This window comes from Kitasatospora sp. NPDC101801 (assembly GCF_044766665.1).
Classification (GTDB): domain Bacteria; phylum Actinomycetota; class Actinomycetes; order Streptomycetales; family Streptomycetaceae; genus Kitasatospora.
Window position 1 is genome coordinate 1 of sequence record NZ_JBIWML010000012.1, and the last position, 54,523, is coordinate 54,523.

Genomic DNA, 54,523 nt, shown 5'->3' on the forward strand with positions numbered 1-54,523 from the left:
CCGGTGCCGTTGTCGATCACACCGGAGGTCTGGGTCCAGGCGGTCGCACCGGACTCGAAGCCCGCGTTACCGAGCAGCTGCGCCGGGGTGCAGGTACCGCCGCCGCCGTTGACGGTCCAGCTGAAGGTGGCGCCGGCGGTCCGGTTGGCGGCGTCCCGGACGGTCACCGTGACGTTGTAGCTGCCGGTGGCCGTGGCGGTGCCGGTGATCAGGCCCGAGGAGCTGATCGAGAGGCCGGTCGGCAGGCCGGTGGCGGTGAAGGTCAGCGGGGCGGTGCCGCCGCTCGCGTTGATCTGGAGGCTGGCCGAGCCGTTCAGCGCGGTGGTCTGGCTGCCCGGGTTGGTCACCGAGACGCTGCTGCCGGCCGGCTTGGTGAGCAGGCAGCCGGCCACGTTGAGGTCGATGGCGCGGTTGGTGCCGAGGCAGGTGGTGAACCAGTAGGTCTCCTGGCCGTAGCTCTGGCCCTTGGTGACCGTGGTGGTGCCGTCGGCCGCGACCTCGCACGGGTTGTTGAGCGTGCACATCGCGCCGTCGTCGTTACCGGTGTTGTTGATCCCGACCACCCGCTTGCTGGTGGCGTCGACGATCGGCGAGCCGGAGGTGCCGTGGGTGGTGTTGCAGCCGGTGCTGTAGCGGATCGAGTCGCGCCAGGTCCACTGGTCCTCGCGCAGGGTGTCGACGAAGCCGTTGACCGAGCAGTTCCAGGTCTGCTTCCAGTAGCCCGAGGGTATGAACATCGAGGAGCCGTTGACCGGGTGGGTGTCGCTGATGGTCAGCGCGGTGGCGCCGAACTTGCTGGTGATCGACGCGAAGGTGTCGGTCAGCTGGTAGAGCGCGACGTCGGTGCCGGTCATCGTCGCGTACAGCACCTTGTCCGCGTTCACGGTGCCCAGCGAGGAGCCGGCGGCGTTCAGCAGGGTGCCGGAGCGGCTGGCGGTGGTGTTCTGGATGACCTGGCCGGCGCTCGGCATGGTCGGCAGACAGTGGCCGTTGGTCAGCATCATGGCCCGGTCCGCGTCGACCGAGGAGGGGTAACGCACCAGGGAGGCCGAGCAGTTGCTCAGCGCGATGGTGGACGTCAGATCGCCGGCCTGGACGGCCTGTGCGGGCGAGACGGCGGACGTCAGCAGACCCGCGACGACTGCGGCGGTGCCGAGTCCGGCGGTAAGTCCCTTGAGCATGGGTCTCCTTGTGGGGGATCGCCGGGCGCGCAACCGGTTGGGAACGCCCAGGCCGGAGAAAGCTGCCATGCCCGCATCAATGAGGTCAACTGTCTGGACCGAATTGGCTGTTGAACCGTGCCCGGCGGCGGGTGGGCCGCCGCACCAGCCGGACAGGTGGATCGTTGACGCACCGGAAGACCGTCCCGCCCAGGGGAGTTGACCGCTCGTCGGAGATCCGCTGCTCAGGTGCGCTGCCGGGGGCGGCGGTCGGCCGGGCGGCTCGGCGGTATCGGGGTGGCGGGGAAGTCGCGCGGCCCGGTCCAGAGCGCCGGCACGGCGTCGGTGCGGCGGGCGAGTTCGTGGGCCAGGGATTCGTAGTTGACCCGCCAGCCCCGGAAGTGCGGCCAGGCCTCGGTGACGGTCCGCTCGCCGCTGATGCCGCCGGCGGTGACCAGGGCGACGGCCGCGTCGAACTCCTCGAAGGTGAGCCGGATCGGGCCGTCCGGGTCCGGGTCGGGGTCGAAGGCGATCCGCTGGGTCCGGGCGATGTCGCGCAGCGCCGTGAACCCGGCCCGCAGCACCAGCCGGGCCTCGGGCGGGGCGGACTTCGGGCAGACCGCGAGCTGTAGGGCGGCCGCGTCCATCACCGCGATCAGGCCGACCACCCAGCTGCGGTGCGGCTGCGGGGAGCGGAAGGAGAGCAGCACCGGGTAGTTGGAGTGGCCCTCGCCGATGTCGGCGGCCAGCCGCTCCCAGTCGCGGTAGAGCTGGGGCAGTGCGGTCTCGGTGTCCACCAGCGACTGGCGGGCCAGCAGTTCGGGGCCCCAGGCGGGCTCGCCGGCCCGGGACTGCAGCAGGGTGACCTCCACCTCCCGGCGGTTGTACGCCCCGTACAGGGTGGGCAGGTAGCCGATCAGCAGGGCGATCACCAGCGGCCCGGTGGCGGCGGCCAGGAAGTCCAGCGCGGACAGGTGCAGGCGCTCGCCGCTGGCGAAGCCGAGGGTGAACAGGCTGGATCCGGCCTCCCGGAACGAGACCGCCCAGCCGAGCTCGGAGAAGCCGTGCAGCAGCAGGGTGTAGGCGACCAGCATCCCGAACAGCCAGGTGGTCAGCATGCCGAGCAGGATCAGCGGCGCCAGCCAGGTCTGCACCCGGTCCTGGACCTGGTGGCCGCCGAACGGGGTGATCGCCCGGAGGGTGGCCCGCAGGCCCGACCAGAGCCGGTGGACGAGTGCGGAGTACAGACCGCGCGGCACCACCAGGGTGCGCAGGATGCTGGCGACGGTGAACAGCAGGACCAGCACCCCGGTGAAGGCGTAGATCATTCTCATGGCGCTCATTGTGGTGGCGCCGGGTGGACGCTCCGACACGCGGTGTGGCGGAGGTCGTCCGCTGGCTGAAACGTTATCGACGACTTCCCCGCTCTGAGCTGCGGTTATCGTCGTCCGGCCGGTGTCCGGGGCGGTGTGGGCGGTGGGTGGGCGAAGCTGGATCAGCTCTGCCCGATCGCAGGCTTTGGCTGCTGTTCGCCATGGATTCATCGTCAGGACACGGCTACGGCACAGGAATGTCCGGCAGTCGGGATCACTGTTCGTGACCGTCCCGGGTAGATACCCGCCGGTAGGCAACGAATTCCGAAGGTCGACGGCCGTTGACGGCACGCGGACGGCCCGCTTCCATGGCGACCGGGAGCGACCACACCGAACACCGGCATCAGCCCTCTGGAGGAGATACCGCTCCCGGTCACACCGCCCTACCGCGCGCCGTCGCGCCGAGCCGATCGGAACCCCCTTTCATGACCGACACGCTTGACTCCTCTCCCCCGGTGTCGGCGGTGGCGTCGCAGGCGCCCGCAGATGTGCCGAAGAAGCTCGCCCGCTCGCTCGGTGTGGTGGGCGGCACGCTGCTCACGCTGTCCTGCGTGACGCCCGCGTCCTCGCTGTTCGTGATCGTGCCGGAGCTGTTCCAGTCGCTGGGCACCTACACCGCGCTGGCGATCGGGATCGGTTCGCTGATCTGCATCGCGGTGGCGTTCTGTTACTCCGAGCTCGGCACCCTGATACCCAGCGCCGGTGGCGAGTACGCCATGGTCGGCACGCTGGCGGGCCGGTTCGCCGGCTGGCTGGTGTTCATCCAGTCCCTGATCGTCGTGATGATCGTGCCCTCGCTGATCGCGATCGGGACCTCCGCGTACCTGGCGCCGATCGTCGACGTCGACCCCAAGATCGCCGGCGCGGCCGTGATGATCGCGGCCACCGTGGCGGGCCTGCTGGACCTGCGCGCCAACGCCTGGCTGACCGGCATCTTCCTGGTCCTGGAGGTGATCGCCTGCGCGGTGGTCTCCTTCCTCGGCTTCTCGCACAGCGAGCGGGGCGTGGGCAGCCTGCTGCACGGCTCGGTGATCGGCGAAGGCGGCGGCACCAGCGCGGTCGGTATGGGGGCGATCCTGGCCGCGATGGGCACCGCGCTCTTCGTCACCCAGGGCTTCTCGACCGCGATCTACCTCTCCGAGGAGCTGGAGAACCCCCGGCGCAACGTGGCCCGCACCGTGCTGTGGACGCTCGGCCTGTCCGTGGTGATCATCCTGGTCCCGGTGATCGCGATCACCGTCGGCGCGCCCGACCTGGAGGCGCTCTCCGCCGGGGACATCTCGGCGCTGGTGGCCGGCTGGTCGGGCTCGGCGGTCGGCACCTTCGTCAGCCTCTGCATCGCGCTGGCGATCATCAACGCCGGCATCGTGATGGTGATCCAGAACTCCCGCGTGCTGTTCGCCTCCGGGCGCGACCGGGCCTGGCCGGAGCCGGCGAACAAGGCGTTCGGCACCCTGAACCGCTTCAGCGCCCCGTGGATCTCCACCCTCGCGGTCGGCATCCCCGGCGCGGTGCTCTGCTTCGTGCCGCAGGACCTGCTGACCAACATCACCGGTGTCGCGGTCGCGGCGCTCTACCTGCTGGTCGCGGTGGCCTCGCTGTTCTCCCGCCGCAAGCACCACAGGAACGCGCCGGCCTGGCGCCAGCCGCTCTGGCCGGTGCTGCCGGTCCTGCTGATCGCGGCGCTCGGCTACGTGCTGACCCAGCTCGACCACACCGCGCTGGCCTGGACCGCCGGGATCACCGTCGCGGCCAGCCTGTACTGGGTGTGCTACCTGCGGCCGCGGCAAGACAGCCGCTGGATCATCACGGTGCCGGAGGACGGGCAGAGCTGACGCCCGCTCCGTCCGCACCGTACGAGGCCCGGTCCCGGGAAAGGGGCCGGGCCTCGCGCCGTCAGCCGTGGACCTGGTCCGCCTGGTCGCCGGGGCGGAAGCGCACCAGGCAGTGGTGGCAGTACAGCACCTGCGCCAGCTCGCCGGTCCGGACGGCGTTGACCGCCCGGGCGGCCAACGCCCCGGACGCCAGCGCGCAGCCGAGCAGGGTCGCCGCGAGGACGGGGTTCCCGGCCGCCAACTGGGCCACGCCGTACGACCCGAGGGCGGCCGCGGCCAGCAGCGGGAGGGTGCCGGTCGAGCGCGGCACCGGTCGGCGCAGCTCCTCGAAGACCGACAGCCGGGTGGACTCCTCGCAGCGCGGGCAGACCGGTCCTGGGGCCGGCTCCGCCTCCGCGGCGAACGGGTCCGTGTTCGTCATCCATCGCTCCATGGTCGGCGGGCCGGGGTCGGTCCGGTCGGTCGTGCGCCCGGCAGGGGCGCATCGAACGGGATCGAACCTAGTCGGTCCGCGCCCACCGGTCGACGGTGCACACGCGGTCCGGCCTCAGCCGAGGTAGGCGGGGGAGACCGCGGCGCCGAGGTGTTGACGCGGTGCGCCGGTGCCGTCGGCGGGGGTGGACCAGAGGTCGGCGCCGAAGTCGCCGGGCATCGAGTACTCCAGGGTCCGGTCGTCGGCCCACAGCACCTGGTCGTCGATGTTGCGCTGTTCGGCGGTGCGGGTCTCGGTCATGGTGCGCAGGTCGAGCACGTAGAGCCGCCACGGGGCGTCGGCGGCGGCCTCCGGGGCGCGCTTCTTGTACGCGATCCGGGTGCCGTCGGGGGAGAGCGAGGGGCACTCGACGTTCTGGTGCAGGGTGGTCAACGTCCGTGCGGCGACGTCGCCCTGGACCAGGTAGGTCTGGCCGCCGGTGGCCAGCGTGGCGTAGAACCGGTTGTCGTCGGCGAAGGTGACGCCCCAGATGTTGGTGTCGTGCGCCTGGTACGGGTGGCCGTCCTTGACGATCGCGTAGGTCTCCAGGTTGTCGTCCAGCGCCCAGCTGCCGGTGTCCACGATCGCGGTCCGGGTGGAGAAGTCGGTGCCCGCGTACGAGTCGCCGCTGACGAAGACCGTCCAGGCGGCCAGCCGGCCGGAGGGCGAGACCCGCGCCCGGGTGGGGATGCCGGCGGCGGGGAAGACGTGCCGCTCGTGCAGGTCGGCGTCCAGCAGCACGGTGCGGTAGGTGTCGTCCAGTGCGCCGTGGACCGCCTGCAGGCAGATGCCGGTGCCCGCGGCGGCGTGGAAGCGCAGGCACTTGAGGCCGGAGACGGTCCGCTCGCCGTCCGGCCGGTCGGCCGGGACGGTGGCGATCTCGTCCCGGTGCGGGCCCCAGGCCAGGTTGCGGAAGACCAGCTGCCGGCCGGGGGCCCGGAGCGACACCGGGCCGGTGCGGACGGCCGGTCCGCCGGCCTGTTCGTGGTCGCGCCGGTCGGCCCGGTCGGCGGCGTACAGCACCGCGCCGGTGCCGATGCCGCCGAGCAGGACGACGGCCAGCAGCAGGACCAGCAGGCGGGTGGAGTTCTTCATCGGGTGACCTCGTCGGCGGGGCTGCGGAGCAGGAAGTAGGTGGCAACCGCGGTGCAGGCCAAGCCGGTTGCCGTGACGGCGAGTGCGGTGGGGCCGCCCCAGACGCTCCAGGCCGCGCCGAAGCCGAGCGAGCAGAGGAACCGGGCCAGGGCCTGTCCGGTGCCGACCAGCGCGAGGGCGGAGCCCTGCCGGTCCTCCGGCGCGGCGTTGGCGGCGGCCGCGGCGAGCACGCCGTCGGTGGCGGCGTAGAAGCCGCCGTGCAGCACCAGCACCAGCAGCACGGCCGAGCTGTGGCCGAGCACCAACGCGTAGGCGAGCAGCAGCAGGAGGTGCCCGGCCAGGAAGAGCCGGCGGCGGCCGACCCGGTCGGCCAGGGCGCCGAACGGTATCGCGAGCAGCAGGAAGGCGGCGGCGGTGCCGAGCGGCAGCAGCGGGAACAGGTGGGCGGCGAGGCCGAGTTGACGCTGCAGCAGCAGGTAGAGGAAGGAGTCGCTGACGGTGGTGAGGCCGAGCAGTGCGGCGCACACCCCGAGCCGGCGCAGGCCGGGCAGCCGGAGCAGGTCGAGCGAGTCGCGCAGCGAAGGCCTGGGCTTGGGATCAACCGGCTTGCCGCGGGCGGACGGTACGAAGAGCAGCAGGACCAGGACGCCGAGCGCGGCGACGCAGCCGCTGACCGCGAAGACCGCGTCGTACCCGTCCACGGTGGCCCGCAGCACGGCGAACGCGACCAGCGGTCCGAGCAGCGCGCCGGTGGTGTCCATCGCCCGGTGCACGCCGAACGCCCGCCCCCGGTGTTCGGGTGCGGTGGCCAGCGAGATCATCGCGTCCCGGGGCGCGGTGCGCAGGCCCTTGCCGGTGCGGTCCACCGCCAGCACCGCGCCGATCAGCGGGACGGTGTGCACCAGCAGGAGCAGCGGCTTGCAGAGCGCGGAGAGCCCGTACCCCACCGCCGCCACCGACTTGGGCCCGCGCCCGCCCCGGTCGGCCAGGTGGCCGCCGAGCAGCCGGACCAGCGCGCCGACGCCGTTGTTGATCCCGTCCAGCAACCCGAAGCCGAGCGGCGAGAGCCCGAGCCCGGCCACCACGTACAGCGGCAGTACGGCACTGACCATCTCCGAGGACACGTCGGTGACCAGGCTGACCGCGCCGAGCGCGATCACGGTGCCGGGCACGGCGGCCACCCGCCGTCCCGGACGCTGGTCCGGGACGGCGGGGGCCTTGGTGCTGCGGGAGTCCGCGAGGTACACGGGCGTCAGTTCCAGATGCCGGTGATGTCGGCGGCGGAGGCCGCGTTGCCCGCGTGGGTGGAGAGACCGGCCAGGTCCTCCAGGGTGCGGAGCACGTTGTAGTGGTTGTACGTGGTGGACGAGGTGCTGCCCGGCGTGACGTGCTCGCCGTAGAGCACGGTCGGGATCTTGTTGCCGGAGAGGCGGTTGTCCTCGTCGAAGGTGACGACCAGGATGCTGTTGTGGGTCTTGGCCCAGGTGGCGTACGCGCCCAGCTTGTTCTTGATCCAGGTGTCGCCGGTGCCGACCGAGCAGTCGTGCATGTCGTTGCACAGGTCGGGCACCACGAAGGAGACCTTCGGCAGGGTGGTGTAGTCGGTCGGGAACTGCGTCATGGTGTACGCGGTGTTGGTCGGCACGTTCTTGAAGCCGAACCAGGGGTTGTGCTTCTGGGCGTACTTGCCGCTGCTGCAGGTGGTCGAACCCTGGCTCGGCAGGCCCTCGTTGTAGCTGCCCCAGGTCTTGCCGGCCGCGATCAGCTCGGAGGCCAGGTTGGCGGCGGACAGCGAGCCGACGCCGACACAGCTGTCGTCGGTGCGGCCCTGGGTGGCACCCGAGAAGAGCATGTAGTAGTTGGGCTCGCTCGGGTGGGTGAGGCCGTAGGAGGCGGTGAGGCTGGCGCCGCCCGCCTTCAGGGTGTTGTTCAGGTACGGCGCGCTGGAGCTGCCGATCACCTGCGAGTAGGCGTGGTTCTCCATCACCACGACCACCACGTGGTCCGGGGAGGGCAGGCCGACCACGGCCTGCGCACTGCCGGTGGCGGCCCACAGGCCGAGCGAGCCGGCCGCCAGGGCGGTGGCGGCGGCGACGGCGGTGAGCCGGCGGCGGGAGCGGGGGGACGGTGCGGACTGAGTGGGCGTCATGGTGGATGTCCTCCGGGCGAGTCGGCGAGGGCAGAGGGGGTGTCCGAGCGCCGCAACCCTAGGAGTGCGGTGGTGGACATGGCCGCGCTTCTCAGGTGAAGAACAGGCGAACGGCGCCTGCCGATTTGTCAGTGTCCTGGCAAGGGGAGCCGGGTGTCCAGAGGCGTGCCGGAGGTCCCCGGGGCGGGTCAGGTCGGCCGGGAGGAGGAGAGGTACGGGGGGTCAGGCGTCGAGGTGCAGCCAGGACGAGTGCCAGAGCAGCGCGCACTGCCGGTCGCAGCCGGTCAGCGGCAGCGGCTCGCCGCCGCAGCGCAGGCTGTCCAGCACGTACCAGTCGCCGCCGACCGGCCGCTGCCAGCGGGCCAGCGAGCGGTGCCGGACCGGCGTCGCCCCGTGGCTGGTGCCCGCGAAGCGGGCCATGCCCGGCTGGAACGGCACGCCGTGCAGCCGGCCGTCGGCGTCCAGGGTGGCCCGGATCTCGTCCAGGCTGCGGACGGTGGCGTACCGGGTGGGTGTCAGCGGCTCGGCGGCCGCCTCGGTGGAGGGCTCCAGCCACTCGTCGCGGAACAGCAGGGCGCAGGCCATACCGCAGCCCTCGGAGCCGTCCGCCCCGCGGCAGGTGGCGCCGCGGAGGCTGGTGGTGGCGGCGAGCCGGCGCATCCGGTAGTGGTCGTCGACCATCCGCCGCACCACGTGTTCGACCTGGTAGGTGCGGCCGCAGTAGGACCACTGACTACCCGTGAACCACAGGCCGCGGTGCCGGTCCCGGTCGTCCAGCGTGGCGCGGACCGCGTCGGCGTTCTTGACCCGGACCCAGTCCCCGGCGGAGAAGGCGGACGGCCGGCCGGGTGCCGGGACCCCGTTGCGCCGCTCACGGGAATCCTCCAGCGCCAGGCGGGCCTGGCGCACCAGGCCCAACGGGGGCAGGTCCCGCAGCGGCAGGCTCTTGTACTGACATCGGGTGGCCGGTCCGGTGAATACGGGGCCGCCGGAAAGGGTCGGCCGGGAATCCTTGACGGTCACGCGTGAATCCCATCCTCGCTGATCGGACGCTGCTCGCCAGCAGGCTACCGCCGAGCGCGCCGACAGGGGCGATCGCCGGGCGCGCGGGGGCGGGCGATTGGTACAAGGGGGGTCAGGTGGTCGATATCTCCGGATTGATTCGAAGAGGAGTTCGCCCAATTATCGGGTGGGCCCGGCGTGTTGCTGCGGTGAATTGTGCCGGGTCCGGTTTAGGTTTCAGGTGAGCACAGTCGCCCGGTGGAGTGGCCGAGGGGCGAGGCAACGGCTTGCAAAGCCGTGTACATGGGTTCGATTCCTATCTCCACCTCCAGGTCGTCGACCACGGCGGCGCAGCTGTTCCGGATTCCGACTCCGGTGCGGCCGCGCCGCCGTTCGGCATTTCGCCGCGTCCCCGCCGGAGCCCGGGCCACCGACCCCGGCCGCGCCCGCTGCGCCGGGCGTGAGAACGTAGGCCCGCCCCTGCGACGTACAGCCCCCAGGGCGGGAGGAGAGCCGATGACGGCCGGACGGGTCCTGGTGGTGGACGACGACGCGGCGATCCGGCGCTCGCTGGAGCGCGGGCTGCGGCTGAGCGGCTTCACCGTGCGGACCGCCGAGAGCGGTGCGGACGCGCTGCGCCTGCTGGCCGAGGCGGCGCCGGACGTGCTGGTGCTGGACGTCTCGATGCCGGGCCTGTCCGGCACCGAGGTGTGCCGCGGCCTGCGGGCGGGCGGTGACGAGACACCGGTGCTGATGCTGTCCGCGCTGGACGAACTCGCGGACCGGGTGGGCGGGCTGCAGGCCGGGGCGGACGACTACCTGGTGAAGCCGTTCGCGCTGGAGGAGCTGGTGCTGCGACTGCGGGCGCTGCTCCGGCGACGGCCCGCGCCGCCGTCCACGGCGCTCCGGGCCGGGCCGCTGGTGATCACCCCGGAGACCCGGCAGGTGCACCAGGACGGTGTCGAGATCGCGCTCACCCGGCGGGAGTTCGAGCTGCTGGCGGAGCTGGTCAGGAACGCCGGGATCGTGCTGAGCCGGGACACCCTGCTGGACCGGGTCTGGGGGTACGACTTCGAGGTGCGCACCGACGCGGTGGACACCTTCGTCAGCTACCTGCGGCGCAAGCTGGAGGAGGGCGGGCGGCCGCGCCTGATCCACACCGTGCGCGGGGTCGGCTTCGTGCTGCGGCTCCCGGCGGGCGGGGCGGACGGGGCAGACCGGTGAAGCTCTCCAGCCGGATCGCGCTGTCGGTCACCGTGGTGGTGCCGCTGCTGGTGCTGGGCGCCGGTGCCCTGCTGCTGGGCCTGGTCAACCGGGACCTGCGCGGCCAGCAGGACGCCCGGCTGCACGACCGGGCCGCCGCCGTGCTGCCCGCCGCCCGTGCGCTGCTGACCGCCGACCGGGGCGGCCGGCCCAAGGTCGAGCAGAACCAGAGCCGGCGCATCCTCGGCGACGCGCTGGACTCCGGGGTCCGGGTGGTGGCCGCGGACGGCTCCGTGGTGCTGGCGGGCGGCCCGGCCCCGGTCGACCCGGCCCGGCTGCCGGACGTACCGGGCGGGCCGGTCACCGTCCGCGAACACGGGGACGTCTGGCGGGTGTTGACCGTCCGGGTGGACGGGCCGGCGGCGGGCACGCTGTGGCTGATCGCACCCGCGGCCGCCGACGGGCCGCAGCTCGCCGCCGTCCGCCGCCGGGTGCTGCTGGTCTCGCTGCTGGCCGCACCGGTCTCCGGGCTGGTCGCCCTCGGACTGGCCCGGCGGGCCACCCTCTCGATCCGGCGGCTCAGCCGCCGGGCGGCCGAACTGGACCCGGCGGCCGGAGTCGCCGCCTTCGCCCCGGGCCGGAGCAGGATCACGGAGGTGGACGAACTCGCCACTGCCATCCGGGTGTTGCTCACCCGCTACGACGAACAGGCGGCTCGGACCGCTCAGGCGCTGGACACCGCCAGGTCGTTCTCCTCGGCCGCCTCGCACGAGCTGCGCACCCCGCTGACCAGCATGCGCACCGACCTCGACGTGCTGGCGGCGCACCCCGACCTGCCCGCCGGGGAACGCGCCGAGGTGGTCCGGGACCTGCGCGCGGACCACGCCCGGCTGGAGGAACTCCTCACCGCGCTGCGGACCCTGGCCCAGGGCGACCTGGTGGAGGTCTCGGCGTTCGCCCCGATCGACCTGGCCGACCTGGTGGCGGACGCCGCCGCCGAGACCCGGCGGCGGTACCCCGAGGTCCGGCTGTCCGTGCAGGGCCCGGCCGAGGTCCGGGTGTTCGGCTGGGAGGGCGGCCTGCGGATCCTGCTCGCCAACCTGCTCGGCAACGCGGTGGTGCACGGCCACCCACCGGACCGGCCGGCCGTCGTCTCGGTGCGGTTGGGCACCGAGGGCGAGTCCGTGCTGCTGACCGTGGCGGACCAGGGGCCCGGCATCGAACCGTCGGCGCGGCAGGCGGTCTTCACCCGGTTCCACCGCCGCCCGGACAGTCCCGGCTCCGGCCTCGGGCTGACCCTGGTGGCCCAGCAGGCCGCGCTGCACCGGGGCACCGTCTCGGTCCGCGCCGGAGCGGGCGGGACGGGCAGCCGGTTCGAGGTGCGGCTGCCGCTGCTGCGGGCCGACGCGCCGACGGTGGAGCTGCCGGTGCAGCTCGCGCTGCGCCGGGACTGGCTGGCGGGGGACCGCAGCTGACGGTTGGTCCGACGGGCCCGGCGGGCTCACAAGGAATCCACAAGAAACGGCGCTAGCCTCCGCACCGGTCGGCCCGGTCCCGGGCCCGACTTCCTGGCGTCGAAGGAGATCCCGCCATGCTCAGCAACCGCAAGGCCGTCCTCACCGGAGCTCTCGCGCTGGCCGGCACGCTGCTGGTGGCCGTGCCCGCGCAGGCCGAGACCAAGCCCGCGACCGCGCCGAAGGGCGACGGGGCCAAGGCCGTCTGCAAGCGCCTGCCCAAGACCGAGCAGCGGGTCGACGCCTCGGTGACCCGGCTGAAGGGCGACGCCACCGTGACCGGTTCGGTGGCCCGGATGGAGCAGCGGGTGGCCAACGCGAAGGCGGCCGGCCACACCGAGATCCAGACCCTGCTCAACGGCCGGCTGACCTTCCGGAAGAACCTGCTGCCCACCCTGGAGGCCCGGCAGAACGACCTGAAGGCCGTCGCCACCTGGTGCCAGGCCCAGGGCCACACCCAGGCCCCCGCCAAGTGACCCGCCGTCACCTCCGCCCCGGGGCGGCCGTCGCCGCCGCCCTCGCCGTCCTGATGCTCGCCGGTTGCGGTCCGACCGGTGGTGGCCAGGCCGGGACGCCCGACCGGGCAGGGCAGTCGGCGAGCGCCGAGGACGCCCGGGTCCAGGACATGCAGCAGAAGGTCGACGCCGCCGAGCGTGCGGCGGCGCAGGCCGAGTCGGACAGCACCGACGACGGCTGATCCCCCGCTGCCGCCGCGGCTGGCCTTGACGTCAGGGTCAAGGTCTACCGTCGTCCCAGGCGGTGCGGAGCGGCACCCCGGAAGGAGCGGGCGATGCGGATCGGCGAGCTGGCCGAACGGGCGGGTACGACCACCCGGACGCTGCGGTACTACGAGCAACTGGGCCTGCTGCCCGCCCGGCGGTCCGGCAACGGCTACCGGGCCTACAGCCAGGAGGACCTGCGCCTGCTCCGGCAGATCCGCACCCTCCAGGACTTCGGCTTCGGCCTGGAGGAGACCCGGCCGTTCGTCGAGTGCCTCCAGGCGGGCCACCCGGAGGGCGACTCCTGCCCGGCCTCGCTGGAGGTCTACGAGCGCAAGCTTGCCGAGCTCGACGCCTGCATCGCCCGCCTCCACGAGGTCCGCGAGCAGGTCGGGGCCCAGCTGCTCCGGGCCCGCGAGTCGCGGGACGCGCTGGCCGCCGCCGATGACCGAGCACCGCGCTGCGAACTGGCGGCCGAGCCGCCGGCCGCCGACTGAAGGGGACGACCATGCAGATCACCGGAGTGGCCGAGGTCACCGACGAGACTTTCGCCGAGCAGGTGCTGGCGGCCGAGGGCCCGGTCCTGGTCGAGTTCACCGCCGACTGGTGCCCGCCCTGCCGGATGATGGCGCCCGTCCTGGCCGACATCGCCCGCGAGCAGGCCCACCGCCTGACGGTGGTGCAGCTCGACGTGGACCGCAACCCGCAGACCCAGGCCGCCTACGCCGTCCTCTCGATGCCCACCATGGTCGTCTTCCGCTACGGCCAACCGGTCAAGTCGGTGGTCGGCGCCCGCGCCAAGGCCCGCCTCCTGCGCGAGTTCGACGACGTGCTCTGACGGCTCGGCAGGTCAGGCCGTCCGCAGGTCAGGCCATCCAGAAGAAGACGGCCGTCATGCGCTTCTCCGCCAAGGTGTCGCCCCAGTAGGCGGTGGCGGTGTGGATCATGTTGGCGGTGTAGAGCAGGAGGCGGTTGTAGCGGTGCGGGACGGCGACGTCCTCGGTGAAGGAGTCGGCGGGGACGAAGCGGGTGCCGAGGGCGTCGACCAGGTTGTTGTGCGGGGCGGTGACCAGGTTTCCGCCGAGGCGGCCGCCGGGGAAGCTCTGGCGGTAGAAGCTGGTGCCGCACTGCTTGGGCACGTCGGGGTTGAGGTAGAGCACGGCGGCGTAGCGGCAGAGGGCGCGGGAGTCGGTGTGCGGGCGGGGTTCGCACTCGCCGGCCCCGACCACCTGGACGCAGTTGTGGTTGAAGCTGCCGCCCTCGACCTCGGTGCGGGCCCAGACCCGGGGCGCGCCGGTGGCCTTGCGGACCTGCGCCTCCAACCGGGTGAGTTCGGCGGGCAGCAGGGCCGGCATGGTGCGCAGGCCCGGCCAGGACTCGGGCTGGTGCGGGTAGCCCTCGTCCCAGTCCTCGACCGCCAGGCAGCGGGCGCGGATCTCGTCGATGTTCGGCAGTACGTCGTCGAGCACCCAGTAGTCGCGGCCCTTGGTGGGCTTGCGATAGGGCAGGACGGGGAGCACGGCGGCAGGCCGGCGGAGCTGTGGGGGCATGCGGCCGACGATAGGAGCGGGACACCCCACGACTCGCCCGCGAAACGGTCAACATTCGGTCTGGATGACGGAACGCGGCCAACCGTCGAGGTGGGGCGGGTGACGACCCGTGAGCCGGGAGTGCCGGCGGTGCCGGTCCTCCCGGTGGGTGCGCTCGATTCGTACGCCTGTTTCCCCGTCCCTATGCTGGTGCGCGATGACTCCTGACCGTCGCTCCGTTCTGCGCACCGCCGCCCGGCTCGCCGCCGTGACCGCCGTAGGTGCCGTTTCGGCCTGCGCGGCGGGCCCCACCCGGGTCGCGGGTGACCAGGGGCCGGTGGACCCGCCGGAAGGCCTGTCCGGGTACTCGCCGCAGCCGTCCGCCACCCCCTCCGGGCCGGCGGCCACGCCCACGCCCGCGCCCTCGCCGCCCGCCGCGCCGGTCCCGGCGGTGGTGCCGCTCGCGCCGGGGACGCCGGCGGAGGTGGTGAACGGACCGCGCGGTCGGCCGGAGGTCGCGCTGACCTTCCACGGGGAGGGCGACCCGGCCCAGGCGACGGCGCTGCTGGAGCGGGCCGAGCAGCACGGCGTGAAGCTGACGGTGCTGGCGGTGGGCCGCTGGCTGGACCAGCAGCCCCAGATGGCGGAACGCATCCTGCGCGGTGGCCACGAGCTCGGCAACCACACCCAGAACCACCGCGACATCAACGCCATGACCCCCGATCAGGCGCACGCGGAGATAGCCGAGTGCGCCGAGCGGCTGCGGCGGCTCACCGGTTCGATCGGGCGCTGGTTCCGGCCGTCGGCGACCCAGTACGCCAACGCGATGGTCCGCGAGCAGGCCCGGCTGGTGGGGTACGAGCACTGCCTGTCCTTCGACGTGGACCCGCGCGACTACAGCGACCCGGGGGCGGACCTGCTCCAGCGGCGCCTGCTCCGCTCGGTCCAGGGCGGCTCGGTGGTGGCGCTGCACATGGGCCACCAGGGCACCGTCGACGCGCTCCCGGCCGTGCTGGACGGGCTGCAGCGGCTCGGGCTGCGGCCCGTGACGGCCAGTCAGCTCTGCACCTGACCGCCCGGCTCCGTACCCGCGCGGGAGGTCGCCGCGGAGCGGAGTGATCCATTGACACAATGTCAGCGACGCGGTTCCTCTACTGTGGTGAGCATGACCAGTGGGGGGCCGGACAGTCTGTCACCACGTTCCGAGGCGCGCCCCGAGGCCGCCCGGGCGGTGGAGCTGCCCGCCGCCGATCCACCGACGGTGGGTGCGGCGAACCGGTACGAGGTGGTGCGGCTGCCGCCCGACGGCCAGGGCCGGGAGGGCTGGGCCGTGGTGGACTGGCTGACCGGCCGATGGGTCCAGGCGGGCGGTGAAGTCGACGTGTACGCCGCCGAGTTCGGTGCCCGGGCGTGCATCCGGCGGCTGCGCTACCTGGACGAGCTCGGTGCCCGGCACGACTGACGGGGGAGCGTGGGCGGGCCGCCCCGGCCGTCGTCTGTTCGAGTGACCGGCGGGTTGGGAGCCGTCCGTCGGTGGGAGGGGCTGGGTGTGACTTCTTCCTCCCCCGCGCGCAGGCGCCGCCATCCGTCCCGGGCCGCCGCGCCCACCACTCCGAGCAGCGGTCAGACCGGAGCCGGTCCGACCCCGGTTCGCCCGGCTGCCCGGCGCGAGAGCATCCCCGTCCGAGCCAAGTGCTGCCGGACCTGGAGCAGTGAACACCGGCTGCTCGGCGGCGCGGTGGTGCGGACCAGGTGGCACCAGCCGGTCTGCCCGCACTGGGCGGAGCACTGACGGTTGCGCTGACGGAGCGCGCACGGAGTGCCGGCCGGCCGGGCCGGTGGAGCCCGGGCCGCCGGCTCCCGGGGCAACGCGTGCGCGATGATCGGTGGGTGACCGACGATCCGCAGCACACCGGTGCCCCGGGGGCGGAGCCCGGCCCCGGGTACGTCCTCCGGGCCGGCGTGCACACCCTGCGGGTCGCGACCCGGGCGATCGCCGACGAGATCACGGCGCTGTGGAACGCGCAGGTCGCCGAGGACGCCCCCGAGCAGGACTACGCCCGCCTGGTCGGGCCGGAGGACGCGTGGACCGGCGCCGGCCCGGTCTGGGACCGGGTGCCGGACTGCCGGACCGTGCACCGCCTGCTGGCGACCGTCGGGCCGGACGGTTCGCTCGGCGGGGAGCGGGCGGGGGAGCGGCTGCGCTGGGAGTTCGAGTCCGGCTCCTACACGGCGCTGCCGTGCCGGACCAGGATCGAGCAGCGGCCGGGCGGCCGCCTGGAGGTCGAGGCCCAGGGCACCGACCCGGTGGAGGTGGCGGCCGGGTTCGCCACGGCGCTCGACCAGGCGCGCGAGCGGCTGGGCTGACCCGGCCGGCGGCGGATCAGCCGAAGTCGGGAATCGGGTGGTCCGGGGCGAGCGCGGCGGCGATCCGCTGGGTGAGCACCTGGGCGGTGTGACCGTCCGGGGTGTGGCGGCCCTTGGTGGTGGAGACCGCGATGGCCAGGTGCTCGCACGGGAGGTAGGCCTGGGCGGCGGTGTAGCCGAAGAACAGCGGGTGCTGGGAGATCCAGTCACCCAGCACCAGCAGGCCCATGCCGTAGTGGGTGGCCTCGGTGTTCGGGAGGCAGACCGTCTCCGGGCAGGTCTTGGTCGGGTGGCCGAGGCCGACCGTCCCCGGGTCGAGCAACTCCCGGTAGGAGGACGGCGAGAGCAGCTCGCCCGAGCCGATCGCGGTGGCCGACCGGGCCAGGTCGCAGATGTCGGTGGTCTGCACCGCGCCGGGGGCGGTGGTCCAGGACGGGTTCCAGAAGCTGGACTCCTCGTACGTCCCGCGCTCGGCGGTGAAGGCGTGCAGGACCGGCGTCGGGATGTCGGGGGTGAAGCTGTTGCGGGTCTCGGTCAGGCCGAGCGGACCCATGACCTGCTGCTGGAGCAGGGCGTCCAGCGGCTTCCCGGTGATCTTCTCCAGGGCGGCGCCGAGCAGGACGAAGTTGGCGTGCGAGTAGCTCCAGTTGGTGCCCGGCTCGTACCACTGGTCCTGGCCGGTCGAGACGGCCACCAGCTCCTCCGCCGTCCAGTGCCGGAACGGGTCGGCGGAGACGGTGTCGCCGAAGCCGGGCGTGGTGACGTAGTCCACCAGTCCGGTGGTGGAGTCGGCGAGCATCCGCAGCGTGATCCGGTCGCCGTGCCGGAGGTCGGGCAGCCACTGGGCGACCGGGTCGTCGAGGCGGACCACGCCTTCGTCGACCAGCCGGAGCAGGGCGGTGCCCAGGTAGCTGATCGCCACGTTCCCGTTCCGGAAGTGCATCGCGGGTTCGGCCGGGACCCCGGTCATCGACTCGCCGAGCGCGGCGGTGAGGACCTCGTGGCCGTCGGCGGTGACCCGCAGGATCACCGACTTGAGGTCCATCTCGGTCCTGGCCTGTTCGGCCAGCCGCAGGATGTCGAGGGCCGGACCGCCCCCGGGGCGCGGGGAGCTGACGCAGGGTGGGCGGAGGCCGCCGTCCCCCGCCGCACCGGCGGTGCCGGCCGGGCCGCCGAGCGTGCTGACGGCGAGGAGCGCGGTGACCGCGGCGAGGTACGGCAGGGCGGAACGGGGGGATTTCATGCCCGCAGTATCGGCAGCGGGGGCCCGGCGGCCGCCGACGTCGCCGGACGACCCGCGCGAACATCACCCATCGGGACGGCACGGACCGTCAGGCGGAGGGCGGCGGGTAGAGGCTCGGGAGGTTCACCACGATGGCCTCCTGGGTGCTGCGGGCGATCACCACGACGGCCTCCTCGGTCAGGTCCGGGTTCTCCTCGCGGTGCGGCACGAAGGGCGGCACGAAGATGTAGTCGCCGGGGGAGGTGCGGAGGCGGATCTCCTCGGGGGTGCCGGAGGAGTCGTCGACGAAGACGAACTCCGGGTGGCCGCTGACCACGTGGATCGCGGTCTCGGACTCGCCGTGGTGGTGGTCGGAGGAGGCGGTGGCGGGGGCGACGTGGGTCTGGCCCATCCAGAGCTTCTCCGAGCCGACGGTGCCGCCGCTGATCGCGGCGAACCTGCGCATGCCGCTGCTCTGCGCGGTGTCGCCGTCCAGTTCGCCGGCCCGGACGTGGTGCAGACGGGCCCGCAATGGGGCGCCGTCGGCGGCCGGCCGGCCGTGGTCGGGCAGGTGCGGGTGGAAGCCGGTGCCGGCCTCGGTGCAGGAGGCGCCGGGCTCGCCGTCGGCCGTCGGGGCGTGGCGGTGGGCGGTGGGCATGGTGGCTCCAGGAAGGTACGGGAGGTGGGCGGGCGGCAGCGGCCGGGCCCCGCCGGATGGTCAGGACGCTAGGGTGCGGCCGGAAAGGATGTCAAGAGGTGTCCTTTCCTCCGGGCCTGCCGGGGAACGCACTTGAAGTGCGCGGCGGGCCGGGGATACTCATGCTCATGCATATTTCCGCGAAGGCGGACTACGCCGCGCGCGCCCTGGTCGAACTGGCCGGGGACGTGGCCCGTCCGCTCACCTGCGAGGCCATCGCCTCCTCGCAGGGAGTCCCGTTCCGATTCCTGAAGTCCGTGGTCGGCGACCTGCGGCGGGCCGGTCTGGTGCGCAGTCAGCGCGGCTGCGAGGGCGGGTACTGGCTGGGCCGGCCCGCCGAGGAGATCACCCTGCTGGACGTGGTGCGGGCGGTGGACGGCGAGGTGATCACGCTGCGCGGCAAGCCGCTGGCGGACCTGGCCTACCCCGGCCCAGCCGAGGCGCTGCCGGCGGTCTGGCGAGCGGTGGAGGAGCGCGCGGTGCGGATCCTGGCCACCACCACGGTGGCCGGTCTGGTGCGGGAGTCGACGCGTCCGGCGGAGGTGGTCCCGGCGTGACGGCGGTCCGGCTGGAGGTGGTCGAGTACACCGACCCGGCCTGTCCGTGGGCCTGGGGCTCGGAGCCCAAAGTGCGGGCGCTGCTGCGGGCGTTGGCGGGTGCGGCGGACCATCGCCGGGTGTTCGGCATCCTGTTCGACGAGGACGACGACCCGGCGCCCGATCCGGCCGCCGAGACGGCCTGGTACGCCCGGTACGTCGAGGGGATCACCGCGCACACGGGGGCGCCGCGCGCCGCCGGGCTGCGCTGGGTGGCCGCCAGCAGCTGGCCCGCCTCGCTCGCGGCGGCGGCCGCCGAGGCCCAGGGCCCGCTGGTCGCCGAGTGGGTGCTGCGGCGGCTGCGGGAGACCGCCTTCGTGCTCGGCGAGCCGGCCGACACCCCGGCCCGGGTGCGGGCCGCGCTGCACGGGGTGCCGGGCCTCTACCTCGACCGGCTGGCGGCGGACGCCGGTTCGGCGGCGGTGCTCGAACGGGTGCGCGCGGACCGGGCGGAGACCCGGCGGCCGATCCCCGAGGTGGTCGGCCTGCGCGGTCCGGGGCCGCACCCCGGGGCCGCCAAGGAGACCGAGGACGGCCACCGGTACGCGCTGCCGACGCTGCTGTTCGTCGGCCCGGCCGGGCGGCGGGCGGTGCCGGGCTGGCGCCCGCTCGTGGAGTACCTGGCGGCGGCCCGCGCGGTCTGTCCGGGACTGGTGCCGCGCCAGGACGCGCCGACCGCCGCGATGTTGATGGAGCGTTACCGCAGTGTGTCGGCGTCCGAGCTGGACTCGGCCGAGGGTGCGGTGCCGGTCGGCGCGGTCCGGGTGGAGACCGCCGGCGAGGCGCTGTTCCTGCACCCGACCGAGCGTTCGGGCTCGTTGCTGCTTACCGGCCCCGACGCCCCTGAGCTGCAAGGATCGTGCGTGGTCGGTGAATTGGGGCGGGCCGCCAGGGAATGAGACACCTTTTGGTGTCCATTGACAGCGGGCCGTTCCAGTCGCCAGGATGTGCGCATGTTCTCCACGCACCCCAACGTGGTGTGCCGTTACGTGGACCTTCGGCGCACCAGCAGCGACCTCTGTCGCTGAGCGCGCTCTCCCGGCGGCAGACCTGCCCGCCGTACCGGCCGGGCCCTGCCCGCCCGCACTCCGGTCCGGCCCGCGGTCGCTGACCGCCCCGCCGACCGGCCCCGGTCACCCGACACCGCGGTGACCGCCCGCCCGCCGTCCCCGACGGCGCGCACCCCTCTCCTCGCTGCCCGGCCGCCGTGCGCCCCTCCCGGGGCCGGAGCCGTCCGCGCCGATCCACGCCGCCCAGAACCGTCGGTGCACGCCGACGCCATGCCCCGCGCGCCGCCCCCGCCTCACCGGTCCGGGGCGGGCCGGGCGTGCACCCGAAAGGTGACCCACACTCATGAACGCACTGCCCGAAGGCCGTTCGACGCTGGCCAGACGCTCCTTCCTCGGGCTCGGTCTCGGTACCGGGGCCGCGCTGCTGCTGGCCGCCTGCGGCGACACCGGCGACGCGGTGGGCGGCAGCGGCAGCTCGGGCACCGTGCGCTGGGGCTGGGCCCTGCCGACCTCCTGGGACCCGGTCTTCTCCTCGGCGGGCTGGGACGTGCACGCGCTCTCGCTGGTCTACGCCGGCCTCACCAAGCTCGACGAACAGGGCGCTGCCGTACCGGCGCTGGCCACCGGTTGGAGCTACGCCCCCGACGGCACCTCGATCACCTTCAAGCTCCGGCCCGGGCTGACCTTCGACGACGGCACCCCGCTGGACGCCGCCGCGGTCAAGAAGAGCCTCGACCGGGGCCGGACCGACCCGAAGTCGCTGGTCGCCCCGCAGCTGGTGCACCTCAAGGAGGTCAGCGCCCCCGATCCGGGCACCGTGGTGCTCCGACTCACCCAGCCCGACTACCAGTTCCCCAACCTGCTGGCGGGCAAGACCGGCCTGATCGTCAACCCGAAGGCGTTCGAGGCGGACGCCGCCGGGATCGCCACCAAGCCGGCCGGCGCCGGACCGTTCTCGCTGGTCTCGTACACCCAGAACAGCAAGGCGGTGCTGCGCCGGAACACGGGCTACTGGGACGCGGCCTCGATCAAGCTGGAGAACTTCGAGCTGCACCCGCTCCCGGACGCCGCCACGGTGGTGGCCGGCCTGCAGTCCGGCCAGTACGACGTGGCCCAGATCCCCGGCAGCCAGGTCGCCGCCGCGAAGGCGGCCGGCCTGGAGGTCCAGGTGATCCCCTCGCTGGTGGTGGCGGTGCTGGACGTCAACCTCACCAAGGCGCCGTTCGACCAGCCCGAGGTGGTCGAGGCGCTGAAGTACGCGATCGACCGCGACGCGCTGGTGAAGACCCAGCAGTTCGGCTTCGGCGAGGTCAACTACCAGCCCTTCCCCAAGGGGTACGTCGGCCACGACCCGGGTTCGGAGGACCTGTACCGCTACGACCCGGCGAAGGCCCGCGAGCTGCTGGCGAAGGCCGGCCACCCGAACGGCGTCGACCTGACCATCACCACCTCGGCCGCGCAGGGCCTGCCCGAGCAGTTGCAGGCCCAGCTCAAGGAGGTCGGGATCAGGACCACCATCGAGGTGGTGCCGGCCGCGCAGGCCACCCAGATCGTCTACATCCAGCACTCCAAGGCGCTGTTCACCGACCAGTTCGCCGGGCGGGACTCCGCTCCGCAGGCGTTCCAGGTGCTGTTCGGCGAGCAGGGCCTGATGAACCCGGGCCGGACCACCCCGCCCGAGCTCAAGGAGGCCGTCGAGAAGGTCTCCCGGACCCCGCTCGACTCGCCCGACTACCCCAAGGTGCTCCAGGCGGCCACCGCGCTGGCCGTGCGCACCATGCCGAACGTCTTCCTGTACAGCGTGCCCCGGCTGCTGGCCCGCCGCCGGTCGGTCTCGCAGATCCCCGCCTTCACCGTGGTCCAGCGCTTCGAGGGCGTGACCGCCTCGTGAGCGCCGTACTCGCGCCCGGCCGGCCCCTGACGGCGGGTCCGCTCGCCCGACGGGCCGCCCGGGCGCCCCGCTCGGTGGCCCGGGTGCTGGCCGGGACGGTCACCGTCTTCCTGCTGTCCTCGCTGCTCACCTTCGGCCTCGGCGCTCTCTCCGACGCCAACCCGGCGGCCGCCGTGCTCGGCGAGACCGCCACCCCCGCCGACATCGCCCGGCTCGACCACGAGTTCGGCCTGGACCGCTCGCTGCCGGTGCAGTACGGGAGTTGGCTCACCGACGCGCTCGGCGGCGACCTCGGCCGGTCCTGGTTCACCACCGTGCCGGTGGCCGACTCGATCGCCACCGCGCTGCCGGTCGACCTCTCGATCGCGGGCCTGGCCCTGCTGTTCGCGGTGCTGCTCGGCGGCGCGGCCGGGATCGCCGCCGCCCTCGGCAACGGCGGCCGCACCGACCGGGTCGTCACCGCCGTCTGCACCCTGCTCGGCACCCTGCCCGCCTTCGTGATCGCGATCGGCCTGATCACCCTGCTGGCCGTCCAGCTGCGCCTGCTGCCCTCCGGCGGGTACGTGCCGTTCGGCCGGGACCCGGGCCAGTGGCTGCGGTTCGCGGTGCTGCCCGCACTGGCGCTGAGCCTGGACGCGGCCGCCGCGATCGCCCGGCAGCTGCGCACCTCGCTGGTCGGCGAGCTGCGGGAGAACTACGCCACCGGCGCGGTGATGCGCGGCCTGTCCCGGCGGCGGGTGCTGCTCGGCCACGTGCTGCGCAACGCGGCCGGGCCGGCCGTCACGGTGCTCGGGATGAGCGTGCCGATGCTGATCGGCGGGGCGGTGGTGACCGAACGGATCTTCAACCTGCCGGGGATCGCCCAACTCTCGCTGCGGGCCGCCGAGCAGCACGACGTCCCGGTGATCCAGGGCACCCTGCTGGTCACCGTGGTGGTGGTGCTGATCGCCAACCTGGCCGTGGACGCCGGGCTGTTCGCGCTCAACCCGGCCGCCCGGAGGGCCCGTTCGGCCCAGGCCAAGGAGGCCCGATGAGTATCTTGCGCTCCACCGGCCGGGTGCCGGTGGCCCGGGCCGCCCTCGGGGTGCTCGCCGCGGTCGCCCTGCTGGCGCTGTTCGGCGACGCTCTCGCTCCGCTCGACCCGCTCGCCCAGGACACCGCCCGGACGCTCCAAGGCCCTAGCGGAGCCCATCTGTTGGGCACCGACTACCTGGGCCGGGACGTGCTGAGCCGGCTGCTGGCGGGCACCGGGAGCTCGGTGCTCAGCGCGGTCGAGGCGGTCGGCGCGGCGATGCTGCTCGGCGTGCTGCCCGGCCTGGCCTCGGTCCGCTTCGGCGCCGCCTTCACCTGGGTCTCGCTGCGCGCGGTGGCCGCCCTGATGACGCTGCCGTTCACGCTGTTCGCGATCGCCGCCGTCGGGGTGCTCGGCAACGGGCTGCACCAGGCGATGCTGGCCCTGGGCGTGCTGCTCGCCCCGCTGTTCTTCCGGGTCACCCGGGCCGCCGCGCTCGGCCTGGACCGGGCGCAGTACGTCGAGGCGGCCGAGCTGATGGGCGCCTCCCGGTGGTGGATCCTGCGCACCCACATCTGGCGCAAGGTGCTGCCGACCGTGGCGGTCACCACCGCGCACGCGCTGGCCACCAGCCTGCTGGCGGTCTCCTCGCTGACCTTCCTCGGCATCGGCGTCCAGCCGCCCGCGCCGACCTGGGGCGGCATGCTGGCCGGCGACCTGGGCTTCCTGGCCCAGCAGCCCTGGGCGCCCGCGCTGCCCGCCGCGCTGATCATGCTCACCGTCGGCGCGCTCAACCTGCTCGCGGACGCCGTCCGGGACGCGGAGCCGAGCGCGGCGGAGCCCGGCGCGGCCGGGAGGACCGAGAAGCCCGGGACGTCCGGGAAGACCACCGTTCGAGGGAAGGAGCGCCGCGATGACCTCGCCGCCGTCTGAACCGCCCGCCCTCACCGTCGAGGCCCTGCACCTCACCGTCGGCCACGGCCGCACCGAGGCCGTCCGGGACGTCTCGTTCACCGTCCGCCGGGGCGAGGCCCTGGGCCTGGTCGGCGAGTCCGGCAGCGGCAAGACGCTGACCTGCCGCTCGGTGCTCGGCCTGCTCGCCCCCGGCGTCGAGGTCGCGGAGGGCAGGATCGCCCTGGGCGACACCGAGCTCACCGGCCTGACCGGGCGTCAGTGGCAGCAGCTGCGCGGCACCCGGCTGGGCGCCGTCTTCCAGGACCCCAGCTCCTACCTCAACCCCGCGCTCACCGTGGGCCGCCAGCTCGCCGAACCGCTCCGGGTCCGGCACGGCCTGCCCCGGGCCGAGGCACGCGCCCGGGCGGCCGGACTGCTCGACTCGGTCGGCCTCGACTCCGGCCGGGTGTACGACAGTTACCCGCACGAGCTGTCCGGTGGCATGCTGCAGCGGGTGCTGATCGCGATCGCGGTCTGCGGCGACCCGGAGCTGCTGGTCGCCGACGAGGCCACCACCGCACTGGACACCGTGGTGCAGGCCGAGATCCTGGACCTGCTGGACCGGCTGCGGGCCGAACGCGGCCTGGCACTGCTGCTGGTCACCCACGACCTCGCCGTGGTCGCCGAGGTCTGCGACCGGATCCTGGTGTTCTACGCGGGCGAGATCGTCGAACAGGGCCCGACCGCCGAGGTGATCGCGGCCCCCGCGCACCCCTACACCGAGGCGCTGCTGCGGGTCGCCTCGATCGGCGACCGCACCCGCCGCGAGCTGGCCGTCATCCCCGGCCGTCCGCCGGAGCCCGGTACGGCAGGCCCCGGCTGCCGGTTCGCCGACCGCTGCGACTACGCGACCGACGCCTGCGCCGGCGACACCGTCCCGCTGACCGGCACCGCGCCCGGCCGCCAGGTGCGCTGCCTGCGGGTCGGCGAACTCGCCCTGGCAGGCACCGCCCACCGCACGGAGGTGTTCCGATGACCGTCACCACCGACCTGCCCGCCCGCACCGAGGCGCCGGCGACCGAGCCGCCGGGCGAGCCGCTGCTGCGGCTGCGCGGCCTGAGCGTCGCGTACGGCCCCGGACCCCGGGTGCTGGACGGCGTCGACCTGGACGCCCGGGCGGGTGAACTGCTCGGCGTGATCGGGGAGACCGGCTCCGGCAAGACCACGCTGGCCCGCGCCGTGGTCGGCCTGGCCCCCGTGGTCGCGGGCACCGTCACCGTCGACGGGCAGGACCGCACCGGTCTGCGTGGCCGGGCGCTGCGGGCGGTCCGCCGGGACGGCGCGGTCCAGTACATGTTCCAGGACCCGCTGCGCTCGCTCGACCCCGATCTGACGGTCCGCCGGCTGATCGGCGAGCCGCTCGTGGTGGCGGGCACCGAGCGGGACGAGCGCGAGGAGCGGGTGCTCACCGCGCTCGACCAGGTCGGTCTGGACCGGGCGCTGGCCGACCGCACCCCGGCCCGGCTCTCCGGCGGTCAGCGCCAACGCGTCGCGCTGGCCCGGGCTGTGGTCACCCGCCCCCGGCTGCTGCTGGCGGACGAGCCGGTCAGCGCGCTGGACGCGTCCAACCGCAACCACGTGCTGCGGCTGCTCGACGAGCTGCGCCGGGAGCTCGGCCTGGCCGTGGTGGTGATCTCGCACGACCTCGACTCGCTGGCCGGGGTGGCCGACCGGATCGCCGTGCTCTACCGGGGCCGGCTGGTCGAACAGGGCCCGGCCGAAGCCGTGCTGGAGCAGCCGCTGCACCCGTACAGCGCCCTGCTGGCCGCCTCGGCGCCCAGCCTGCTGCGCGCTCACCGGACCGACCTGGCCCTGCTGCGGACCCCCGCGCAGGCCGCCCCGGCCGACGCGGCCTGCGTCTTCGCGCACCGCTGCCCGTTCGCCGACGCGGCCTGCCGCGAGCTGCCCGAACCGCGGCCGCACGGCCCCGAGCGGGCCGCCGCCTGCCACCACGCGCCCGACTGGCGCGCCCACCTCACCCGCTGACCCCTCGTCAGGAGCACTGCCATGTCGGCCATCCAGCTCATCGGCACCGTCGCCACCCGGCCCGGCTGCCGCACGGAGTCGGCCACCCGCAGGTACGCCGTCGTCGCACGGTCGGCGGGTCGGCCGTGACGGGTTCGCCCAGCACCTCGCACTGGGGCGCGTTCCGGGTCCGGCCGGTGGCGGGCGGTGGCGTGGAGGTGCTGCCGCACCCGGGCGACCCGTCACCGTCGCCGCTGCTCGGCGGGGTGGCCGGTTCGCTCCGGCACCCCACCCGGGTGGCGCGGCCGGCCGTCCGGGCCGGCTGGCTGGAGCACGGGCCCGGCCCGTCCACGCGGCGCGGCGCGGAGCCGTTCGTCGAGGTGGCGTGGGACGTGGCGCTCGACCTGGTGGCGGCCGAGCTGGCCCGGGTGCGCGGTGAGCACGGCAATCAGGCGGTGTTCGGCGGCTCGTACGGCTGGGCCAGCGCGGGCCGGTTCCACCACGCGCAGAGCCAACTGCACCGGTTCCTCAACCAGTTCGGCGGCTACACCGGCTCGCGGAACTCCTACAGCCTGGGCACCTCGCTGGTGCTGCTGCCGCACCTGGTCGGCGACGCGGACACGGTGCTGCGGGCCGGATCCTCCTGGCCCACCATCACCGGCAACACCCGGCTGATCGTCGCCTTCGGCGGCATCCCGGCCAAGAACGTGCACGTCATCCCCGGCGGGGTGACCCGGCACAGCACCCCCGGCCACCTGGACCGACTCGCGGCCGCCGGGGTCCAGGTGGCGCTGGTCAGCCCGCTGCGGGACGACCTGCCGACGGGGCCCGCGACCGACTGGTACCCGGTGGCACCGGGTACCGACACCGCGCTGATGCTGGCGCTCACCCGCACCCTGGTCGAGGAGGGTCTGCACGACCGGGACTTCCTGACCCGGCACTGCACCGGGTGGCCGCAGCTGGCCGACTACCTGTCAGGGGCCGCCGACGGCACGGTGAAGGACGCCGACTGGGCGGCGCCGATCTGCGGCATCGCCGCCGGGCGGATCAGGGAGCTGGCCCGGCGGATGGCCGCCACCCGGACCCTGGTCACCGTCACCTGGTCGCTCCAGCGCGCCCGGTTCGGCGAGCAGCCGGTCTGGGCCGGGCTGGCGCTGGCCGCCGCGCTGGGCCAGATCGGCCTGCCCGGCGGCGGCTTCGGCCACGGGTACGGCTCGATGGGCGACGTCGGCGACACCGGGCCGACCCTGCGCCTGCCCTTCCTGCCCCAAGGGAGCAACCCCGTCAGGGACTTCATCCCCTGCGCCCGGATCGCCGACCTGCTGCTGCACCCGGGCGAGGAGTTCGACTACGACGGGGCCCGGTACACCTACCCCGACATCCGGCTGGTGCACTGGGCCGGGGGCAACCCGTTCCACCACCACCAGGACCTCGGCCGGCTGCGCCGGGCGTTCGCCCGCCCCGACACGGTGATCGTGCACGAGCCGCACTGGACCGCCACCGCCCGGCACGCCGACATCGTGCTGCCGGTCACCACCACCCTGGAGCGCGAGGACTTCGGCGGCGGCCGCCGCGACACCCACCTGATCGCCATGCACCGGGCGGTGGCCCCGCACGGCGAGGCGCGCGACGACCACGCGGTGCTCGCCGCGCTGGCCGAACGGCTGGGCTTCGGCCGGGAGTTCACCGAGGGGCGGACGCCCCGGCAGTGGCTGGTGCACCTCTACGAGGAGTGGGCCGCGCAGAGCGCGGCCGCCCCGCCGCCGTTCGAGGAGTTCTGGGCAGCGGGGGAGTGGGAGCTGCCCGCCGAGCCGGCCGAACGCACCCTGTTCGAGGAGTTCCGGGCCGATCCGGCCGGCCACCCGCTGGCCACCCCGAGCGGCCGGATCGAGCTGTACTCCGCCACCGTCGCCGCCCTGGGCCTGCCCGACTGCCCCGGCCACCCGACCTGGCTGGAGCCGCCCGAGCGGCTCGGCACCCCAGCGGCGGAGCGGCACCCGCTGCTGCTGGTCGCCAACCAGCCGAGCACCCGGCTGCACAGTCAACTCGACGTCGGCGCACCGAGCCTGGCCGACAAGGTGGCCGGCCGGGAGGCGGTGGAGGTCCACCCGGCGGACGCCGCGGCCCGCTCGATCGCCGACGGCGACCTGGTGCGGCTGTTCAACGACCGGGGCGCCTGCCTGGCCGGGGCCCGGCTCAGCGACCGGCTGCGCCCGGGCGTGGTCCGGCTGCCCACCGGCGCCTGGTACGACCCGGTGCCGGGCACCGAACCGCCGCTGTGCGCGCACGGCAACCCCAACGCGCTCACCGGCGACCTGCCCAGCTCACGGCTCTCCCAGGGCTGCACCGGACAGCACGCGCTGGTCCAGCTGGAGCGCTGGATCGGCGGCGAGCCGCCCCCGGTCACCGTCCGCGCCGCCCCCACCCTGCTCACCCCTTCGCCTGCACCGGAGTACGCCGGATGACCCTGACCCTGCCCGTCCTCGCTCCGCCCGACCTCACCGCGCTGCCCGGGCTCACCGCCGCGCTGGCCGCCCGGGCCGCCGAACACGACCACGCCGCGAGCTTCCCGCACGAGGGCGTCGAGCTGGTGCACCGGGCCGGGCTGCTGACCGCCACCGTGCACCCCCGGCACGGCGGCTCCGGGGCCCAACTGGCTGACACCGTGCGGATCCTGCGGGCGCTGGGGGAGGGGGACCCGGCGGTCGCCCTGGTCACCGCGATGACGCTGTTCACCCATGCCGCCCAGGCCCGGGCACCGCACTGGCCCGAGCAGCCGCTGGCCGAGCTGCTGGCCGAGTCGGCGGAGCGTCCGGTGCTGCTGAACGCGCTCCGGGTGGAGCCGGAGCTGGGCAGCCCCGTGCGCGGCGGACTGCCCGCAACGACCGCCCAACTCCGCAATGGACAGTGGGAGTTGACCGGACGTAAGATCTTCTCCACCGGCGCGGTCGCGCTGCGCTGGATGCTGGTCTGGGCCCGCACCGACGAGCCCGAGCCCCGGGTGGGCTTCTTCCTGGTCCGCGCCGACCGGCCCGGCCTCACGATCGAACCGACCTGGGACCACCTGGGCCTGCGGGCCAGCCGCAGCGACGACGTGCTGCTGGACGCCGTCCGGGTCCCGTACGAGCACACCGCGCTGCTCGCCGCACCCGGCGCCGACGGCGGCCGGGACGCGACGGCCGGTGCCTGGAACTCGCTCGGCCTGACCGCCCTCTACCTGGGCGTGGCCCGGGCCGCCCAGCACTGGCTGACCGGCTTCCTGCACGAGCGGGTGCCGACCGCGCTCGGCGTACCGCTGGCCGGCCTGCCCCGGTTCCAGAGCGCCGTGGGCGAGATCGACATCGCGCTGAGCGGTGCCGAACGCCTGGTCGGCGCGCTGGCCGCCGCCGTGGACGCCGGGGAACCCGGCGCCGCCGAGGAGTCGGCCGGCGCCAAGCTGCTCGGCACCCGGGCCGCCATCGACGCCGTCCAGCAGGCCGTCGCCCTGGTCGGCAACCACGGTCTGACCCGCCGTCACCCGCTCCAACGCCACCTCAGGGACGTGCTCTGCAGCCGGGTGCACACCCCGCAGGACGACACCCTGCTGCTCGCCCACGGACGCGCCGCACTGCACCGCACCACGACCAACGCCCTTGCCCCGAAAGGAATCTGACCCATGCCCGTCGAATTCATCGGAATGATCTCCACCCAGGACGTCTCGGAGACCCGCCCCGCCGCCGGCCCGGTCGTCGACCGCGACTACACCCGCCGCTTCGCCCAGGCCCACGAGGAGGCCGGCTTCGACCGGATCCTGGTCGCGCACTCCTCCGCCAGCCCCGACCCGCTCCAGGTCGCCGCGTTCGCCGCCGCGCACACCGAGCGGCTCGGCCTGTTGATCGCGCACCGCCCCGGCTTCATCGCGCCGACCCTGGCCGCCCGCACCCTGGCCACCCTGGACCAGCTCTCCGAGGGCCGGGTCGCCGTGCACATCATCACCGGCGGCCACGACGCCGAGCAGCGCCGGGACGGCGACTACCTGGCCAAGGACGAGCGCTACGCCCGCTCGGACGACTACCTCACCGTGGTCCGCCGGGCCTGGACCGCCGAGGCGCCGTTCTCGCACGAGGGTCCGTACTACACGTTCGCCGACTTCCAGTCCGAGGTCCGTCCCGTCGACCGGATCCCGGTCTTCTTCGGCGGTTCCTCGGAGGCAGCCTACCGGGTCGGCGGCAAGCACGCCGACACCTTCGCGCTGTGGGGCGAACCGCTGGCCGAGACCGCCCAGCAGATCGCCTCCGTCCGGGCCGCCGCCGAGGCCGCGGGCCGGACCGAGGTGCCCGGCATCAGCGTCTCGTTCCGCCCGATCCTGGGCCGCACCGAGGCCGAGGCGTGGGAGCGGGCGCACCGCGTCCTGGAGACCATCAAGAGCCGGGGCGACGCGTTCGGCGGCCGCCGTCAGATCCTCCCGGTCGGCGCCGGTGCCACCCCGCAGAACGTCGGCTCCCAGCGCCTGCTGGCCGCCGCCGCCAAGAGCGACCGGCACGACCGCGCGCTGTGGACCGCCCCCGCCGCCGCCACCGGCGCGGCCGGCAACTCCACCGCGCTGGTCGGTACCCCGGAGACCGTCGCCCAGGCCCTGCTGGACTACGTCGACCTCGGGGTCACCACCCTGCTGATCCGCGGCTACGACCCGCTGGACGACGCGGTCGACTACGGCCGCGAGCTGCTCCCGCTGGTCCGCCAGGAGGTCGCCCGCCGCGACGCCGCCGCTGCCGCCCGTACCGCCGAGACCGTGGGAGCCGGCCGATGACCACCACCGTGCCCGACACCGCTCTCGTGTGGAAGCCGGTTCCGGAGATCACCCCGCGCGGCACCGTGCTGCTCCTGCCCGGCCGGGGCGAACACCCCGGCGTCTACGCCAGGTTCGGCCGCCGGCTGGCCTTCGACGGGTACGTGGTCCGGGCGCCGGCCGGTCCCGAGGGACTGGCCGCGTTGGTGGCCGAGGCCAGGGAGCTGAACGCCCCCGTGGTGCTGGCGGGCTCCGACACCGGGGCGCTGGCCGCCCTGGCGGAGGCCGAACTCGCTGGTCCCGACGCCCTGTTGCTGGTCGGCATCCCGGGCGAGGCGGGCGACTGGACCGACGAGCTGGCGGTCCGTACAGCCTGCCCGACGCACCGGGGGCAGCTCGCCGAGGACCCGGCCTTCCGGGCCGGCGACCTGGCCCGGGCCGTCCCCGCCGACCTGGCGGCCGCAGCGGCGGCGGCCACCCCGACCGTGCCGGTGCTGCTGCTGCACGGCGCCGCCGACCCGGTCGCCCCGGCCGACGGCGCCCGCGCGCTGGCCGCCCGGCTGCCCGGTGCCGAACTGGTGCTGGTCACCGACGGGTTGCACGACGTGCTGAACGACGCCCCGCACCGCACCGTGGCCGCGCGGATCGTCCAGTGGCTGGAGCGGCTGCGGCTCGGCGCCGACCTGCCGCCACTGCTCACCGAGGTGCCCGCCGCCCAGGAAGGAACCCGACCGTGACCGCCGTCGACGACCGCCCCACCACCGCGCCGCCCGCCGAGCTGCTGCGCCGCACCCTGCGCCGGCACGCCGGCGGCGTCGCCGTGATCACCGTCCCGGGCCCGGTCGGCTTCACCGCGACCTCGTTCACCTCGGTCAGCCTGGAGCCCGCGCTGGTCTCCTTCTACGTCTCCGCCACCGCCTCCTCGGCCCCGGCGGTACGGACCGCCGAGGCGTTCACCGTGCACCTGCTGGCCCGTGACCAGGAGGAGCTGGCGAGCCGGTTCGCCCGCAGCGGGGTGGACCGGTTCGCCGGGACGGACTGGCGGCCGGGGGAGCTCGGCGTCCCGTTGCTGGCGGGCGTGGCCGGGTGGCTGACGGCCCGTCCGGTGCTGGTGCAGCCGGTCGGTGACCACCTGCTGGTGGTCGGCGAGGTGGTCGGGGCGGAGGCCGGGGAGGGCGATCCGCTGGTGTACCACGACGGCGGCTTCGGCGGCTTCCTGGCGGCCGGGGCGGGCCTGGGATGACGCTCACCGCGCACTGGTTCCTGCCCACCACCGGCGACAGCCGGCAGATCGTCGGCGGCGGGCACGGTTCGACCCCGGGCTCGGCGGGCGGCGACCGGCCGCCGACGGTCGGGTACCTCGGTCAGATCGCCCGCACTGCCGAGCAGTTGGGCTTCGCCGGGGCGCTCACCCCGACCGGTGCGTGGTGCGAGGACGCCTGGCTCACCACCGCGATGCTGACCCAGGTCACCGAGCGGCTGAAGTTCCTGGTGGCCTTCCGGCCCGGCCTGCTCAGCCCGACGCTGGCCGCCCAGATGGCCGCCTCCTACCAGAACCAGTCGCAGGGACGGCTGCTGCTGAACGTGGTCACCGGAGGGGAGTCCACGGAACAGCGCGCCTTCGGCGACTTCCTCGACAAGGAGGGCCGGTACGCCAGGACGGACGAGTTCCTGGAGATCACCGGCCGGCTCTGGCGGGGCGAGCGGGTCGACCACGAGGGCGCCCATCTGCGGGTCGAGGGAGCAGAGTTGACCCGGTTGCCGGAGCCGGTGCCGGAGGTGTACTTCGGCGGCTCCTCACCTGCCGCCGAACGCGTCGCGGCCCGGCACGCGGACGTCTACCTGACCTGGGGCGAGCCGCCGCCGCAGGTCGCCGAGAAGATCGCCGGGATCCAGGCGGCGGCCGCCGCGTACGGGCGCAGCCCCCGGTTCGGCATCCGGCTGCACACCATCAGCCGGGACACCTCCGGGCAGGCCTGGGCCGAGGCCGACCGGTTGCTGGCGGGGATGGACCCGGAGCGGATCCGCCGGACCCAGGAGGCGCTGGCCCGCAGCGAGTCCGACGGCCAGCGGCGGATGCGCGAACTGCACGGCGGCGAGACCGGCCGCCTGGAGGTCTACCCCAACCTGTGGGCGGGCGTGGGCCTGGTCCGGGGCGGCGCGGGGACCGCGCTGGTGGGCAGTCACCGGGAGGTGGCCGACCGGATCGCCGAGTACCACGAGCTCGGCATCGACGAGTTCGTCCTCTCCGGCGCCCCGCACCTTGAGGAGGCGTACGCCGTCGGCGAGGGCGTGCTGCCGCTGCTGGCGGCCCGGGGGCTCTGGCGGCCGCCGGAGGCCGCCTGACGGCCGGTCAGTGCCCGGCTGCTCGGTGCTCCCAGCTCCGTAGGGGACATGAGTCGGACGGCTGCGGGTAGGCGCGCCCCATGCCGGCCCGCGCCAACGGAGGAGTCCGCTCATGCAAGAGGTCATCACCCACGGTCTCCCGGCCGCTCTGGTCGCCCCCGAGCCGCCCGAGGTCGAAGCCTGCCTGGAGTACCGGGCCGACGACCCCTACGCGGTGAGCATGGTCTTCGGGGCGGAGTGCGCCCTCGGGAGCAGCGCCGTGGCCTGGGTCTTCGCCCGGCAGCTGCTGACCGACGGGATCGCGGCCTCGGCGGGGCTGGGGGATGTCCGGGTCCGCCCGTACGACCCGGAGCAGACGGTGATCGAGCTCCGGGTGGACGGCGGCTGCGCCGTGCTCCTGGTCCGGACCGAGGACATCCGCTCGTTCCTGACCGCGACGTACCGGGCGGTTCCGCCGGGATCGGAGTGGCGGCGGATCGCGTGGGACGAGGTGCTGGCCCGGCTGACCGGGGGTCAGTTCTGACGTCGTAGACGTCGTGTACGACCCGGTGGCCCCGCCCGACTCTGCGGCCGACCAGGACAGTCAGTAATAAAAGGGGCATACAAGGACATAGGGTACCACTTTTGAGAGATTCCGCATGGCGGCCACGAAGCGGGGTAGGCGGCCGAGAACAAGGTGTCCGGACGACGGAAGGTGTGTCATGGCAGTGTCCAGTGAGGTTTCGCTGACCCCCATGTGTACGACGGTGACCAGCACGGCCCGGTTGCCCGAGCTCGCCGGTCTTCCGGTGATCGAGGACCCGTCGGCCGTCGCGCCCCGCGACGCCAAGGAACTGGCGCGGACGCTGCTGGTCCGGCTGGCGGACCTGGAGGAGGGTACGGCGGCGTACTCGTACGTGCGCGGGACGCTGGTCGAGCTGAACCTGTCGCTGGTGCGGTACGCGGCGGGGCGGTTCCGCAGTGGGTCCGAGCCGATGGACGACATCATGCAGGTCGGGACGGTGGGCCTGATCAAGGCCATCGACCGGTTCGACCCGGAGCGCGGCCTGGAGTTCTCGACCTTCGCGCTGCCGACGATCATCGGGGAGATCAAGCGGCACTTCCGGGACACCACCTGGGCGGTGCACGTGCCCCGGCGGATGCAGGAGCTCCGGCTGTCGCTGGTGAAGGCCCAGGAGGAGCTGGAACAGCGGCTGGACCGCGCGGCGACGGTGGCCGAGCTGGCCGAGCGGATGGAGGTGAGCCCGGAGGACGTGGTGGAGAGCATGACCGCCACCAACGCCCACACCGCCGGCTCGCTGGAGATGCGCCTGGCGGACAACTCGCCGGACAGCACGCTCGCCGCGCGGCTGGGCTACGAGGACACCCGGATCAGCCGGGTCGACGACCTCGAGTCGCTCAAGCCGCTGATCGCCGCCCTGCCGGAGCGCGACCGGCTGGTGCTCTCGCTGCGTTTCGTGGGCGAGCTGACGCAGTCCGAGATCGGTGAGCGCCTCGGTGTCTCGCAGATGCACGTCTCCCGCCTGCTGAGCCGCACCCTGGCCAAGCTGCGGGCGGAGCTCACCCACGAGGACTGACACCGCCCGGCACCTGCGGACCGCGTCTCCCCGGTCGACCCGACCGGGGAGACGCGGCGTTCCGGGCGCCGGCCGCCCGGGTCGGTCAGGTCGACCGCTGACCCGAGGTCAGCTGCTCGGCCCGGACCTCGAGCCAGACCGCCTTCCCGTCCGCCAGCAGGTCCACGCCCCAACGGTCCGCGAGCCGACCGACGATGTGCAGCCCGTGCCCACCCGGGGTGCCCGGCTGGTACGCCCGGGGGCGGGGCATGGCCGGGTCGCCGTCGGCCACCTCCACCCGCAGGGTCTCGGCCGTGCCGTGCAGCAGGATGTGGTGCGCGCCGCCCGCGTGCATCACCGCGTTCGCCAGCAGCTCGCTGATCAGCAGCAGCACGTCGTCCGCCGGAGTGTCCTCCTGGCCGTCGCCGCCGGTGACGGCGTACCAGTCGAGGAGTGCCTGCCGCCCGAAGTCGCGCCCGGCCGCCACCTGTCGGCGCATGCCCTTGAGCACCAGGCGCCTGCGCTGGCCCGCGGCCGGCAGCTGCGGCCGGATAGGTGTGCTGATGGGCGGCGGTGCCCCGTCAGTGGTCATCGGGTCAGTCCAAGGTCTCATCGAGGGTGGTGGGCGAGGCCTCGGCGCCGGCGGGGAGGACGGTGAAGACCTCGCCCGCTCCGGTGATCGCCAACAGCCGTTCGACCTGGGCGGAGAGCGTTCCGAGCTGCAGGGCGACGCCCGCCTCCTGGGCCGCCTGCCGGGTCTTGATCAGCAGGTTCAGTCCGGAGGAGTCACAGAAGGTCAGTTCCTCCAGGTCCACCAGGAGCCGAGCGGGCCGGGCTTCGAGGTGCTGTGCGAAGACCACCTTGGCGGCGGACAGCGAATCGAGGTCCAGCTCGCCGCTCAGCCGGCAGACGATCGACCCGTCCGGTTCGGTCCGGGACGTCACGGTGAGGGCACCGGCCTGCGGGCCGGTTCTGTCGGTACTCAATGCGGTCAAGCCTTCCGGGTCCGTGCGGTGCACAACAGCTGTGGGGGAGCAGTGCTTCCCGACACGACCTTAGGCTGGCGGGCCGCCGGGTGGTAGCCCGCGGTCGCGGCACCCACCCGGCGCACCGGCCGCACCAGCCCCCGAGCTCCGGGACCCGACGTCCGGGACCTGACCTCCGGTCAGGCGAACGGGCCCTGGTAGAACGGGCCGTAGTAGGCGCCGTAGGTCTCCCGGTAGCCCAGGTCGGCCTCGTGCTGGTGCGGGTCGAACGCGGGGCCGTTCTTGATCTCGTCCTTGCTGCGGTCGACGTGGACCACCTGTTCGGCCTCGTCGACGCGGAGGACCGTGCCGGCCGGGAGCAGGACGTGCTTGCCGAAGATCCAGGGGCCGGTGTCGACCACGAGGTAGGCGGAGTCGGTCTCGTCCGAGTGCTTGTCGACCTTGCCGATCCGGCCGTCGGTGGCCTCGACGTGGTAGCCGATCAGGTCATGACCGGAGACGTGGCCTGAGGTGGAGCGGAACTTCCAGATCTCGACGCCGCTCATGCGGGCTTCCTCTCCTCGTGCGCCGTTGCGGGCTTTCCCGCCGGGCGCGTCCTGCACCTTCGGCTGCCCCCGTCCCAGGACTTCATGCCACCCGCCCTGGTGGTGGTTGCGGAGCGCGGAGGAACCCGGGGGTTTGGCCGGACGGGACAGGGTGAGACGGAAGACCGGAACGCGCGTGCGGCGCCCGGCCGCGCCGCCGACCCGGTGGGGCCGGTGGACGGCCGGGCTCCACCGGACTCCACCCGGAGGAGGGAACCGATGACCGACATCTCGCGCCTGCCCGGCGCCCTCGACCAGCACTGGGACTGGCAGCAGCGGGCCGCCTGCCGCCGCCAGGACGCCGCCCTGTTCTTCCACCCGGCGGGAGAGCGCGGCCAGGCCCACGACGACCGGGACGAAGCGGCGAAACGGGTCTGCGTCCGCTGCCCGGTCCGTTCCGCGTGCCTCGCCCACGCGCTCCAGGTGCGCGAGCCGTACGGCGTGTGGGGCGGGCTCACCGAGGACGAACGTGCGGCGCTCCTGCGTCGGAACCGGCGCAGCGGTCGGGTTGCCTGACCTGCCGCCGCTTTCGCTTTTCGCCCAGGGCCTGTCGTCGAGCTCCCGTCGTTGCCCGGAGGGCGCCCCTGTGGCGTCTGGTGCGTGCTCTCGGCGTGCCGGGCGGGAGCACGCGTACTGGGTCGTACCCGTCCGGTGCGGCGAGAGTGCGTGTGAGGCGTCGTGGGGCAGGCGGGAAGTTGACGACAGGTCCTAGCGGTCACCGCCGCCCGAGTTGACGGTGGAGGCGTTCCGCACCACGGCGGCGATGCCCTGGCGGACCCCGGTCAGCTCCGCGAGGTTGCCGGCGATCGCCTCGGCCTCGTACGCGGACTCGACGGCGAACCAGGTGCCGATGACGTTGGTCCGCTGGCGGCAGCGCGCGTCGGCGGTCGCGACCGCGACCTCCTCGGGTGAGGCCGGGCCGGTGCCGGTCTTCCACCGCGGGTCCTTCATCGCGTCGTCGGGCGTCGGGTAGCCGTGGCCCTCGGCCCGCATGCAGTCCGACCAGGCCCGGAAGACGGCGGTGAGCCGGTCGTCCGTCATGGACCGCCGGTAGTTGTCGAAGTTGATGCCGACGGCCAGCTGGGAGTCCAGCATGCTGCCGCCCTGGGCGGTCAGCCGCGCGTCGGCCTCGCCGAGGCAGCCGCCCGGGGGGATCGGTGTTCCGTGGTAGCTCGTGCTCGGCTCGGCGCCGCCCGGGAGGCGGCCCGCCAGCACGCCGACCACCTCGGGGGAGAGCTGCGGCGGTGCGGGCCGTGGCGTCGGCGGCTCGGCCGGGCGGTAGCCGTTCGCGGGCGCGACCACGTCGTACCGGTGGGTGGCCTGACCGCGCGCGGAGGCCGGGGGCGGTGCCTCGGGGGTGTAGGCCAGACCGAACCGCCGCATGCACTGCGCGGTCAACGTGCCTCTGGCGGTGTCCACCTGGTGCCGCTGCTCCGAGCTGAACAGGTACGCCTCGACGGGCATGGACTTGTCGGCCGTGCTGTCGGCCACCGGGATCTCGTGGATCGCGGGACGGGGCAGTGGGGGCAGCGTGGCGGACGGGGCGGCCCCGGGTGCGGTGGCGGTCCCGGGCGTGGGTGGGTGCGCCGCGCAGCCGGCCGTGAACAGGCCCGCCGCCGCGAGCAGCGCCGCGGCCAACAGGCGTGAGGTGGAGCGAAGGTGAGTCATGCCCAGGACATCCTCGGGTGATCGGGACAGGACGTGGAGTCGGGACGTGCGCGTGGCCGGCCACGCGAATTCTCGTGGCCGGCCACCGGATTCGGCAGTCCGGGACGGGGCGATTCCCGGCTGGTATGTTCCTTACAGGAAACGCTGCGAGGCGTTGTTGTTGTAGAGCGTCCCGTTCAGGTTGGTCGCGGTGTAACCCGGGATGTCCTGGTAGGGGCCCTGCTGGTAGGAGTTGACGTAGATCCGGACGGTGCGCGGGTTCATGTTGTAGACGCTGGCGGTGTTGTTCTTCACCAGCTGGCCGGAGCCGTCGCAGTTGCCGTTGGCGCAGCCGGAGAAGTACCAGGCGGAGAGGTAGGTGTCGTTGCCGCCGTCGCCGTTGAAGGCGCCGCTGAAATTGGAGTGGTAGTACAGGCAGGCATCCACGCCCCAGACGCAGCCACCGGGGCTCGCCGAGGCCGGGGTGACGCCTGCGGCGATCACGCCGAGGGCGGCGACGGACACTGCGGCGGCGGCGATCTTCGTACGGATACTCACAGGATTTCCCTCTCGTCGTCGGCGAGTTTCTCGCCTTCGGGTCCACTGGGTGACGAGTCGTCACCGAATATCTCGTGGGGTCGCATCCGGGATTGCAGTGGAGAATGCGGCTCCGCGAGCCGGTATTTCCGGCCGGCCGTGCTTGCCGGTCACAAGAGGAATTCTGTGTCAGTGCTGGAGGATGGGCAATGCTGTTTGGTTAAGGCGCGACCGGCCCTGTTGCTCCGGAAACGTCCGGGGGAAATGGGCCGCTCCGGTCCGGTCCGAGCTGCGGATCGCGTAGTGCACGAGCAGCCGTCCGCAGACCTCCTGCTGGATCCCGTCGGAGGTACGACTGGTCAGCGGGCCCTTCTCCCGTCCCGCGCCCAGCAGCGCCTCGAGCAGTGCGCCGCCGCCCGCCTCGGTACGCGCGAGGACGCCGAGCAGCTCGGTGGTCGGTGCCCGCTGTGCGTCCAGCAGGTTGGTGAACACCCCGGGGGCGAGCACCCGGGCCCGCCGTCCGCCCAGTCTGGTGAGGAACGAGCCGTCGGGGCAGAGGTGTTCGGGTGTCGGGCGCGGCCGCTGTCCGAGCGGCAGCTGCCAGAGCAGCCCGGCCCCGGCGCCGGTGATCGCGTCCCAGCGGTCGAGGTCGAACGGCCGCCCGGGGACGGTCAGCAGGGTGCCCGGGCCGAGTGAACGGAGCAGGGCGGCGTCCGTCCGGCGCTCGCCGACGGTCGCGTCGATGACCGTCCGGGTGCTGCTCTCGACCACCGCGAGGGCGTGCAACCGGGGGGCCGGTGAGGCTCGTTCGGGCAGGTCGACGGTGTGCTGTTCGAGGTGCATCAGCCGTAGGCCACGCCAGTGCGCGCCCGGGGTGCCGAGCGGTGCGATCGGCCGGGAGACCGACCGCTGCAGGGTGAACAGCGGTTCCGGGCCGAGGCGTTCACGGGCCTGGAAGATGCCCGCCCGGCTCGGCAGCGTCTCCTCGGCCCACAGCTCGGCCGCCCGCAGGTCGGTGGTCAGCCGGTCCATGACCTCCTGGTACGGCGCCGGTGAGAAGAGGTCCATGGCGAGCACGAAGTAGACCATGGTCCGGGCCGAGAGCAGCCGACGGCGCTTCTCGGTACGGCCGCAGGCGGCCACCGCGCTGTCCACGAGGGCGGGCGGATAGACGCGCAGCAGCAGTGGGAACCCGGCTTTGGCGGCAGACTCTGACAAATCAACTCCTCGGGGGGACAAGAGTGCTCACGGGCGGATGGCGGCGGGTACGGGCTGATCAGCCGGCCTGGAGGCGCCAGCCGGAGAGCCAGTGGGTGCGCCGGAGCGCCCGGTGGCACACCACATGGGCCGCCCGGTCGGCCGCGAGCCGGTCCTCGGCCAGCAGGAAGAACGCGAGGTCGATCCGGCCGGGTGAGCAGCGGGCGCGGAGGTGCTCGACCCGGTCGGCCGCCTCACTGTGGGAGTCGATCAGCTCGGCGAGCAGGTCCGAGTCCAGCAACGCGCCGGTGGGGCCGGTCAGATGAAGGGTGATCAGATGCATGGCGCTCTCGGTAGGGAGGGCTCGGCGGCCATGGGTGGTGCCCCGGTGCGGCGATGCGGCGGGCGGGTCAGGGGGTCGGCGTCACGATGCCGCCCCAGCCGTAGCCGTCCGCGAGTGAGACGGCGGTGTCAGCGGTGGGCCGGGCCGCAACGGCGTGCGCGGCGCCGAGGCCGAGCAGGACCAGGACGGTGAGGACGACAGCGGCGATCTTCTTCATGGCAGGCTCCGGCAGCAGGGATGGACGTGGGCTGGAAGCGGGCGCTCCCTCGGGGGGACTTGGTGCTCCCCGGGTGCTCCCTCGCTGGTGCCAACCCTGGCCGACCGGGCCGCTGCTGTCATCGGCCGCACTGCGGCACGAACATGACTGGCATCTTCGCGTCAGCCCCGTCACCGCCGAAGAGCAGACGGTGCTCAACGCTCCACGACCACCGCAGGAGGACGGCTGCCCAGCCGACCCGCAACCCCGGGCCGACGACGTGCAGGCCGACCTGTGCGGCGATCCGGTCGGCACGGTCGGTTTCGTGCGGTCCGACGTGGACGTGGAAGGTGTGGGCGTCGGCCGGGACCTCCCGGAACAGGTCGGCACTGTGGACGGCGATCTGCACCTCGGCGTGCTTCGCCCCCGGCGGCAGGTCGAGGTCCGGACCGGCGGGCCACCGTGTCCACCACCACTCCAGGGAGGCGGGCCCAGCTCCCACGGCGGACAGGAACGCCTCCTCGGAGGCGTCGGGAAGGGCGCCGAGCGGCTGCTCCTCCGGCGAGAACTCCAGCGGCCGGGTGGGCGAGGCCGGAGTCGAACCGGCACAGCCGAAGCGGGGGTGTTACAGACCCTTGGGCTCTCCGGTGCCCAGCTCGCCCTTGTGCGTTGTCCTGCGTTGTCCTGTGCTGTGCTGCGCGGAGAGTGCGCGGATCGAACGCGCGCGGGCTTCCGCCCGACTACGGCTTAGCAAGCCGCTGCCTTACCACTCGGCCAACTCTCCAGAGCTGCCGGACGAGGATTCGAACCCCGAGTCTCCTGATCCAGAATCAGGCGTGCTGCCAGTTGCACCATCCGGCACTGCGGGGCGGCACGAGAAAGGCCGCCCGTACGGGAAGTCCCGTGGGCGGCCCGGCGTCAACGCCGTTCTACCGTCCGGTGGGCCGTCCCTGGCTCTGCTGGGAGCTCGAGGAACGCTGATACGACCGGATGCTGCTCACGACTGCGTTCCTCTCCTCGGGCGGTGCGGGCTGATGCGCCAACTCTGCGGCACGGCGGTACGGGTGGGCAACCGATTAATCAGCAGGGTGCCGTCAGGCCGGGTGGATGAGGCGGCTCTCGTAGGCGAAGATCACGGCCTGCACCCGGTCGCGGAGTTCGAGCTTGTGCAGGATGCGGCCCAGGTGGGACTTCACGGTCGCCTCCGCGAGGTACAGGGTGGCCGCGATCTCGGCGTTGGACAGGCCGCAGCCCACCTGGACGAGCACTTCGCGCTCACGGACGCTGAGCCGGTTCAACCGCTCGTCGCGGTCGCGGGCGACGCTGCTGCCGTCGGGGAGGTGCGGGCGGAAGGACTCCAGCAGGCGGCGGGTGATCCGGGGGGAGACCACCGCATCCCCGGCGGCCACGTTGCGGATCGCGGTGAGCAGTTCCTCGGGCCTGGTGTTCTTGAGGAGGAAGCCCGACGCTCCGGCGCTGAGGCCGGCGAAGGCGTACTCGTCCAGGTCGAAGGTGGTGAGGATCAGCACTCGGCTCTGCGGGGAGACCCGGACGACCTGCCGGGTCGCCTCGATCCCGTCGGTCCCGGGCATCCGGACGTCCATCAGGACCACGTCGGGGCGCAACTCCCGGGCGAGCTCGACGGCTTGGGCGCCGTCCTCGGCCTCGCCGACCGGTGCCAGGTCGGGCTGGGCCTCCAGGACCATGCCGAAGGCCATCCGGAGCAGCGCCTCGTCGTCGGCGATCAGGACGCGGATCGTCATACGGACGCCGTGCCGCTGCTGCCGAGGACGAGCCGGGTGCGGACCCGCCAGCCGCCACCCGGCAGCGGCCCGGCCTGCAACGTCCCCCCGTAGGCGGCCGAGCGCTCGCGCATCCCGGGGATGCCGTGGCCGGAAGGTGCGGAGCCGGGACGCGGCGGGCGGGGACCGGTGTCGGTGACGTCCACGGTGACCGCCTCGGTCGAGCACCGGACCCGCACCGTCGCCTCGGTGCCGGCGGGTGTGTGCTTCAGGGCGTTGGTCAGGGCCTCCTGGACCAGGCGGTAGACGGTGAGTTGTGCGGTGGCGGGGAGGTGGGTGTGGCCGCCCTCGACCTCGACGCGGGTCGGCAGCCCGGCGGCGCGCATCTGACGTGCCAGGGTCTCCAGTTGGGCGATGCCGGGCAACGGGTGGCGCTCCCCGTCCGGTTCGTCGGTCCGCAGGATGCCCAGGGAGCGCCGCATGTCGGTCAGGGCCTGACGGCCCGTCTCGGAGATCCGGAGCATCGCGGTGGTGGCCTTGTCGGGCGACCGGTGCTGCGCGTAGACGGCGGCGTCGGTGAGCGCGACCATGACGGACAGGTTGTGGGTGACGATGTCGTGCATCTCCCGGGTAATCCGCGTCCTCTCCTCGGCGACGGCCAACCGCGCCTGCTGGTCGTGCTGTTGCTCCAGGCGGGTGGCCCGTTCCTCCAGGGCCGCGAGGTAGGCGCGGGTGGTCCGCACGTTCACACCCAGCACGGCGGCGGCGACGACCAGCGCGGTCACCGCGACGAAGGGGGTCAGGAAGGCGCCCTCCGTCGTCCAGCGCAGACAGGCCAGCAACGCACCGATCTCCACGACGGCACCGGCGACCAGCGTGCCGCGCCGGTCCGAGGTCGCGGCCACCGTGTAGAGGGCCATCAACAAGGCGACGTCCGCCGGTAGTTGGACATCCATCAGCCACTGGGCGGCGGACGCGGCCGCCACGGCGCCGAACACCGCGCGCGGGGCGCGGCGCCGCCACAGCAGCGGCAGCGCGAGGGCGGCGGTGAGGGCCACGGCCGCCGGACGATCCTGCGGTGCGCCGGTGGTCAGGATGTTGACCAGGAGCAGCGCCGGCACCAGCGCGTCCCGCACCACGGGCGGCAGCCGGAGGGCCCGACGCCGAGCCGCTGTCGCCGCTCGTACGGGTGCCGGCCGCACCCGGTCCCGGTGGGCAGTCCCGGGGTCTGCGGTCATCACACGTCCCTGTCGACTCGGCACCATGGTGCGCCCGGCACGTGCCGCGGCCCTGCCACGGTAGGCGGTCGGCACGTGGAGCACATGAGCCCACCGGCGGACCGCACCGCACCGGGGTACGACCGGAGGAGGAGACTCCGTACCTACCGTGGTCGCAAGGCGGTCGCCGATCCGGCGTGCTCGCCTGCCACTCCGGTCGCACCGGTGCCCGCCTCGGACTGCGACCCGGGAGCGATGCGGCAGCGGCGGCCCGGCGCCGACGATGGCCGGGTGACCGAGATCATCACGGGGCTGTACATGTCCCCCCTGGAAATCCTTGCCCTGCTGGGTGCCGTCGCGCTGGTGGCGGCCCGCTGGCTTCCCTCCGTCCTCCGACCCCGCGTCACGATCGCGGCGGCGGCGATTCTCGCGCCCTCCGCGATCGTGCTGAGCGTGGCGGGGATCCGCTGGCAGCTGCTGCCGGTCCTGGCCGGCGCTGCCCTGGCGTTGCCGTTCGCCCTCTCACCCCTGCTGCGCCGCCGTACCGGCCGGACGGCGTGGCGGGCCCGCTGGTGGCTGGCCCTGCCGGGATCGCTGGCCTGCGTCGGCCTGATCGCCACCGGCCCGGTGGCCGCCTGGGCCTTTCCGGTGCCCGAATTCCCCGAACCGTCCGGCGAGTTCGCGGTCGGCACCCGGGTGGTGCAGTGGACCGACCCGCTCCGTCCGGAGAGCTTCACCGCCGATCCGGACGACCGGCGCACGGTCGTGGTCCAGCTCTGGTACCCCGCGCAGAAGAGCCCCGCAGGCACGCAGCGGGCGCAGTACCTCGGGCGCACGGAGCAGGAGGCGCAGACCGTCTCCGCGGCCCTCGCCGACGCGGTGGGCCTGCCGGGCTTCCTGGTCGACGGTGTTCCCCGGGCCCGCAGCCGGTCGGTCTTCGACGCCCCGGTGGCCGGTGGGGGCGAGAGGTTCCCGATCGTGCTGTTCTCGCCCGGGTCGGGCGGCGTGCGGACCCAGAACACCGCCTGGGCGGAGGAGTTGGCCGCCCACGGCTATCTGGTCGCCGCCCTCGACCACCCGTACGACTCCGCGGCCGTCGTCCTCGACGACGGCCGGACGGTCAGGGGCGAGACCTCCTCCAGTGGGGACCGGGACACGGACGAGGAGCTGGCGGCCGGCTGGACGGCTGTCCGGGCCGCCGACCTCGGCTTCGTCCTCACGCAGTTGGACCGGCTGGACCGGGGTGAGACCGCGGACCCGTTGACCGGACGCCTGGACACCAGCCGGGTCGCGGCCACCGGGCACTCGACAGGCGGCGCCGCCGCCCTCCAGGCCGCCCGGCAGGACGGCCGGTTCGGCGCCGTCATCGATCTGGACGGCTACCCCCACGGCCCGACCTCCCCCGCCCTCGGCCGGCCGGCACTCGCGCTGACCCAGGCCGTCACCCCCGACACCGACCCGCGCTACCTGCCCCGGCTCACCGAGGCCCTGGAGCTGAGCACCGCGACGAGTTACCGGCTCACCATCCCCGGCGCCGCACACCTCACCTTCATGGACGGACCCCTCTACCTGCCGCCCGTGCCCTCGATCGTCGGCTCCCTGGGCCGGACCGAGAGCCTGCACGTCGTCGCCGCCACCACGCTGGCCTTCCTGGACGCCACCCTGCGGGACCGGCCCGGTGACCTGGCCGGCGTTCTGTCGGCCTACGGTGAGCTCAGCGTGCACCACCCGGGCGGCGGTCGCTGATCCGGCGCGCCTCAGCAGCTGACGGAACGACAAGTTCGGCTGGCCCGCGCGAAGTTCGCGATGCCGTCCCCGCTCCGGTGTGGCTATTGATCCGGGTGACGGGATCGCTGACACTGTGTGCCAGGTAACAATCGCGGGGGGCGATCGTGCTCGAAACATTGGGCTTGAACAGTCAGGCTGAGGCGGTTTACCGCGCCATGCTGGCGTGTCCCGACCACGGGGTGGCCGACCTGGTCGAGGGGACGGGTCTGCCGATCGTGGCGGTACGGGCGGCACTGAACGAGTTGGCCGACCTGGCTCTGCTGAAGCCTTCGGCCGACTCCGACGGTCGGCTGCGGCCGGTCAGCCCGGATGTGGGGCTTGCCACCCTGCTCGCTGCGGCCGAGGCCGACGCGGCGGCCAAGCAGGCCCAGTTGGTGGCCACCCGGGCGGCCATCGCGATGATCGCGGCCGAGCACGACCGCCGTTGGGACGGTGACGGGGACGCCACCCGCCGGCTGATCGGGCTGGACGCGGTCCGGGGCAGACTGGAGGAGCTCCAGCACCGCACCGAGTCGGAGTGCCTCTCGCTGAACCCCGGCGGCGCCCACCGGCCCGACGCACGGGCGGCCGCCGGACCGCTCAACCAGCAGGCGCTGGAGCGCGGGGTGGCGATCCGGGCGATCTGCCGGGACAGCGTCCGCAACGACGCCGACGCGTACAGCTACGCCCGCTGGCTGACCGGGCTGGGCGGCCAGATGCGGACCGTACCCACCGTGCCGATGCCGCTGGTCATCATCGACCGCAGGCTCGCCATCCTGCCGCTCGACCCGAGCGACCCGCGCGAGGGCGCGTTGGAGGTGGACAGCCCCGGGATGATCACCGCAGTCTGCGCGCTATTCGACCAACTCTGGTCCGTGGCCTCCTCGTTCGGCGAGGTGGCCCCGACCGACCGGAACGGCTGCACCCCGCTGGAACAGGCTCTGCTGGAGATCATCAGCGCCGGCCACACCGACGACGTCGCGGCCCGGAAGCTCGGACTCTCGCTCCGCACCGTCCGCCGGATGATGGCCAGCCTGATGGTCAGTCTGAACGCCTCCAGCCGCTTCCAGGCCGGGCTGAACGCCTCGAAGCTCGGGTGGATCTGACCCCCGGGGAGCTGCGGTGGAGCGGCCGGTCCGCTCCACCGCTGACCCCTCGTCAGTTCAGGGCCACCGCCGGGACGGGATTGCTGCCGCTCCAGGTGCCGTTGAAGCCGAAGGCGACCGAACCGCCGGCGGTGACGCCGCCGTTCCAGGCCGCGTTGGCGCAGGTGACCCGGGTGCCGGTCTGGGTACAGGTGGCGTTCCAGCTCTGGGTGAGCTGCTGGCCGGCGGTGAAGTCCCAGCTCACGCGCCAACCGCTGAGCGAGGAGCCGGGCGGGCAGCTCACCGTGACGCCGCCCGTGAAGCCGGTGTTCCACTGGTTGGGCACCGTGTAGGCGGCCGTACAGCCCGGTGCCGGTGAGCTGCTTGCCGACGGCGAGGGAGTCGAGGCGGGAGTGCCGGCGCCGAGGGCGACCGCGACCGCGTGGTGGGCGGGCTTGGGCTGGTAGCCGGCGTCGTACAGGGTGGCCGCGCCGTAGCCGGGGAAGACGCTCGGCACCCAGGAGTCGGCGTCGGAGATGTCCCAGGCGGTGACGCCCCGGCAGCGGCCGACCGCGAGGCAGGACTTCACCACCGTGCCGTAGTCGGCGGCCTGTTGGGACAGCTTGGCCTCGGTGGCCGGGGTCTGCATCCGGACGTCGAGCTCGGTGACGGCGACGTCGACGCCCAGATCGGCGAACCGTTGGAGGTTGGCCTGGAGCGTGGCCGGGACCTGACCGAGGACGAAGTGCGCCTGGAAGCCCACCCCGTGGATCGGCACCCCCTGTGCCTTGAGCGAGCGCACCAGCGCGTACAGCGCGTCGCTCTTCGCGCCGAGCCCCTCCACGTTGTAGTCGTTGAGGTACAACTCGGCCGCCGGGTCGGCCTGGTGGGCCCAGGTCAGGGCGTCGGCCACGAAACCGGTGCCGAGGGCGTCGGTCCACAGCGAGGAGCGGTAGCTGCCGTCCTCGTTGAAGAGCTCGTTGAGCACGTCCCAGGCGCGGACCCGCCCCTGGTAGCGGCCGACCTCGGTGGTGATGTGCTGCTGCAGGAGGCCGCGGAGCTCGGCTGCGCCGAAGCCGCCGTTGGCCAGCCAGCCCGGGTTCTGGCTGTGCCAGACCAGGGTGTGCCCGCGCACCTGCTGGCCGTGGGCCTGGGCGAAGGCGACGATCTGGTCGGCCTCGGCCCAGTTGTAGCTGCCCCTGGTGGGCTCCACCGAGCCCCACTTCATGGCGTTCTCGGGGGTGAGCGAGCCGAACTGCGTACCGGCCAGGGCGGCGTACGCGGCGTTGCCGCCGAGTGCGCCGCCGGCCACCGCGTTGCCGAGGTAGACGCCCTTGGCGGCGGCGAGTTCGCGCAGCGGTGGGTCGGCGGCCCGGGCGGTGGAGGGCAGCAGCGCGGCGCCGAGCAGGGCCGCGGCGCAGACGGTGACGGCCAGCACGGTCCGGCGGAACCGGGTGGGCCGGTGGGCGGACGGTCCGAGCGGGGGGGGCATGGCTTCGTCCTTTCCTCAGGGGGACGGGCGCGGGCTCAGGCGCAGACCGACCCGTTCACGGTGAACCGGGCGGGGGCCGGGTTGCTGCCGGAGAAGGTGGCCTGGAAGCCGAACTGGGCGGTGGCGCCCGGTGCGACGGAGCCGTTCCAGCCGACGTCCTTGGCGGTGACCGCCGCTCCGCTCTGCACGACGGTGGCGTTCCAGGCGTTGCCGATCCGCTGGTCGCCGGGGAAGGACCAGGCCAGCGACCAGCCCTGGAGGGGGGTGGTGCCGGTGTTCTTCAGGGTCACCGTGGCGGTGAAGCCGCCCGACCAGGCACTGTCGACCCGGTAGCCGACCGAGCAGGCCGCCGAGGCGGGGGCGTCGTCGTCGGCCTCGGTCGCGGTGAGGGTGGCGCCGGTGACGCCGGGGCCGGTGAGGGCGAAGGCCGCGGTGCCGTTGCTGCTGTCGGTGTCCTGGGCGGCGGTGAGCGTCACGGCCTGCTCGGTGGACCAGTTGGCGGGGGTGAACACCAGCGTGCTCCCGCTGCCCGCCGCGAGGTCCTGGTCACCGGAGCTGCGGGACACCGTGACGGTGACGTTCTGGGCCGGGGCCGCCGAGAGCCTGACCCGGGCGAGCGCGCTGCCGCCCTCCGGTACGGCAACCGCCGTGGGAGCCACCAGGATCTGCGGGGTGGCCGGAGGGTTCGTCCGGTCGGCGGCGAAGGCCGCGAGCCAGGCCAGCGGGGCGTTCCAGTTGATCGCCACCTCGTTGGTGGAGTACGAGCCGATGTCGTCGACGTAGCACTTGGCGGGCTTGCAGCCGGTCAGCCGCTCGACCGCCACCGGGTCCTGGAGGCCGGCGTTGGGGCCACCGGCGAAGGAGCCGGCCGGCGGGTGCGGCAGCGAGGGGTCGCTCTGGTGCGCCCAGAACCGGTGGTGCTGGTTCTCCGAGGCCAGCTCGCCGTAGCCGGTGACGTACGACCGGTTCAGCGCGTTGCGGCCGAGCAGGTAGTCCAGCGACTCCAACGCACCTGCCCGGTAACGCTGTTGACGGGTCAGCTCGTAGGCGACGCCGAGCACCATCGCGTCGTTGGCGACCGCGCTGTTCGAGCCCCAGTTGTAGCCGTCGGCGGCCAGCGGCACGCCGTAGCCCTGACCGGCGATGGTGGCGAGGTGGCCGTCGGCGGCCGTGACGAGCGAGGCGCGGAGCCGGGCCAGGTCGTCGGCGGGCAGCCCGACCCCGGGCACGGTGGCGAGCGTGATCCGGCCCAGGGTCGCGGTGCCGCCCCACCAGGGGGTGTCGGCGGGGGCGTTGTGGAAGGAGGAGCCGGTGACGGCGTCGCGGTACTGGCTCTCACCGGTGGTCGCGAACAGCTCGGCGGCCGCCCAGTAGAACTCGTCGCCCACCTCGGCGTCGTCGTACCCGCCGCCACCGGTGGTGTCGGTGGCGGAAGCGAGCAGGGCCGGGTTCGCCCTGGCCGCCGTCCAGGCCCGCCGGGCGGCGTCCAGGCACCGGGCGGCGAAGGCCGCGTCGTACGGGGCGTAGACCCGGGCGCACTGTGCGGCGGAGGCCGCCAGGTTGAGGGTCGCGGCGGTGGACGGGCGGTGCAGTTCACGCTGCTGGGCGTCCTGGTCGGGGCGGGTCGGCAGCGCGGTCCAGGCGGAGTCGTGCACCTTGTGGAAGGCCATGCCCGCCAGCGGCTTGTCGGCCGGGACCTGCATCCGCAGCAGGAAGTCCAGCTCCCAGCGCGCCTCGTCGAGCACGTCGGGCACGGCGTTGCCGCGCTCGGGCACCCGCAGGGTCGAGTCGCCGAGGGCCGCCTCGGTGCCGGCCCGCTTGGCCCGCTCGAAGGAGTTGACCAGCTGCCAGGCCGCGATGCCGCCGTTCACCACGTACTTGCCTTGGTCGCCCGCGTCGTACCAGCCGCCGCGGACGTCCCTGGTGTAGTCGCAGACCCCGGCCTGGCAGGGCACGTTGACGTCGCCCAGGTTGGGGGCGACTCCCAGGTGTCCGGCCGGTCGGCCGTAGCCGGACCCGGCCAGTGCGGCGTCGATGGCGATCCCGCTGCGCTGCTGGTAGAAGAACGACAGGCTGTCCGAGCGGAGGCCGTCGTAGAGCGACGCGGAGATGTCGAAGGGGTAGCTGCTCTGCCCGTCCACGACGAGGGTGAGGCCCGTTCCCGTGCCGCCGTAGGCGGAGAAGTCCACCAGGTGGGTGGCGTCACCGGACGCGGCGTCGGCTCCCCGGACGACGGTGCTGCCGGAGGCCAGCACGGCCCCGGCCGCACTGCGCAGCTGCCAGCCGAGCGGGGCCGTGGCGGAGCTGACCACGGTGGCGCGCTTGGGGCCGTCCGGAAGGTAGCCCACCTGGTTGACCCGGACGGTCGAGCTGGCGGCGGCCGCCGCCGGGGTGGCGGTGCCGGGGGAGCCGACGAACGCCCCGGTCAGCAGGGCGGCGGCGAGCAGCACGGCAGCCGATCGGCGTCGTGGGGAGGTGGGTGCGGGGGTGAGGACGGAAGGCACGGGTGGGGCCTTTCGGCTGGGCGCGCGGGGGGCGCGCGGCGGCAGGAGGCGGTGGTGGGGCGGGAGTTGCCCCACCACCGGGGGTTGCGGAGGGTCAGGCGGCCGTGCAGGTGAGCGTCGGGGCCGCGTTGCCGCCCGTCCAGGTCCCCTGCAGCCCGAAGGTGGTCGAACCACCGGGCGCCAGTGTGCCGTTGTACGCCAGGCTGGTCGCGGTGACCGCGCCCGCCGTCTGCTGGGCGGTGGCGTTCCAGGCGCTGGTGAGCTGCTGGCCGTTCGGCCAGGTCCACTGCACCGACCAGGACTTGGTGGCTGCGGTGGCGGTCACCGTGACGGTGGCGGTGAAGCCCGGGCTCCACTGGTTGTCCAGGTGCCACCCCGCCGTGCAGCCCGTGCCGGCGCCGGCGCCCGAGGTGGTGGCGGTCACGGCGGCGGAGGCCGCCGAGACGTTGCCGGCCGCGTCCCTGGCCCGCACCGTGTAGGCGTAGCCGGTGGCGGCGGTCAGCCCGGTGTCGGTGTAGGAGGTGCCGGTGGCGGTGCCGGCCAGGGTGGCGCCCCGGTAGACGTCGTACCCGCTGACGCCGACGTTGTCGGTGGCGGCGGTCCAGGACAGCGAGACGCTGCTCGCGGTGCGGCCGGTGGCGGTGAGCCCGGTGGGCGTGGAGGGCGCCTGTACGTCGCCGCCGGGTGTACCGGGTGCGCCGAAGCCGGGTGCCTTGACGTCCGCCAGGTAGGCGTCCTTGGTGGTGTTGACGGTGGTCCAGTCGTCGTTGAGGATCCCGCCGGTGTCACCGGAGTTGGGGTTCCAGGACCAGAACGTCCAGCCGATGCTGTCGGCCCCGTAGCGGGCTGTCGGCCGCAGGTACTGCACCAGTGCCTTGAGCCACTGCTGGTCGACGGTGGACTGGAGCGTGGTGCCGAACTCGCCGACCCAGACCGGTGCGATGTTCTGCTGGAACAGGTAACCCCAGTTGCGGTCCCAGACGCCGGGCAGGTTGGCCGGGTAGGAGGGGTCGGTGAACCAGCTCTGCTGCGCCACGCTGGTCGCGTAGTCGTGCACGGAGTAGACGAGCCGGTCGGCCACGTTCAGCCGGACGGGGTACTGGGCGGCGCCCTGGAGGTTGCCGCCCCACCAGTACGAACTGCCGTTGAAGGTCTGGTTGCCCTCGACGAAGACCAGCAGCCGGGGGTTGGCGGCGAGCACCGCGTTGCCGGCCCGCTCGGCGGCCAGCCGCCAGTCGAGGGCGGGGTCGCCGCAGCCCCAACAGGCCGGGTCGTGCGGCTCGTTGTGCAGGTCGATGCCGATCACGGCGGGCTTGCCGGCGTACCGGGCGGCGAGGCTGCCGAGGTGGCTGATCCAGCTGGACTCGGGCACGGCGGCGGTGTACCAGAGCGCCGACTGCCCGGTGGAGTCCGGACGGTGACGGTCCAGGATCACCTTGAGGCCGACCGTACCGGCCTGGTCGACGATCTTGTCCATCACCTGGAGTGAGTTCAGGCCTTGAAGATCCGCGTTCATCCCGCCCGAGGTGTTCAGGCTGACCGGGGAGGTGCCCTTGAAGAGGTCGTCGCTGTAGGGCAGCCGGATGGTGTTGTAGCCGAGCGACTTGATCTGGTCGATCATGCTCTTGTAGTCCCGGGACCAGAGCCCGTGCGGGACGTAGTTGGCGGTTTCGAAGCCGAACCAGTTGAGGCCGGCGATCCGGACCGGGCGGTTGGCCTCGTCCAGCAGCTGGCGGCCGCTGGTGTGCCAGTAGCCGGAGCCCGGTTCGGTGGCCGCGACGCTGGTGGCGGGCCGGGTGGCCTGGGTCGCCTGGGCTGCGTGGGTGGTGGTGGCGGGGGCGATGAGTGCGGTCGACGCGAGGGCGATGGTCAGCAGCGCATCGCGCAGGCGGCGTACGGGGTGGAGCACGTCGCTGGTCCTCTCTGGTCGGTCCGGCGGGATCGGCCGTCCGATGGGAGCGCTCCCACTTGACCGGGGAGCTGGACGCCGTGCGGTTCTGCCGGGGTGGGGGACGGGGCCCGTAGGGTGGGGGCGGGCGTGCCGAGTGCGGCGGGTCCAGTGAATCCATGGAGTGTCAGGGCGTCAAGGGGCCGTTCAGTATTCGGCAGTTGAACGCGGAACGGTACCGGCGGACGGGAGTGCAGGGTGGACGGGCAGCAGGACGGCGCGGGCTGGGTGGTGCGTACCGGTGAACGTCCCGGCACCGCAGGGCGGTTGACCGAGGATCACATCGTGGTGCTGCCTGACGCGGTGGTTGTCCTGGACGGCGTCTCCACGGTGACCGGGGACGAACCGCTGGGTGGCTGGTACGCCCGTACGCTCGGCGAGCGGCTCGCCGACGGGCTCGGGGGCGGCGCGGCGGCCGACCTGCGGGTGGTGCTGTCGGGAGCGATCCGGGCGGTGGCCGCCGAGCACCGGCTGCTGCCGGGCCGGAGCCCGGCCGCGACCGTGGCGGTGCTGCGCCGCAGCGGCGACCGGCTGGACGCGCTGGTGCTCGGCGACAGTCCCGTGGTGGCGTTCGGCCGGGACGGCACTGTGCACGAGCTGCGGGACGACCGGCTGGCCGACCTGGTCGCGCCCCGGCCACAGCTCGCCGAGTACCGGGACCGCCTGGCCGCCGGGTCCGGGTACGACCAGCGGCATCGTGAACTGATGCGGGAGCTAAGGGAGTTCCAGTACACCGTGATCAACCGCGAGGGCGGCTACTGGATCGCCGAAGCCGAACCGGAGGCCGGTCTGCGGGCCCGGACCGCGTCCTGGCCGCTCGCCGAGCTCACCGACGTGGTGCTGGCCACCGACGGGGTCAGCTCCCTGGTGGACGACTACCGGCTCGCCGACTGGCGCACCCTGGTGGAGGACTGCCGCCGGTCGGGCCCGCAGTGGCTGGTGGACGCGGTCCACGAGGCGGAGGCGGGAGACCAGGGCGCGGTGAAGTGGCCGCGCGGCAAGGTCCACGACGACAAGGCGCTGGCCCACGTCACCCTCGACGCACCGTCCGGGCAGCCAGCCTGAACGGCTACGGCGGCCGGCGTCCTTGACGAGTGGCTGTGACGTGCCCCCGCCGGATGGACGATCGAGCAGGTGCGCGCTCTCCGGCGACCCGACCGCTGCCCCGCTCACCCTTGATCGGCTGGTGGTCGTCGAGTACGCCGGGCGGGGTGACTACGACCTGCTCCGGCCCGAGGTCATTCTTTCGTTCCACGGGTTGTGCCTGGTCAAGGACGACGGCGAGTTGGACGGTGACGGCTCGGTGGTCTGCTGGGCCTGCTACGGCCCCGACCTGGCCGAGGCGATCCGCAGTCTCTGAAATGCTCGACGAGGACGACCGGGTGAGGCGGACGACGCGTGGACCGCCCCCGTTGTCCGGGGCGGCCCACGGTGCGGCGGGGCTACGCTGCCCGGTCGGTCACTTCTCGGCCGGGAGCTGGTAGACGTTGTCCGGGGTGACGATCTTGGTGATCGCGTTGGCGACGAGGGTGCTCGGCTCGGAACCGTCGTGGGCGACGTCGGTGTTCAGCAGGATCACCATGGTGGCGTCCTGCTCGGGCAGGTACATCGTCACGCTCTGGTAGCCGGGGAGCGAACCGTTGTGGCCGACCCAGCCGTGGGTGCGGAACAGGCCGAGGCCGTACCCGGCGCCGTCGAAGTTCGGGACCGGGACGAACTTCTCCCGCTGCGCCTGGGTGGCGGGGGAGAGCAGGGTGCCGGTGGCGACCACCTTGGCCCAGCGGTGCAGGTCGTGCAGGTCGGAGATCATCGCGCCGGCGGCCCAACCCCAGCTCGGGTTCCAGTCGGTGGCGTCGGTGAGCTCGCCGGACAGCGTCTGCCGGGTGTACCCGTGCGGGTGCGGCTCGGGGAACTCGGCGCCCTCCGGCAGGAAGGTGTGGTCCAGGCCGGCCGGGCCGGTCACCCGCTCCCGGATGACGTCGGCGAGCGGCATCCCGGTCAGCTTCTCCACCACCAGGCCGAGCAGCACGGTGTTGGTGTTGGAGTACTGGAAGGCCGAGCCCGGCGCGAAGACGTTGTCGTGGCGGAAGGCGTAGGCCAGCAGCTCCGGCGGGGTGAACGGGCGGGTGGGGTCGCTGAGCAGGTCGTGGACGAAGTCCTCGTCGGCGGTGTACGAGAACAGGCCGCTGCGCATCTCGGCCATCTGACGGATCGTGATGTGGTCGCCGTCGGGGACGCCGTCCAGGTACCGGGAGATCGGGTCGTCCAGCCCGATCAGACAGTCGTCGACCAGCTCCAGCAGGGCGGAGATGGTGAAGGTCTTGGTCTCGCTGCCGATCCGCGAGTTGAGGTCGGGCGTCATCGGCCGGCCGGTCGCGGTGTCGGCGACCCCGGTCGACCGTACGTAGCTGCCCCGGCCGGGGAACCACAGGCCGACGGTCACCCCGGGGACGTCGGCCTCCTGGCGGACCCTAGCGATCGCCTCGTCGAGCTGGGCCACCAGGGCGGGGTCGAGCTCCTGGTGCGGAGCCCCGGCCGGGTGGGCGGCCCGGCCGTCGGCGGCCGTCGGCGGGAGGGCCTGGGCGGCCGGTGAGGTCAGGGCGAGCGGGGTCAGGGTGGCCAGGGCGAGCAGGGCGGTGGTGAGCCGACGGGGGGAAACACGGCGCATGGGCGGGGCCTCTTCCGGTGGGGGACCTTGCCAGGCAACGTCACCACCTGCGCCCGGCGCCGGGCCGGGAGCGCTCGTCGACCGCCCGGCGAGTCCACCCGTACGGTCCCCGACCGCCTGCGCCCGTCGCACCGAGCGGCCCGGCCCCGCCCGGAGCACCCTGGAAGGAGGCAAG

56 protein-coding genes and 4 tRNA genes are annotated in these 54,523 nt (G+C 73.6%); 32 read left to right on the forward strand and 28 right to left on the reverse strand.

Going from position 1 to position 54,523, the window contains the following annotated elements; all coding sequences use genetic code 11:
* The coding region (locus ACIRPK_RS16265) for a trypsin-like peptidase domain-containing protein (protein ID WP_403038709.1) at nucleotides 1-1,181 on the reverse strand (1,181 nt) is incomplete at its 3' end.
* A 224-nt stretch (nucleotides 1,182-1,405) separates the two neighbouring features.
* Nucleotides 1,406-2,494 carry a hypothetical protein gene (locus ACIRPK_RS16270; protein ID WP_403038712.1) on the reverse strand — a complete coding sequence of 363 codons (1,089 nt, stop codon included), beginning with the start codon at nucleotides 2,492-2,494 and terminating at the stop codon, nucleotides 1,406-1,408.
* Nucleotides 2,495-2,958: 464 nt separating this feature from the next.
* Between ACIRPK_RS16270 and ACIRPK_RS16275 the strand changes: the two genes are divergently transcribed.
* A complete protein-coding gene (locus ACIRPK_RS16275) occupies nucleotides 2,959-4,368 on the forward strand; it encodes an APC family permease (protein WP_403038715.1) in 1,410 nt (469 codons plus the stop codon).
* A 61-nt stretch (nucleotides 4,369-4,429) separates the two neighbouring features.
* On the opposite strand, the gene ACIRPK_RS16280 is transcribed toward ACIRPK_RS16275, so the two are convergent.
* From ACIRPK_RS16280 to ACIRPK_RS16300, 5 genes are all read right to left on the reverse strand, one after another.
* The gene (locus ACIRPK_RS16280; protein ID WP_403038718.1) at nucleotides 4,430-4,789 is read right to left on the reverse strand and encodes a hypothetical protein; all 360 of its coding nucleotides are present in this window, start codon (nucleotides 4,787-4,789) and stop codon (nucleotides 4,430-4,432) included.
* Nucleotides 4,790-4,915: 126 nt separating this feature from the next.
* A complete protein-coding gene (locus tag ACIRPK_RS16285; protein WP_403038720.1) occupies nucleotides 4,916-5,935 on the reverse strand; it encodes a TolB-like translocation protein in 1,020 nt (339 codons plus the stop codon).
* A complete protein-coding gene (locus tag ACIRPK_RS16290; protein WP_403038723.1) occupies nucleotides 5,932-7,182 on the reverse strand; it encodes an MFS transporter in 1,251 nt (416 codons plus the stop codon). Before ACIRPK_RS16290 ends, ACIRPK_RS16285 begins: the two co-directional genes overlap by 4 nt.
* Nucleotides 7,183-7,187: 5 nt before the next feature.
* Complete coding sequence (locus tag ACIRPK_RS16295) at nucleotides 7,188-8,084, reverse strand: alkaline phosphatase family protein (RefSeq protein ID WP_403038726.1); 897 nt, start codon at nucleotides 8,082-8,084, stop codon at nucleotides 7,188-7,190.
* Nucleotides 8,085-8,306: 222 nt separating this feature from the next.
* Nucleotides 8,307-9,107, reverse strand: a complete 801-nt coding sequence (locus ACIRPK_RS16300) for a hypothetical protein (RefSeq protein ID WP_403038729.1) — start codon at nucleotides 9,105-9,107, stop codon at nucleotides 8,307-8,309.
* 236 nt (nucleotides 9,108-9,343) lie between these two features.
* On the opposite strand from ACIRPK_RS16300, the gene ACIRPK_RS16305 reads away from it, so the two are divergent.
* The 7 genes from ACIRPK_RS16305 to trxA all read left to right on the forward strand — a co-directional run bounded on the left by ACIRPK_RS16305 (nucleotide 9,344) and on the right by trxA (nucleotide 13,360).
* Nucleotides 9,344-9,417 (forward strand) — tRNA-Cys (locus ACIRPK_RS16305).
* Nucleotides 9,418-9,602: 185 nt separating this feature from the next.
* Nucleotides 9,603-10,310, forward strand: coding sequence for a response regulator transcription factor (locus tag ACIRPK_RS16310; RefSeq protein ID WP_403038732.1), 708 nt, complete (start codon nucleotides 9,603-9,605; stop codon nucleotides 10,308-10,310).
* The gene (locus ACIRPK_RS16315) at nucleotides 10,307-11,764 is read left to right on the forward strand and encodes an ATP-binding protein (protein ID WP_403038735.1); all 1,458 of its coding nucleotides are present in this window, start codon (nucleotides 10,307-10,309) and stop codon (nucleotides 11,762-11,764) included. The genes ACIRPK_RS16310 and ACIRPK_RS16315 overlap by 4 nt, the downstream gene beginning before the upstream one ends.
* 116 nt (nucleotides 11,765-11,880) lie before the next feature.
* Nucleotides 11,881-12,279 carry a hypothetical protein gene (locus tag ACIRPK_RS16320; RefSeq protein ID WP_403038738.1) on the forward strand — a complete coding sequence of 133 codons (399 nt, stop codon included), beginning with the start codon at nucleotides 11,881-11,883 and terminating at the stop codon, nucleotides 12,277-12,279.
* The gene (locus ACIRPK_RS16325; protein ID WP_403038741.1) at nucleotides 12,276-12,500 is read left to right on the forward strand and encodes a hypothetical protein; all 225 of its coding nucleotides are present in this window, start codon (nucleotides 12,276-12,278) and stop codon (nucleotides 12,498-12,500) included. The genes ACIRPK_RS16320 and ACIRPK_RS16325 overlap by 4 nt, the downstream gene beginning before the upstream one ends.
* Before the next feature lie 93 nt (nucleotides 12,501-12,593).
* Nucleotides 12,594-13,019, forward strand: coding sequence for a MerR family transcriptional regulator (locus ACIRPK_RS16330; protein WP_403038744.1), 426 nt, complete (start codon nucleotides 12,594-12,596; stop codon nucleotides 13,017-13,019).
* Nucleotides 13,020-13,030: 11 nt separating this feature from the next.
* Complete coding sequence (gene trxA / locus ACIRPK_RS16335) at nucleotides 13,031-13,360, forward strand: thioredoxin (RefSeq protein WP_403038747.1); 330 nt, start codon at nucleotides 13,031-13,033, stop codon at nucleotides 13,358-13,360.
* Nucleotides 13,361-13,388: 28 nt separating this feature from the next.
* On the opposite strand, the gene ACIRPK_RS16340 is transcribed toward trxA, so the two are convergent.
* Nucleotides 13,389-14,072, reverse strand: a complete 684-nt coding sequence (locus ACIRPK_RS16340; protein WP_403038749.1) for a DUF6445 family protein — start codon at nucleotides 14,070-14,072, stop codon at nucleotides 13,389-13,391.
* 196 nt (nucleotides 14,073-14,268) lie between these two features.
* Between ACIRPK_RS16340 and ACIRPK_RS16345 the strand changes: the two genes are divergently transcribed.
* The 4 genes from ACIRPK_RS16345 to ACIRPK_RS16360 all read left to right on the forward strand — a co-directional run bounded on the left by ACIRPK_RS16345 (nucleotide 14,269) and on the right by ACIRPK_RS16360 (nucleotide 16,418).
* Entirely contained in the window at nucleotides 14,269-15,123 is an 855-nt protein-coding gene (locus tag ACIRPK_RS16345) for a polysaccharide deacetylase family protein (RefSeq protein WP_403038752.1), read from the forward strand.
* Nucleotides 15,124-15,216: 93 nt separating this feature from the next.
* Nucleotides 15,217-15,513, forward strand: coding sequence for a hypothetical protein (locus ACIRPK_RS16350; RefSeq protein WP_403038755.1), 297 nt, complete (start codon nucleotides 15,217-15,219; stop codon nucleotides 15,511-15,513).
* A gap of 87 nt (nucleotides 15,514-15,600) precedes the next feature.
* Complete coding sequence (locus ACIRPK_RS16355; RefSeq protein ID WP_403038758.1) at nucleotides 15,601-15,843, forward strand: hypothetical protein; 243 nt, start codon at nucleotides 15,601-15,603, stop codon at nucleotides 15,841-15,843.
* 98 nt (nucleotides 15,844-15,941) lie between these two features.
* Complete coding sequence (locus ACIRPK_RS16360; RefSeq protein ID WP_403038761.1) at nucleotides 15,942-16,418, forward strand: hypothetical protein; 477 nt, start codon at nucleotides 15,942-15,944, stop codon at nucleotides 16,416-16,418.
* A 16-nt stretch (nucleotides 16,419-16,434) separates the two neighbouring features.
* Here ACIRPK_RS16360 and ACIRPK_RS16365 read toward each other — a convergent pair whose 3' ends face one another.
* Both ACIRPK_RS16365 and ACIRPK_RS16370 read right to left on the reverse strand, forming a co-directional pair.
* Nucleotides 16,435-17,661: a serine hydrolase domain-containing protein gene (locus ACIRPK_RS16365; RefSeq protein WP_403038764.1), complete on the reverse strand. Its 1,227-nt coding sequence runs from the start codon at nucleotides 17,659-17,661 to the stop codon at nucleotides 16,435-16,437.
* Nucleotides 17,662-17,749: 88 nt separating this feature from the next.
* Nucleotides 17,750-18,298 (reverse strand): cupin domain-containing protein, encoded by a 549-nt coding sequence (locus ACIRPK_RS16370; protein WP_403038767.1) that lies wholly within the window; start codon nucleotides 18,296-18,298, stop codon nucleotides 17,750-17,752.
* A gap of 167 nt (nucleotides 18,299-18,465) precedes the next feature.
* On the opposite strand from ACIRPK_RS16370, the gene ACIRPK_RS16375 reads away from it, so the two are divergent.
* From ACIRPK_RS16375 to ACIRPK_RS16445, 15 genes are all read left to right on the forward strand, one after another.
* Nucleotides 18,466-18,894 carry an RrF2 family transcriptional regulator gene (locus ACIRPK_RS16375; RefSeq protein ID WP_403038770.1) on the forward strand — a complete coding sequence of 143 codons (429 nt, stop codon included), beginning with the start codon at nucleotides 18,466-18,468 and terminating at the stop codon, nucleotides 18,892-18,894.
* Nucleotides 18,891-19,832 carry a hypothetical protein gene (locus ACIRPK_RS16380; protein ID WP_403038773.1) on the forward strand — a complete coding sequence of 314 codons (942 nt, stop codon included), beginning with the start codon at nucleotides 18,891-18,893 and terminating at the stop codon, nucleotides 19,830-19,832. The genes ACIRPK_RS16375 and ACIRPK_RS16380 overlap by 4 nt, the downstream gene beginning before the upstream one ends.
* 454 nt (nucleotides 19,833-20,286) lie before the next feature.
* Entirely contained in the window at nucleotides 20,287-21,834 is a 1,548-nt protein-coding gene (locus ACIRPK_RS16385) for an ABC transporter substrate-binding protein (RefSeq protein ID WP_403038776.1), read from the forward strand.
* Entirely contained in the window at nucleotides 21,831-22,868 is a 1,038-nt protein-coding gene (locus ACIRPK_RS16390; protein WP_403038778.1) for an ABC transporter permease, read from the forward strand. Before ACIRPK_RS16385 ends, ACIRPK_RS16390 begins: the two co-directional genes overlap by 4 nt.
* Nucleotides 22,865-23,779: an ABC transporter permease gene (locus tag ACIRPK_RS16395; RefSeq protein ID WP_403038780.1), complete on the forward strand. Its 915-nt coding sequence runs from the start codon at nucleotides 22,865-22,867 to the stop codon at nucleotides 23,777-23,779. The genes ACIRPK_RS16390 and ACIRPK_RS16395 overlap by 4 nt, the downstream gene beginning before the upstream one ends.
* Nucleotides 23,760-24,776, forward strand: a complete 1,017-nt coding sequence (locus tag ACIRPK_RS16400; protein ID WP_403038783.1) for an ABC transporter ATP-binding protein — start codon at nucleotides 23,760-23,762, stop codon at nucleotides 24,774-24,776. Before ACIRPK_RS16395 ends, ACIRPK_RS16400 begins: the two co-directional genes overlap by 20 nt.
* Nucleotides 24,773-25,786: an ABC transporter ATP-binding protein gene (locus ACIRPK_RS16405; protein WP_403038786.1), complete on the forward strand. Its 1,014-nt coding sequence runs from the start codon at nucleotides 24,773-24,775 to the stop codon at nucleotides 25,784-25,786. The genes ACIRPK_RS16400 and ACIRPK_RS16405 overlap by 4 nt, the downstream gene beginning before the upstream one ends.
* A gap of 125 nt (nucleotides 25,787-25,911) precedes the next feature.
* Entirely contained in the window at nucleotides 25,912-28,230 is a 2,319-nt protein-coding gene (locus ACIRPK_RS16410; protein WP_403038789.1) for a molybdopterin-dependent oxidoreductase, read from the forward strand.
* Entirely contained in the window at nucleotides 28,227-29,417 is a 1,191-nt protein-coding gene (locus tag ACIRPK_RS16415; protein ID WP_403038792.1) for an acyl-CoA dehydrogenase family protein, read from the forward strand. Before ACIRPK_RS16410 ends, ACIRPK_RS16415 begins: the two co-directional genes overlap by 4 nt.
* A 3-nt stretch (nucleotides 29,418-29,420) precedes the next feature.
* The gene (locus ACIRPK_RS16420; RefSeq protein WP_403038795.1) at nucleotides 29,421-30,554 is read left to right on the forward strand and encodes an LLM class flavin-dependent oxidoreductase; all 1,134 of its coding nucleotides are present in this window, start codon (nucleotides 29,421-29,423) and stop codon (nucleotides 30,552-30,554) included.
* The gene (locus ACIRPK_RS16425; RefSeq protein ID WP_403038798.1) at nucleotides 30,551-31,270 is read left to right on the forward strand and encodes an alpha/beta hydrolase; all 720 of its coding nucleotides are present in this window, start codon (nucleotides 30,551-30,553) and stop codon (nucleotides 31,268-31,270) included. The genes ACIRPK_RS16420 and ACIRPK_RS16425 overlap by 4 nt, the downstream gene beginning before the upstream one ends.
* Entirely contained in the window at nucleotides 31,267-31,776 is a 510-nt protein-coding gene (locus ACIRPK_RS16430) for a flavin reductase family protein (protein WP_403038801.1), read from the forward strand. The genes ACIRPK_RS16425 and ACIRPK_RS16430 overlap by 4 nt, the downstream gene beginning before the upstream one ends.
* Complete coding sequence (locus tag ACIRPK_RS16435) at nucleotides 31,773-32,879, forward strand: LLM class flavin-dependent oxidoreductase (protein ID WP_403038804.1); 1,107 nt, start codon at nucleotides 31,773-31,775, stop codon at nucleotides 32,877-32,879. The genes ACIRPK_RS16430 and ACIRPK_RS16435 overlap by 4 nt, the downstream gene beginning before the upstream one ends.
* Nucleotides 32,880-32,991: 112 nt before the next feature.
* Nucleotides 32,992-33,402 (forward strand): SsgA family sporulation/cell division regulator, encoded by a 411-nt coding sequence (locus tag ACIRPK_RS16440; protein WP_403038807.1) that lies wholly within the window; start codon nucleotides 32,992-32,994, stop codon nucleotides 33,400-33,402.
* A 178-nt stretch (nucleotides 33,403-33,580) separates the two neighbouring features.
* A complete protein-coding gene (locus tag ACIRPK_RS16445) occupies nucleotides 33,581-34,456 on the forward strand; it encodes a SigB/SigF/SigG family RNA polymerase sigma factor (protein WP_403038810.1) in 876 nt (291 codons plus the stop codon).
* An 85-nt stretch (nucleotides 34,457-34,541) separates the two neighbouring features.
* Here the strand turns inward: ACIRPK_RS16445 and ACIRPK_RS16450 are convergent, their stop codons facing one another.
* The 3 genes from ACIRPK_RS16450 to ACIRPK_RS16460 all read right to left on the reverse strand — a co-directional run bounded on the left by ACIRPK_RS16450 (nucleotide 34,542) and on the right by ACIRPK_RS16460 (nucleotide 35,966).
* Nucleotides 34,542-35,027 carry an ATP-binding protein gene (locus ACIRPK_RS16450; RefSeq protein WP_403038813.1) on the reverse strand — a complete coding sequence of 162 codons (486 nt, stop codon included), beginning with the start codon at nucleotides 35,025-35,027 and terminating at the stop codon, nucleotides 34,542-34,544.
* 4 nt (nucleotides 35,028-35,031) lie between these two features.
* Entirely contained in the window at nucleotides 35,032-35,421 is a 390-nt protein-coding gene (locus ACIRPK_RS16455; RefSeq protein WP_403038816.1) for an STAS domain-containing protein, read from the reverse strand.
* A gap of 179 nt (nucleotides 35,422-35,600) precedes the next feature.
* On the reverse strand, nucleotides 35,601-35,966 hold the full coding sequence (locus ACIRPK_RS16460) for a PRC-barrel domain-containing protein (protein WP_403038819.1): 366 nt from the start codon (nucleotides 35,964-35,966) through the stop codon (nucleotides 35,601-35,603).
* A 258-nt stretch (nucleotides 35,967-36,224) separates the two neighbouring features.
* Between ACIRPK_RS16460 and ACIRPK_RS16465 the strand changes: the two genes are divergently transcribed.
* Nucleotides 36,225-36,521, forward strand: coding sequence for a WhiB family transcriptional regulator (locus ACIRPK_RS16465; RefSeq protein ID WP_403038822.1), 297 nt, complete (start codon nucleotides 36,225-36,227; stop codon nucleotides 36,519-36,521).
* Between the two features lie 192 nt (nucleotides 36,522-36,713).
* Here ACIRPK_RS16465 and ACIRPK_RS16470 read toward each other — a convergent pair whose 3' ends face one another.
* From ACIRPK_RS16470 to ACIRPK_RS16520, 11 genes are all read right to left on the reverse strand, one after another.
* The gene (locus ACIRPK_RS16470; RefSeq protein WP_403038824.1) at nucleotides 36,714-37,673 is read right to left on the reverse strand and encodes a hypothetical protein; all 960 of its coding nucleotides are present in this window, start codon (nucleotides 37,671-37,673) and stop codon (nucleotides 36,714-36,716) included.
* Between the two features lie 132 nt (nucleotides 37,674-37,805).
* On the reverse strand, nucleotides 37,806-38,210 hold the full coding sequence (locus ACIRPK_RS16475) for a hypothetical protein (protein ID WP_403038827.1): 405 nt from the start codon (nucleotides 38,208-38,210) through the stop codon (nucleotides 37,806-37,808).
* A gap of 168 nt (nucleotides 38,211-38,378) precedes the next feature.
* Nucleotides 38,379-39,407: a transposase domain-containing protein gene (locus ACIRPK_RS16480; RefSeq protein ID WP_403038830.1), complete on the reverse strand. Its 1,029-nt coding sequence runs from the start codon at nucleotides 39,405-39,407 to the stop codon at nucleotides 38,379-38,381.
* A 58-nt stretch (nucleotides 39,408-39,465) separates the two neighbouring features.
* Nucleotides 39,466-39,729, reverse strand: coding sequence for a hypothetical protein (locus ACIRPK_RS16485; protein WP_403038833.1), 264 nt, complete (start codon nucleotides 39,727-39,729; stop codon nucleotides 39,466-39,468).
* Nucleotides 39,730-39,796: 67 nt separating this feature from the next.
* Nucleotides 39,797-39,946 carry a hypothetical protein gene (locus ACIRPK_RS16490; protein WP_403038836.1) on the reverse strand — a complete coding sequence of 50 codons (150 nt, stop codon included), beginning with the start codon at nucleotides 39,944-39,946 and terminating at the stop codon, nucleotides 39,797-39,799.
* A 118-nt stretch (nucleotides 39,947-40,064) separates the two neighbouring features.
* Nucleotides 40,065-40,427, reverse strand: a complete 363-nt coding sequence (locus ACIRPK_RS16495) for a hypothetical protein (RefSeq protein ID WP_403038839.1) — start codon at nucleotides 40,425-40,427, stop codon at nucleotides 40,065-40,067.
* A gap of 80 nt (nucleotides 40,428-40,507) precedes the next feature.
* Nucleotides 40,508-40,587: transfer RNA gene (locus tag ACIRPK_RS16500), tRNA-Tyr, on the reverse strand.
* A gap of 37 nt (nucleotides 40,588-40,624) precedes the next feature.
* Nucleotides 40,625-40,709, reverse strand: a tRNA-Ser gene (locus ACIRPK_RS16505).
* Nucleotides 40,710-40,713: 4 nt separating this feature from the next.
* Nucleotides 40,714-40,786: transfer RNA gene (locus ACIRPK_RS16510), tRNA-Gln, on the reverse strand.
* A 233-nt stretch (nucleotides 40,787-41,019) separates the two neighbouring features.
* Nucleotides 41,020-41,688, reverse strand: coding sequence for a response regulator (locus ACIRPK_RS16515; RefSeq protein WP_403038842.1), 669 nt, complete (start codon nucleotides 41,686-41,688; stop codon nucleotides 41,020-41,022).
* The gene (locus ACIRPK_RS16520) at nucleotides 41,685-42,806 is read right to left on the reverse strand and encodes a sensor histidine kinase (protein ID WP_403038845.1); all 1,122 of its coding nucleotides are present in this window, start codon (nucleotides 42,804-42,806) and stop codon (nucleotides 41,685-41,687) included. Before ACIRPK_RS16520 ends, ACIRPK_RS16515 begins: the two co-directional genes overlap by 4 nt.
* Nucleotides 42,807-43,139: 333 nt before the next feature.
* On the opposite strand from ACIRPK_RS16520, the gene ACIRPK_RS16525 reads away from it, so the two are divergent.
* Both ACIRPK_RS16525 and ACIRPK_RS16530 read left to right on the forward strand, forming a co-directional pair.
* Nucleotides 43,140-44,630 carry an alpha/beta hydrolase family protein gene (locus ACIRPK_RS16525; RefSeq protein WP_403039179.1) on the forward strand — a complete coding sequence of 497 codons (1,491 nt, stop codon included), beginning with the start codon at nucleotides 43,140-43,142 and terminating at the stop codon, nucleotides 44,628-44,630.
* Between the two features lie 164 nt (nucleotides 44,631-44,794).
* Nucleotides 44,795-45,757 carry a hypothetical protein gene (locus ACIRPK_RS16530; protein WP_403038848.1) on the forward strand — a complete coding sequence of 321 codons (963 nt, stop codon included), beginning with the start codon at nucleotides 44,795-44,797 and terminating at the stop codon, nucleotides 45,755-45,757.
* A 52-nt stretch (nucleotides 45,758-45,809) separates the two neighbouring features.
* Here the strand turns inward: ACIRPK_RS16530 and ACIRPK_RS16535 are convergent, their stop codons facing one another.
* The 3 genes from ACIRPK_RS16535 to ACIRPK_RS16545 form a co-directional block, all read right to left on the reverse strand.
* Nucleotides 45,810-47,228, reverse strand: coding sequence for an endo-1,4-beta-xylanase (locus ACIRPK_RS16535; RefSeq protein WP_403038851.1), 1,419 nt, complete (start codon nucleotides 47,226-47,228; stop codon nucleotides 45,810-45,812).
* Between the two features lie 35 nt (nucleotides 47,229-47,263).
* On the reverse strand, nucleotides 47,264-49,732 hold the full coding sequence (locus ACIRPK_RS16540) for a glycoside hydrolase family 9 protein (protein ID WP_403038854.1): 2,469 nt from the start codon (nucleotides 49,730-49,732) through the stop codon (nucleotides 47,264-47,266).
* Nucleotides 49,733-49,826: 94 nt separating this feature from the next.
* A complete protein-coding gene (locus ACIRPK_RS16545; protein WP_403038857.1) occupies nucleotides 49,827-51,641 on the reverse strand; it encodes a cellulase family glycosylhydrolase in 1,815 nt (604 codons plus the stop codon).
* 237 nt (nucleotides 51,642-51,878) lie between these two features.
* Between ACIRPK_RS16545 and ACIRPK_RS16550 the strand changes: the two genes are divergently transcribed.
* Nucleotides 51,879-52,745: a protein phosphatase 2C domain-containing protein gene (locus ACIRPK_RS16550; protein WP_403038860.1), complete on the forward strand. Its 867-nt coding sequence runs from the start codon at nucleotides 51,879-51,881 to the stop codon at nucleotides 52,743-52,745.
* Between the two features lie 121 nt (nucleotides 52,746-52,866).
* The gene (locus ACIRPK_RS16555) at nucleotides 52,867-53,040 is read left to right on the forward strand and encodes a hypothetical protein (protein ID WP_403038862.1); all 174 of its coding nucleotides are present in this window, start codon (nucleotides 52,867-52,869) and stop codon (nucleotides 53,038-53,040) included.
* 99 nt (nucleotides 53,041-53,139) lie between these two features.
* Here the strand turns inward: ACIRPK_RS16555 and ACIRPK_RS16560 are convergent, their stop codons facing one another.
* Entirely contained in the window at nucleotides 53,140-54,348 is a 1,209-nt protein-coding gene (locus ACIRPK_RS16560; RefSeq protein ID WP_403038864.1) for a serine hydrolase domain-containing protein, read from the reverse strand.
* Between the last annotated feature and the right edge of the window lie 175 nt (nucleotides 54,349-54,523).

Coding starts and splice junctions, on each gene's coding strand:
- ACIRPK_RS16435 (WP_403038804.1), top strand. CDS start 31,773: ATGACGCTCACCGCGCACTGGTTCCTGCCCACCACCGGCGACAGCCGG.
- ACIRPK_RS16375 (WP_403038770.1), top strand. CDS start 18,466: ATGCATATTTCCGCGAAGGCGGACTACGCCGCGCGCGCCCTGGTCGAA.
- ACIRPK_RS16460 (WP_403038819.1), bottom strand. CDS start 35,966: ATGAGCGGCGTCGAGATCTGGAAGTTCCGCTCCACCTCAGGCCACGTC.
- ACIRPK_RS16395 (WP_403038780.1), top strand. CDS start 22,865: ATGAGTATCTTGCGCTCCACCGGCCGGGTGCCGGTGGCCCGGGCCGCC.
- ACIRPK_RS16295 (WP_403038726.1), bottom strand. CDS start 8,084: ATGACGCCCACTCAGTCCGCACCGTCCCCCCGCTCCCGCCGCCGGCTC.
- ACIRPK_RS16400 (WP_403038783.1), top strand. CDS start 23,760: ATGACCTCGCCGCCGTCTGAACCGCCCGCCCTCACCGTCGAGGCCCTG.
- ACIRPK_RS16515 (WP_403038842.1), bottom strand. CDS start 41,688: ATGACGATCCGCGTCCTGATCGCCGACGACGAGGCGCTGCTCCGGATG.
- trxA (WP_403038747.1), top strand. CDS start 13,031: ATGCAGATCACCGGAGTGGCCGAGGTCACCGACGAGACTTTCGCCGAG.
- ACIRPK_RS16490 (WP_403038836.1), bottom strand. CDS start 39,946: ATGAAGAAGATCGCCGCTGTCGTCCTCACCGTCCTGGTCCTGCTCGGC.
- ACIRPK_RS16340 (WP_403038749.1), bottom strand. CDS start 14,072: ATGCCCCCACAGCTCCGCCGGCCTGCCGCCGTGCTCCCCGTCCTGCCC.
- ACIRPK_RS16270 (WP_403038712.1), bottom strand. CDS start 2,494: ATGAGAATGATCTACGCCTTCACCGGGGTGCTGGTCCTGCTGTTCACC.
- ACIRPK_RS16280 (WP_403038718.1), bottom strand. CDS start 4,789: ATGACGAACACGGACCCGTTCGCCGCGGAGGCGGAGCCGGCCCCAGGA.
- ACIRPK_RS16320 (WP_403038738.1), top strand. CDS start 11,881: ATGCTCAGCAACCGCAAGGCCGTCCTCACCGGAGCTCTCGCGCTGGCC.
- ACIRPK_RS16485 (WP_403038833.1), bottom strand. CDS start 39,729: ATGCATCTGATCACCCTTCATCTGACCGGCCCCACCGGCGCGTTGCTG.
- ACIRPK_RS16365 (WP_403038764.1), bottom strand. CDS start 17,661: ATGAAATCCCCCCGTTCCGCCCTGCCGTACCTCGCCGCGGTCACCGCG.
- ACIRPK_RS16440 (WP_403038807.1), top strand. CDS start 32,992: ATGCAAGAGGTCATCACCCACGGTCTCCCGGCCGCTCTGGTCGCCCCC.
- ACIRPK_RS16285 (WP_403038720.1), bottom strand. CDS start 5,935: ATGAAGAACTCCACCCGCCTGCTGGTCCTGCTGCTGGCCGTCGTCCTG.
- ACIRPK_RS16465 (WP_403038822.1), top strand. CDS start 36,225: ATGACCGACATCTCGCGCCTGCCCGGCGCCCTCGACCAGCACTGGGAC.
- ACIRPK_RS16470 (WP_403038824.1), bottom strand. CDS start 37,673: ATGACTCACCTTCGCTCCACCTCACGCCTGTTGGCCGCGGCGCTGCTC.
- ACIRPK_RS16445 (WP_403038810.1), top strand. CDS start 33,581: ATGGCAGTGTCCAGTGAGGTTTCGCTGACCCCCATGTGTACGACGGTG.
- ACIRPK_RS16310 (WP_403038732.1), top strand. CDS start 9,603: ATGACGGCCGGACGGGTCCTGGTGGTGGACGACGACGCGGCGATCCGG.
- ACIRPK_RS16275 (WP_403038715.1), top strand. CDS start 2,959: ATGACCGACACGCTTGACTCCTCTCCCCCGGTGTCGGCGGTGGCGTCG.
- ACIRPK_RS16370 (WP_403038767.1), bottom strand. CDS start 18,298: ATGCCCACCGCCCACCGCCACGCCCCGACGGCCGACGGCGAGCCCGGC.
- ACIRPK_RS16535 (WP_403038851.1), bottom strand. CDS start 47,228: ATGCCCCCCCCGCTCGGACCGTCCGCCCACCGGCCCACCCGGTTCCGC.
- ACIRPK_RS16420 (WP_403038795.1), top strand. CDS start 29,421: ATGCCCGTCGAATTCATCGGAATGATCTCCACCCAGGACGTCTCGGAG.
- ACIRPK_RS16405 (WP_403038786.1), top strand. CDS start 24,773: ATGACCGTCACCACCGACCTGCCCGCCCGCACCGAGGCGCCGGCGACC.
- ACIRPK_RS16330 (WP_403038744.1), top strand. CDS start 12,594: ATGCGGATCGGCGAGCTGGCCGAACGGGCGGGTACGACCACCCGGACG.
- ACIRPK_RS16450 (WP_403038813.1), bottom strand. CDS start 35,027: ATGACCACTGACGGGGCACCGCCGCCCATCAGCACACCTATCCGGCCG.
- ACIRPK_RS16425 (WP_403038798.1), top strand. CDS start 30,551: ATGACCACCACCGTGCCCGACACCGCTCTCGTGTGGAAGCCGGTTCCG.
- ACIRPK_RS16525 (WP_403039179.1), top strand. CDS start 43,140: ATGCGGCAGCGGCGGCCCGGCGCCGACGATGGCCGGGTGACCGAGATC.
- ACIRPK_RS16560 (WP_403038864.1), bottom strand. CDS start 54,348: ATGCGCCGTGTTTCCCCCCGTCGGCTCACCACCGCCCTGCTCGCCCTG.
- ACIRPK_RS16350 (WP_403038755.1), top strand. CDS start 15,217: ATGACCAGTGGGGGGCCGGACAGTCTGTCACCACGTTCCGAGGCGCGC.
- ACIRPK_RS16385 (WP_403038776.1), top strand. CDS start 20,287: ATGAACGCACTGCCCGAAGGCCGTTCGACGCTGGCCAGACGCTCCTTC.
- ACIRPK_RS16345 (WP_403038752.1), top strand. CDS start 14,269: ATGACTCCTGACCGTCGCTCCGTTCTGCGCACCGCCGCCCGGCTCGCC.
- ACIRPK_RS16415 (WP_403038792.1), top strand. CDS start 28,227: ATGACCCTGACCCTGCCCGTCCTCGCTCCGCCCGACCTCACCGCGCTG.